Annotated in this window: 55 protein-coding genes and 1 pseudogene (2 of these 56 running past the window's edge); 31 read left to right on the top strand and 25 right to left on the bottom strand. The window is 66.4% G+C overall.

Annotation, left to right across the window (positions count from 1 at the left end; all coding sequences use genetic code 11):
- The 11 genes from bchL to GLR48_RS03565 form a co-directional block, all read left to right on the top strand.
- Positions 1-829, top strand: partial view of a ferredoxin:protochlorophyllide reductase (ATP-dependent) iron-sulfur ATP-binding protein gene (bchL, locus tag GLR48_RS03615; RefSeq protein ID WP_237058737.1) — the 3' portion only. It extends 68 nt beyond the left edge of the window; 829 of the gene's 897 nt are visible here — the last part of the coding sequence; the start codon falls outside the window, past its left edge; its stop codon occupies positions 827-829.
- A complete protein-coding gene (bchM, locus tag GLR48_RS03610) occupies positions 829-1,518 on the top strand; it encodes a magnesium protoporphyrin IX methyltransferase (RefSeq protein ID WP_237058725.1) in 690 nt (229 codons plus the stop codon). Before bchL ends, bchM begins: the two co-directional genes overlap by 1 nt.
- Positions 1,515-2,945: a PucC family protein gene (locus GLR48_RS03605; protein WP_237058724.1), complete on the top strand. Its 1,431-nt coding sequence runs from the start codon at positions 1,515-1,517 to the stop codon at positions 2,943-2,945. Before bchM ends, GLR48_RS03605 begins: the two co-directional genes overlap by 4 nt.
- Before the next feature lie 13 nt (positions 2,946-2,958).
- The gene (gene puhA, locus GLR48_RS03600) at positions 2,959-3,741 is read left to right on the top strand and encodes a photosynthetic reaction center subunit H (RefSeq protein WP_237058723.1); all 783 of its coding nucleotides are present in this window, start codon (positions 2,959-2,961) and stop codon (positions 3,739-3,741) included.
- A 59-nt stretch (positions 3,742-3,800) separates the two neighbouring features.
- The gene (puhB, locus tag GLR48_RS03595; RefSeq protein WP_237058722.1) at positions 3,801-4,436 is read left to right on the top strand and encodes a photosynthetic complex putative assembly protein PuhB; all 636 of its coding nucleotides are present in this window, start codon (positions 3,801-3,803) and stop codon (positions 4,434-4,436) included.
- Positions 4,437-4,441: 5 nt separating this feature from the next.
- The gene (gene puhC, locus GLR48_RS03590) at positions 4,442-4,903 is read left to right on the top strand and encodes a photosynthetic complex assembly protein PuhC (RefSeq protein WP_237058719.1); all 462 of its coding nucleotides are present in this window, start codon (positions 4,442-4,444) and stop codon (positions 4,901-4,903) included.
- 65 nt (positions 4,904-4,968) lie between these two features.
- Positions 4,969-5,265: a hypothetical protein gene (locus tag GLR48_RS03585; RefSeq protein ID WP_237058717.1), complete on the top strand. Its 297-nt coding sequence runs from the start codon at positions 4,969-4,971 to the stop codon at positions 5,263-5,265.
- Positions 5,262-6,380 (top strand): magnesium-protoporphyrin IX monomethyl ester (oxidative) cyclase, encoded by a 1,119-nt coding sequence (acsF, locus tag GLR48_RS03580; protein ID WP_237058715.1) that lies wholly within the window; start codon positions 5,262-5,264, stop codon positions 6,378-6,380. Before GLR48_RS03585 ends, acsF begins: the two co-directional genes overlap by 4 nt.
- 85 nt (positions 6,381-6,465) lie before the next feature.
- Positions 6,466-7,266: a putative photosynthetic complex assembly protein PuhE gene (gene puhE, locus GLR48_RS03575; protein ID WP_237064325.1), complete on the top strand. Its 801-nt coding sequence runs from the start codon at positions 6,466-6,468 to the stop codon at positions 7,264-7,266.
- A complete protein-coding gene (gene hemA / locus GLR48_RS03570; protein ID WP_237058709.1) occupies positions 7,256-8,470 on the top strand; it encodes a 5-aminolevulinate synthase in 1,215 nt (404 codons plus the stop codon). The genes puhE and hemA overlap by 11 nt, the downstream gene beginning before the upstream one ends.
- A 105-nt stretch (positions 8,471-8,575) precedes the next feature.
- The gene (locus GLR48_RS03565; RefSeq protein ID WP_237058707.1) at positions 8,576-9,085 is read left to right on the top strand and encodes a c-type cytochrome; all 510 of its coding nucleotides are present in this window, start codon (positions 8,576-8,578) and stop codon (positions 9,083-9,085) included.
- Between the two features lie 57 nt (positions 9,086-9,142).
- Here GLR48_RS03565 and bchO read toward each other — a convergent pair whose 3' ends face one another.
- From bchO to crtA, 4 genes and pseudogenes are all read right to left on the bottom strand, one after another.
- Positions 9,143-9,991 (bottom strand): alpha/beta fold hydrolase BchO, encoded by an 849-nt coding sequence (gene bchO / locus GLR48_RS03560; RefSeq protein ID WP_237058705.1) that lies wholly within the window; start codon positions 9,989-9,991, stop codon positions 9,143-9,145.
- Complete coding sequence (locus GLR48_RS03555) at positions 9,991-11,610, bottom strand: magnesium chelatase subunit D (RefSeq protein WP_237058703.1); 1,620 nt, start codon at positions 11,608-11,610, stop codon at positions 9,991-9,993. Before GLR48_RS03555 ends, bchO begins: the two co-directional genes overlap by 1 nt.
- Positions 11,603-12,606, bottom strand: a pseudogene (bchI, locus tag GLR48_RS03550) (magnesium chelatase ATPase subunit I). Before bchI ends, GLR48_RS03555 begins: the two are co-directional and overlap by 8 nt.
- Entirely contained in the window at positions 12,603-13,301 is a 699-nt protein-coding gene (gene crtA / locus GLR48_RS03545; RefSeq protein ID WP_237058701.1) for a spheroidene monooxygenase, read from the bottom strand. The pseudogene bchI and the gene crtA overlap by 4 nt, the downstream one beginning before the upstream one ends.
- A 127-nt stretch (positions 13,302-13,428) precedes the next feature.
- Between crtA and GLR48_RS03540 the strand changes: the two genes are divergently transcribed.
- From GLR48_RS03540 to GLR48_RS03510, 7 genes are all read left to right on the top strand, one after another.
- Positions 13,429-14,973 carry a phytoene desaturase gene (locus GLR48_RS03540; protein ID WP_237058699.1) on the top strand — a complete coding sequence of 515 codons (1,545 nt, stop codon included), beginning with the start codon at positions 13,429-13,431 and terminating at the stop codon, positions 14,971-14,973.
- Positions 14,970-16,004 (top strand): 15-cis-phytoene synthase, encoded by a 1,035-nt coding sequence (gene crtB, locus GLR48_RS03535; RefSeq protein WP_237058697.1) that lies wholly within the window; start codon positions 14,970-14,972, stop codon positions 16,002-16,004. The genes GLR48_RS03540 and crtB overlap by 4 nt, the downstream gene beginning before the upstream one ends.
- A 36-nt stretch (positions 16,005-16,040) precedes the next feature.
- On the top strand, positions 16,041-16,523 hold the full coding sequence (gene tspO, locus GLR48_RS03530; protein ID WP_237058695.1) for a tryptophan-rich sensory protein TspO: 483 nt from the start codon (positions 16,041-16,043) through the stop codon (positions 16,521-16,523).
- A gap of 43 nt (positions 16,524-16,566) precedes the next feature.
- A complete protein-coding gene (ade, locus tag GLR48_RS03525; protein WP_237064323.1) occupies positions 16,567-18,366 on the top strand; it encodes an adenine deaminase in 1,800 nt (599 codons plus the stop codon).
- Positions 18,363-19,838 carry an AMP nucleosidase gene (locus GLR48_RS03520; protein ID WP_237058694.1) on the top strand — a complete coding sequence of 492 codons (1,476 nt, stop codon included), beginning with the start codon at positions 18,363-18,365 and terminating at the stop codon, positions 19,836-19,838. The genes ade and GLR48_RS03520 overlap by 4 nt, the downstream gene beginning before the upstream one ends.
- Before the next feature lie 134 nt (positions 19,839-19,972).
- Positions 19,973-20,263 (top strand): HU family DNA-binding protein, encoded by a 291-nt coding sequence (locus GLR48_RS03515; protein ID WP_237058693.1) that lies wholly within the window; start codon positions 19,973-19,975, stop codon positions 20,261-20,263.
- 63 nt (positions 20,264-20,326) lie between these two features.
- Positions 20,327-21,202 carry a DMT family transporter gene (locus GLR48_RS03510; protein ID WP_237058692.1) on the top strand — a complete coding sequence of 292 codons (876 nt, stop codon included), beginning with the start codon at positions 20,327-20,329 and terminating at the stop codon, positions 21,200-21,202.
- Between the two features lie 210 nt (positions 21,203-21,412).
- Here the strand turns inward: GLR48_RS03510 and GLR48_RS03505 are convergent, their stop codons facing one another.
- Positions 21,413-21,739 (bottom strand): ArsR/SmtB family transcription factor, encoded by a 327-nt coding sequence (locus GLR48_RS03505; RefSeq protein WP_237058691.1) that lies wholly within the window; start codon positions 21,737-21,739, stop codon positions 21,413-21,415.
- Between the two features lie 206 nt (positions 21,740-21,945).
- Here GLR48_RS03505 and GLR48_RS03500 point away from each other — a divergent pair, with 206 nt between their 5' ends.
- The 5 genes from GLR48_RS03500 (at position 21,946) to GLR48_RS03480 (ending at position 24,648) form a co-directional block, all read left to right on the top strand.
- Positions 21,946-22,302, top strand: coding sequence for an AtpZ/AtpI family protein (locus tag GLR48_RS03500; protein WP_237058690.1), 357 nt, complete (start codon positions 21,946-21,948; stop codon positions 22,300-22,302).
- Positions 22,303-22,351: 49 nt separating this feature from the next.
- Complete coding sequence (locus GLR48_RS03495; RefSeq protein ID WP_237064321.1) at positions 22,352-23,179, top strand: F0F1 ATP synthase subunit A; 828 nt, start codon at positions 22,352-22,354, stop codon at positions 23,177-23,179.
- 63 nt (positions 23,180-23,242) lie between these two features.
- A complete protein-coding gene (locus tag GLR48_RS03490; RefSeq protein ID WP_090186282.1) occupies positions 23,243-23,479 on the top strand; it encodes a F0F1 ATP synthase subunit C in 237 nt (78 codons plus the stop codon).
- Between the two features lie 83 nt (positions 23,480-23,562).
- The gene (locus GLR48_RS03485) at positions 23,563-24,087 is read left to right on the top strand and encodes a F0F1 ATP synthase subunit B' (protein WP_237058688.1); all 525 of its coding nucleotides are present in this window, start codon (positions 23,563-23,565) and stop codon (positions 24,085-24,087) included.
- A 3-nt stretch (positions 24,088-24,090) separates the two neighbouring features.
- The gene (locus GLR48_RS03480; protein WP_237058686.1) at positions 24,091-24,648 is read left to right on the top strand and encodes a F0F1 ATP synthase subunit B; all 558 of its coding nucleotides are present in this window, start codon (positions 24,091-24,093) and stop codon (positions 24,646-24,648) included.
- A 57-nt stretch (positions 24,649-24,705) separates the two neighbouring features.
- On the opposite strand, the gene GLR48_RS03475 is transcribed toward GLR48_RS03480, so the two are convergent.
- The 3 genes from GLR48_RS03475 to GLR48_RS03465 all read right to left on the bottom strand — a co-directional run bounded on the left by GLR48_RS03475 (position 24,706) and on the right by GLR48_RS03465 (position 27,194).
- Positions 24,706-25,473, bottom strand: a complete 768-nt coding sequence (locus GLR48_RS03475; protein WP_237058684.1) for a FadR/GntR family transcriptional regulator — start codon at positions 25,471-25,473, stop codon at positions 24,706-24,708.
- Between the two features lie 110 nt (positions 25,474-25,583).
- Positions 25,584-26,240: an OmpA family protein gene (locus GLR48_RS03470; RefSeq protein WP_272911364.1), complete on the bottom strand. Its 657-nt coding sequence runs from the start codon at positions 26,238-26,240 to the stop codon at positions 25,584-25,586.
- Between the two features lie 93 nt (positions 26,241-26,333).
- A complete protein-coding gene (locus GLR48_RS03465) occupies positions 26,334-27,194 on the bottom strand; it encodes a methylated-DNA--[protein]-cysteine S-methyltransferase (protein WP_237058682.1) in 861 nt (286 codons plus the stop codon).
- 78 nt (positions 27,195-27,272) lie between these two features.
- Here GLR48_RS03465 and nth point away from each other — a divergent pair, with 78 nt between their 5' ends.
- A complete protein-coding gene (gene nth / locus GLR48_RS03460) occupies positions 27,273-27,917 on the top strand; it encodes an endonuclease III (protein ID WP_237064317.1) in 645 nt (214 codons plus the stop codon).
- Here the strand turns inward: nth and GLR48_RS03455 are convergent.
- The 3 genes from GLR48_RS03455 to GLR48_RS03445 form a co-directional block, all read right to left on the bottom strand.
- On the bottom strand, positions 27,914-28,609 hold the full coding sequence (locus GLR48_RS03455; RefSeq protein WP_237058680.1) for a hypothetical protein: 696 nt from the start codon (positions 28,607-28,609) through the stop codon (positions 27,914-27,916). The genes nth and GLR48_RS03455 overlap by 4 nt on opposite strands.
- 70 nt (positions 28,610-28,679) lie before the next feature.
- A complete protein-coding gene (locus GLR48_RS03450; RefSeq protein WP_237058678.1) occupies positions 28,680-30,356 on the bottom strand; it encodes an amidase in 1,677 nt (558 codons plus the stop codon).
- A gap of 2 nt (positions 30,357-30,358) precedes the next feature.
- Positions 30,359-31,438 carry an agmatine deiminase family protein gene (locus GLR48_RS03445; protein WP_237058676.1) on the bottom strand — a complete coding sequence of 360 codons (1,080 nt, stop codon included), beginning with the start codon at positions 31,436-31,438 and terminating at the stop codon, positions 30,359-30,361.
- Positions 31,439-31,541: 103 nt separating this feature from the next.
- On the opposite strand from GLR48_RS03445, the gene GLR48_RS03440 reads away from it, so the two are divergent.
- The gene (locus GLR48_RS03440) at positions 31,542-31,856 is read left to right on the top strand and encodes a hypothetical protein (RefSeq protein WP_237058674.1); all 315 of its coding nucleotides are present in this window, start codon (positions 31,542-31,544) and stop codon (positions 31,854-31,856) included.
- Here GLR48_RS03440 and GLR48_RS03435 read toward each other — a convergent pair.
- The 8 genes from GLR48_RS03435 to GLR48_RS03400 form a co-directional block, all read right to left on the bottom strand.
- Positions 31,853-32,212, bottom strand: a complete 360-nt coding sequence (locus GLR48_RS03435) for a monovalent cation/H(+) antiporter subunit G (protein ID WP_237058672.1) — start codon at positions 32,210-32,212, stop codon at positions 31,853-31,855. The genes GLR48_RS03440 and GLR48_RS03435 overlap by 4 nt on opposite strands.
- The gene (locus GLR48_RS03430) at positions 32,209-32,478 is read right to left on the bottom strand and encodes a K+/H+ antiporter subunit F (protein ID WP_237058670.1); all 270 of its coding nucleotides are present in this window, start codon (positions 32,476-32,478) and stop codon (positions 32,209-32,211) included. Before GLR48_RS03430 ends, GLR48_RS03435 begins: the two co-directional genes overlap by 4 nt.
- The gene (locus tag GLR48_RS03425) at positions 32,475-32,978 is read right to left on the bottom strand and encodes a Na+/H+ antiporter subunit E (protein WP_237058668.1); all 504 of its coding nucleotides are present in this window, start codon (positions 32,976-32,978) and stop codon (positions 32,475-32,477) included. The genes GLR48_RS03430 and GLR48_RS03425 overlap by 4 nt, the downstream gene beginning before the upstream one ends.
- A gap of 1 nt (position 32,979) precedes the next feature.
- On the bottom strand, positions 32,980-34,608 hold the full coding sequence (locus tag GLR48_RS03420) for a monovalent cation/H+ antiporter subunit D (RefSeq protein ID WP_237058666.1): 1,629 nt from the start codon (positions 34,606-34,608) through the stop codon (positions 32,980-32,982).
- A complete protein-coding gene (locus GLR48_RS03415) occupies positions 34,605-34,982 on the bottom strand; it encodes a Na+/H+ antiporter subunit C (protein ID WP_237058664.1) in 378 nt (125 codons plus the stop codon). The genes GLR48_RS03420 and GLR48_RS03415 overlap by 4 nt, the downstream gene beginning before the upstream one ends.
- A gap of 2 nt (positions 34,983-34,984) precedes the next feature.
- Positions 34,985-37,840 carry a monovalent cation/H+ antiporter subunit A gene (locus GLR48_RS03410; RefSeq protein WP_237058662.1) on the bottom strand — a complete coding sequence of 952 codons (2,856 nt, stop codon included), beginning with the start codon at positions 37,838-37,840 and terminating at the stop codon, positions 34,985-34,987.
- Positions 37,841-37,965: 125 nt separating this feature from the next.
- Positions 37,966-38,778 (bottom strand): alpha/beta hydrolase, encoded by an 813-nt coding sequence (locus GLR48_RS03405; RefSeq protein ID WP_237058660.1) that lies wholly within the window; start codon positions 38,776-38,778, stop codon positions 37,966-37,968.
- Positions 38,778-39,560, bottom strand: a complete 783-nt coding sequence (locus GLR48_RS03400; RefSeq protein WP_237058658.1) for an SDR family NAD(P)-dependent oxidoreductase — start codon at positions 39,558-39,560, stop codon at positions 38,778-38,780. The genes GLR48_RS03405 and GLR48_RS03400 overlap by 1 nt, the downstream gene beginning before the upstream one ends.
- A 140-nt stretch (positions 39,561-39,700) precedes the next feature.
- Here GLR48_RS03400 and GLR48_RS03395 point away from each other — a divergent pair, with 140 nt between their 5' ends.
- The gene (locus GLR48_RS03395) at positions 39,701-39,904 is read left to right on the top strand and encodes a hypothetical protein (protein WP_237058657.1); all 204 of its coding nucleotides are present in this window, start codon (positions 39,701-39,703) and stop codon (positions 39,902-39,904) included.
- Positions 39,894-41,423, top strand: a complete 1,530-nt coding sequence (locus GLR48_RS03390) for an alpha-amylase family glycosyl hydrolase (protein ID WP_237058655.1) — start codon at positions 39,894-39,896, stop codon at positions 41,421-41,423. Before GLR48_RS03395 ends, GLR48_RS03390 begins: the two co-directional genes overlap by 11 nt.
- Positions 41,424-41,462: 39 nt before the next feature.
- On the opposite strand, the gene glgX is transcribed toward GLR48_RS03390, so the two are convergent.
- The 3 genes from glgX to treZ all read right to left on the bottom strand — a co-directional run bounded on the left by glgX (position 41,463) and on the right by treZ (position 47,625).
- Positions 41,463-43,535 (bottom strand): glycogen debranching protein GlgX, encoded by a 2,073-nt coding sequence (gene glgX / locus GLR48_RS03385; protein ID WP_237058652.1) that lies wholly within the window; start codon positions 43,533-43,535, stop codon positions 41,463-41,465.
- 143 nt (positions 43,536-43,678) lie between these two features.
- A complete protein-coding gene (gene treY, locus GLR48_RS03380; protein WP_237058650.1) occupies positions 43,679-45,904 on the bottom strand; it encodes a malto-oligosyltrehalose synthase in 2,226 nt (741 codons plus the stop codon).
- Positions 45,901-47,625: a malto-oligosyltrehalose trehalohydrolase gene (gene treZ / locus GLR48_RS03375; protein ID WP_237058648.1), complete on the bottom strand. Its 1,725-nt coding sequence runs from the start codon at positions 47,623-47,625 to the stop codon at positions 45,901-45,903. The genes treY and treZ overlap by 4 nt, the downstream gene beginning before the upstream one ends.
- A gap of 146 nt (positions 47,626-47,771) precedes the next feature.
- Between treZ and GLR48_RS03370 the strand changes: the two genes are divergently transcribed.
- Entirely contained in the window at positions 47,772-49,295 is a 1,524-nt protein-coding gene (locus GLR48_RS03370) for a DHA2 family efflux MFS transporter permease subunit (RefSeq protein WP_237058646.1), read from the top strand.
- A gap of 6 nt (positions 49,296-49,301) precedes the next feature.
- Positions 49,302-49,973, top strand: a complete 672-nt coding sequence (locus GLR48_RS03365) for a hypothetical protein (RefSeq protein WP_237058644.1) — start codon at positions 49,302-49,304, stop codon at positions 49,971-49,973.
- Here the strand turns inward: GLR48_RS03365 and GLR48_RS03360 are convergent.
- Positions 49,962-51,188: a vWA domain-containing protein gene (locus tag GLR48_RS03360; RefSeq protein WP_237058642.1), complete on the bottom strand. Its 1,227-nt coding sequence runs from the start codon at positions 51,186-51,188 to the stop codon at positions 49,962-49,964. The genes GLR48_RS03365 and GLR48_RS03360 overlap by 12 nt on opposite strands.
- Positions 51,185-52,282: an AAA family ATPase gene (locus tag GLR48_RS03355; RefSeq protein WP_237058640.1), complete on the bottom strand. Its 1,098-nt coding sequence runs from the start codon at positions 52,280-52,282 to the stop codon at positions 51,185-51,187. The genes GLR48_RS03360 and GLR48_RS03355 overlap by 4 nt, the downstream gene beginning before the upstream one ends.
- A gap of 182 nt (positions 52,283-52,464) precedes the next feature.
- On the opposite strand from GLR48_RS03355, the gene GLR48_RS03350 reads away from it, so the two are divergent.
- Entirely contained in the window at positions 52,465-53,694 is a 1,230-nt protein-coding gene (locus GLR48_RS03350) for a lytic murein transglycosylase (RefSeq protein WP_237058638.1), read from the top strand.
- Here GLR48_RS03350 and GLR48_RS03345 read toward each other — a convergent pair.
- Positions 53,691-54,161: a CIA30 family protein gene (locus GLR48_RS03345; RefSeq protein WP_237058636.1), complete on the bottom strand. Its 471-nt coding sequence runs from the start codon at positions 54,159-54,161 to the stop codon at positions 53,691-53,693. The two genes, GLR48_RS03350 and GLR48_RS03345, sit on opposite strands and share 4 nt — an antisense overlap.
- 250 nt (positions 54,162-54,411) lie before the next feature.
- Between GLR48_RS03345 and GLR48_RS03340 the strand changes: the two genes are divergently transcribed.
- Positions 54,412-56,159, top strand: the 5' portion of a protein-coding gene (locus GLR48_RS03340) for a Tex family protein (RefSeq protein WP_237058634.1). 565 nt of this gene lie beyond the right edge of the window; 1,748 of the gene's 2,313 nt are visible here — the first part of the coding sequence; the start codon lies at positions 54,412-54,414; the stop codon falls past the right edge of the window.

The following is a 56,159-nucleotide window of genomic DNA, read 5'->3' as shown; positions in this document are numbered from 1 at the left end:
GGACGTCGAGGACAAGATCGAGGGGGCCAAGGTCTTTGCGGTCTATGGCAAGGGCGGGATCGGCAAGTCGACGACATCGTCGAACCTGTCGGCAGCCTTTTCCAAGCTGGGCAAGCGGGTGCTGCAGATCGGCTGCGATCCCAAGCATGACAGCACCTTTACCCTGACCGGCACGCTGGTGCCGACGGTCATCGATATCCTCAAGGACGTCGATTTCCACGCAGAGGAGCTGCGGCCCGAGGATTTCGTGTTCGAAGGCTACAACGGTGTGAAATGCGTGGAGGCGGGCGGCCCGCCTGCCGGCACCGGCTGCGGCGGCTATGTCGTGGGCCAGACGGTGAAACTGCTCAAGCAGCATCACCTGCTGGAAGACACCGACGTCGTGATCTTCGACGTGCTGGGCGACGTGGTTTGTGGCGGCTTTGCGGCCCCCTTGCAGCACGCGGACCGGGCGCTGATCGTGACCGCCAACGATTTCGACAGCATCTATGCGATGAACCGGATCATCGCGGCGGTGCAGGCGAAATCGTCCAACTACAAGGTGCGGCTGGCCGGCTGCGTCGCCAACCGCAGCAAGGACACGGACGAGGTGGACCGGTATTGCCGCACCGTGGGCTTCAACCGGCTGGCGCATATGCCCGATCTGGACGCGATCCGCCGCAGCCGTCTGAAGAAGAAGACCCTGTTCGAGATGCCCGACGACGAAGACGTCGTGATGGTCCGCAAGGAATACATCCGGCTGGCCGAAACGCTGTGGAATGGCACCCTGCCGATGGCACCCGAATGTCTGCCCGACCGCGAAATCTTTGAACTGCTGGGGTTCGACTGATGTCCCATTACGCCGCCACACGCGACCGGGTCGAGGATTACTTCGACCGTTCCGCCACGCAGGTCTGGGCGCGCCTGACGTCCGATGCGCCGGTCAGCGGCATCCGCGCCACCGTGCGCGCGGGCCGCGACCGGATGCGGGATCTGCTGCTGGCGCAACTGCCCGCAGACCTGACAGGGTGCCGTGTGCTGGATGCCGGTTGCGGCACCGGGGCGGCCTCTGTCGCGATGGCAGAGCGCGGGGCAGAGGTCGTGGGCGTCGATATTTCGCCGGCCTTGATCGACATCGCGCGGCGCCGGATGCCAGACCATCTGGCGGACCGGATCACCTGGGTCGCGGGTGACATGCTGGAGGCGACCACAGGGTCCTTCGATCATGCCATCGCGATGGATTCGATGATCTATTACTCTGCCGCGGACATTGCCGATGTGCTGGACCGTGCGGCACCGCGCATCAGCGGTCGGTTTGCCTTTACCCTCGCCCCGCGCACACCGCTGCTGATGGCGATGTTCCGTATGGGCAAGCTCTTTCCCCGCGCCGACCGCAGCCCGCAGATGGTGCCCCACACCGCCCGCGGCATCGCGCAGGCGCTGCGTGACGCCGCCGTGCCCGGCCACCTGCGCGAGGTCGAGCGTGTGACTTCCGGCTTCTACATCTCCACCGCCTATGTGTTCGAGGACGCAAGATGATCATCAAGGCCAACACCCTGAAACGCCTGTCGCTGAAGGCGCTGCCCTTCGCCGATGCCGCAAGCCCCGACCTGCCGCTGCGCCAGCTGTTGCGGCTGAGCCTGTTCCAGGTCTCGGTCGGCATGGCGGGCGTCATGCTGCTGGGCACCTTGAACCGCGTGATGATCGTGGAGCTGGGCATTCCCGCCATGCTGGTCGCGCTGATGATCGCGATTCCGGTGCTGGTGGCCCCCTTCCGCGCGCTGGTGGGCTTCAAGTCCGACAATTACCGCTCTGCCATCGGGTGGAAGCGGATTCCCTACCTGTGGTTCGGCACCCTGTGGCAGTTCGGCGGTCTGGCGATCATGCCGATGGCGCTGCTGGTGCTGGCCGGCGACCGGGCGATCGACGTCGACTGGGCCGGCTATGTCGGCGCGGGTCTGGCGTTCCTGATGACCGGCCTTGGCATGCACATGACGCAGACCGCCGGTCTGGCACTGGCTGCCGACCGCGCGACCGAAGAAACGCGGCCCAAGGTCGTGGCCCTTCTTTACGTGATGCTGCTGGTCGGTATGGCGATTTCGTCCATCATCATCGGCGCCTTGCTGCGCGACTATTCCGCCCTGCGGCTGGTGCAGGTGGTGCAGGGCACCGCCGTTGTCACCATGCTGCTGAACGTCACCGCCCTGTGGAAGCAGGAACACGTCCAGCCGATGACCAAGGCCGAGCGCGAAGCGCAGGGCCCGACCTTCCGCGACGCCTGGCTTGATCTGACCAAGGGCGGCGATGCCGGCCGGCTGCTGGCGGTCGTGTTCCTTGGCACGCTGGCGTTCAACATGCAGGACGTCCTGCTGGAGCCTTACGGCGGCGAGATCCTCGGCCTGTCGGTCTCGGCCACGACGCTGCTGACGGCCAGCTGGGCGTTTGGTGCGCTGATCGGCTTTACCATGGCCGCCCGCTGGCTGGCCGCCGCGACCGATCCGATGCGGATGGCCGCGCGCGGCATCCTCGCCGGGCTTGCGGCTTTCTGCTGCGTCATCTTCGCGGCACCGCTGGGATCCACCGCGATGTTCTTTGCGGGGGCGGGACTCATCGGGTTCGGCGGGGGTCTTTTCGGCATCGCCACGCTGACCGCCGCCATGACCATGCCCGCCGTCGGTGCCGCCGGTCGCGGTCTGGCGCTGGGTGCCTGGGGGGCCGCACAGGCCACCGGGGCGGGCCTATCGATCTTTATCGGGGGCGCGATCCGCGACCTCGTCAATCATGCCGCCGGGAACGGCATGCTGTCCGAGGCGCTCGCCACGCCTGCCACCGGCTACTCGGTCGTCTACCACACCGAGATCGGCCTTCTGTTTATCACCCTCATCGTCCTTGGCCCGCTGGTGCGCGTCCGGGCCATGACCTCGGCAAGTGCGGGCAAGCTGCAGCTGTCCGACTTCCCCACCTGAAAGGACCACCCCCATGCTTGGCGTTACATTTTTCGGACATGTCGATCTGGCGCAGGTCGCGCTATATATGTTCTGGGTCTTCTTCGCGGGCCTCGTGATCTACCTTCAGCGCGAGAACATGCGCGAAGGGTATCCCCTGCGCAGTGACGACGACACCGTGCCCGCAAACGAAAGCCTCTGGCCGCTGCCCAGCCCCAAGACCTTTCACCTGCGCGATGGCCGCGGCGAAGTGACCGTGCCGAGCCTCGCGTTCGAGGCCGCGCACATGCGGACCGATCTGGCCCTTGCGCCGTCGTCGGTGGCGACAGGCAGCCCCTGGGTGCCGACCGGCAATCCGATGATCGACGGTGTCGGCCCCGCATCCTGGGCGCCGCGTCGCGATGTCCCCGAACTGGGGGCCCACGGCGAGGCCAAGATCCAGCCGATGTCCAGCCTGGCAGAGTTTCACATCTCGATGGGTCGCGACCCGCGCGGTCTGCCCGTCGTCGGCGGTGACGGCGAAGTCGTGGGTCGCGTCACCGACATGTGGATCGACGTGCCGGAACAGCTGGTCCGCTATCTGGTGGTCGATCTGAACCCCGAAGGCACCGGCCAGACCCGTCTGGTGCCGATGACCATGTCACGGATCATGTCCGACCGGGTCCGGGTCCGCGCGCTGTTTGCCCATAACTGGGCTGATATTCCGACGATCAAGGGGACCAACCAGATCACTTTGCTCGAAGAAGAAAAGATCATGGCCTACGTCGCCGGCGGCACGCTCTACGCCTCCGAGGCGCGGATCGGCACCGTTCTGTAAAGCAACCGGCGGCACCGGCCAGCCACCGGGGCCGCCACACGACAACGAGGGGAAGAGACATGCACGACGATTTCAAGTTCGAACCGGTCCGCGGCCTGCCAGAGGCCTTGCCGAAGGATGAACACATCATCTGGCAGGGCAGCCCGGTCGCCCGCCGTCTGTGGATCGAGGCGTTCAAGGCCAGATGGGTCGCGGGCTACTTCATCCTGCTGGCGGTCTGGCGGTTCGGCGTGTCCACCGCGGACAATTCGCTGGCCGGATCGGTCGTGCTGGCGACGCCCTTCCTGATCGGCGGCGCATTTGTTCTGTCGTTGCTTTACGGCCTTGCGTGGATCCAGTCGCGTGCGACGGTCTACACCCTGACGAACAAGCGGGTCGGCATGCGCATCGGTGCGGCGCTGACCATGACGCTGAACCTGCCCTATACCCAGATCGAAGCGGCGCAGCTTGACCTGCGCAAGGGCGGCAGCGGGACGCTGGCGTTCCTTCTGCCGCTTGACACGCGCCTGTCCTACCTGATGACATGGCCCCATGTCCGGCCCGGCCACATCAACCGGACCCAGGCCGCCCTGCGGTGCATCGCGGACGCCGAAACCGTCGCCCGCCACTTTACCGAAGCCGCCGAAACGCGGTTGAGCCAACCCACGGTCGAACGGCGCGACGCCGCTCTGCCCCATGCCGTCGCAGCGGAGTAAGCGCCATGACCCAAGCCGCCACCCGCATCCATAACTCCAAGGCCGAGGAGATGGTGCCCCGCGCCCTCGTCGTCGCCATGTTCACGCTGATGCTGGCGTCCCTGACGCTGGTCACCGTGTCGCGCCTGACCAATGCGCCGCACGCGGGCGTCGTGCCGGACTCTCCGGTCGTGAAATCGCTGGACATCGCACTGATCGGCGACCGCAGCGGCGCCTATGCCGCCGAGGCGACCGATGGCACCGTGCTGGCGATGTCCGACCAGAACAAGGCGGGCTTTATCGGCGTCATGGGCCGCGTCGTCGAACGCAAGCGCGTGACCGCCGGCCTGCCGGTGGCCGATCCGGTCACCCTGCAACTGCATGAAAACGGCACCCTGTCGATCATCGACCCGTCCACGGGAATGGACATCGCATTGATCGGCTACGGTGACGACAACGTGGCCGCCTTTGCGCGGCTGATCGACTGAACCGAAAACCCCCCAGCCTGCTGCAGGTTAGCCACCTTGCGGGCCAGATGTGAAAGGGAACGCACATGGGATTTTTTACGAAGGAACGCCAAACCGCCCCCTGCACCGTGACGATCAGTCACCGGTTCGAGGAACTCTCTGCTCACGTCCGCTTTGACGACGGCACCACGATCAACCCCGGTGACGAGGTGCAGGTGCAAGGCCCGGAAATCATGGCCGCCTTCGGCGAACTAGTCGAGGAAAAGCGCACCGCCGTCATCATGCGCGCAAGCAAGCTGGAACAGCTCTGGACCCGTGCGACGGGCGATTTCGAATTCATGGAACTCTGCGAGTTTTCATTCAGCGAGGAGGCCCTGTCATGAACATGCACTCATCCGACGCCACCACCGCCGAAGAAGCCATCGCAGCCCAAGAGGCCCTGCCGCCCCTGACCAACGAGGCCGCGACCGCCGTCGCGATGCAGAACACCCTGCTGACGCCACGCTTTTACACCACCGACTTTGCCGAGATGGACGCCATCGACGTGACCCCGGTGCGCGAGGAGTGGGACGCCCTGATCGCGCGCATGAAAAGCGATCCGAATAAGGGTCATTTCAAGAAGAACGAGGACTGGGACGACGTCGACTGGGACGGCATGGAGCCGAAGCTGAAGGCCGAATTCATCGACTTCCTGATCTCGTCGTGCACCGCCGAATTCTCGGGCTGCGTGCTGTATAAGGAAATGAAGCGCCGCGGCAGCAATCAGGACATCACGACCCTGTTCCAGCTGATGGCGCGGGACGAGGCGCGGCACGCCGGCTTCATCAACGACGCCCTGCGCGAGGCGGGGATCGCCGTGAACCTCGGCTTCCTCACGCAGTCCAAGAAATACACTTACTTCAGACCAAAGTTCATCTATTACGCAACCTATCTGTCCGAGAAGATCGGGTATGCGCGTTACATCACCATCTATCGCCACCTCGAGGCGCACCCGGAAAAGCGGTTCCACCCGATTTTCAAATGGTTCCGCGAATGGTGCAACGACGAGTTCAGCCACGGCGAGGCCTTTGCCTTGCTGATGAAGACCGATCCGAAACTGACGCAAAGCGTGCAGAACAAGCTGTGGATCAAGTTCTTCCTGACCGCCGTCTTCGCCACCATGTGGGTCCGCGATCACCAGCGGCCCGCGTTCCACGACGCGCTGGGCGTCGATCCCGCGTGGTACGGACAAGAGGTGTTCCGCAAGACGTCCGAGATCACCCGTCAGGTGTTCCCGATGACGCTCGACATCGACCATCCGCGCTGGATCCCCACGCTGAACCGGATTCAGGACGCCAATGTGCAGATCGCCGCCGGCGAAAAGCAGGGCGGGGTGGCTGGCAAGCTTAAGGCGCTGGGCGGCCGGATGAAGGCGGGCATGAACTTCGTCGGCCTGCTGACGATCCCGGTGCAACGCAACGCGGTGCCCGACAGCCCGCGGCTGGAACCGGCTTACTGATGGGCGTGCCTGTGTCATATGGTGCTGGGGGCTCTGCCCCCGGCCTGCGGCCTCCCCCGAAGTATTTGGGACCAGAAGAAGCATGATGGACGCACCCTGGATTGCAGCCCTGTCGGCCGTGTTCATCTGGTGGTTTTCCACCGGGGCGATCCTGCTGGTCGTGCGTCTGGCCGACCGGCTGGGCGGGGCGGCGCATCTGTGGGCCACGCTGGCGGGCCTGCCGCTGCTGGCGCTGGGGGCGGGTCTGGTGGCGATGTCGCTGGACAGCCACACGACCGGCGGCGTCTATCTGTCGTTTCTGGGGGCGCTGGCGATCTGGGGCTGGATCGAACTGGCCTTTCTGACCGGGGCCGTCACCGGTCCGGTCCGCGAGGATTGCCCGCCGGGCCTGACCGGCTGGGCGCGGTTCCAGCGTGCCTTCGGCACCGTGGCCTGGCATGAACTGGCGCTGGTGCTGGGATTGTTGGCGCTGGTGCTGGCTTCCAAGGGCGCGGTGAACCGGATCGCGCAGGCGACCTATCTGGTGCTGTTCCTGGCGCGGATCTGCGCCAAGCTGAACCTCTATTTCGGGGTGCCGCGCATCAACACGGAATTCGTGCCGCTGCGCCTGGCGCATCTGACGTCCTACTTTACCCGCGGGCCGGTCACACTGGCCTTTCCTGTCGCCATCACGGCCCTGACGGCCCTGCTGGCGGTCTGCGCCGAACGGTTGTGGAGCACGCAGGTGCCCGCCACCGCCACGGGCTTTGCGCTGCTGACCGCATTGGCGGCACTGGCGCTTCTCGAACACTGGTTGATGGTCATTCCATTGCCGGACGCGAAACTCTGGCGGTGGATGCTGCCCCGAACGAAAACTGTTGCAGAAAGCGAGACCCATGGATTTTGATGCCCTGTTCACCGACCAGCTCGACCAGCTCAAGCGCGACGGCAATTACCGCTATTTTGCAGAGCTCGAGCGCAAGGCCGGCAAGTTTCCCCGGGCCGCCAACCACAAGGACGGCGAAATCCGTGACGTCACCGTGTGGTGTTCGAACGACTACCTCGGCATGGGGCAGCACCCGGCGGTGATCGCCGCCATGTGCGAGGCGGTGCAGCGCACCGGCACCGGGGCAGGGGGCACGCGCAACATTTCCGGCACCAACCACGACCACCTGCTGCTGGAGGCGGAACTGGCCGACCTGCATGGCAAGGAGGCCGCACTGCTGTTCACGTCCGGCTACGTTTCCAACTGGGCGGCGCTGGGCACGCTGGGGTCGCGGCTGAAGGATTGCGTGATCCTGTCGGACGCGGGCAACCACGCCAGCATGATCGAAGGCATCCGCCATTCCCGGGCGACCAAGGTGATCTGGAAGCATAACGACGTGGCCGACCTCGAGGCGAAGCTGGCGGCCCTGCCTGCCGACGTGCCCAAGATCGTGGCCTTCGAATCGGTCTATTCGATGGACGGCGACGTGTCCCCGATCCGCGCCATCGTCGAGGTGGCCGAGAAATACGGCGCGATGACCTATCTGGACGAGGTCCACGGCGTCGGCCTCTATGGCCCGCGCGGTGGCGGCGTCAGCGAACAGGAAGGTGTCGCCGACCGCATCACGTTGATCGAGGGCACGCTGGGCAAGGCGTTCGGCGTCGTCGGCGGTTACATCGCCGGCTCTGCCGCCCTGTGCGATTTCATCCGCAGCTTTGCCAGCGGGTTCATCTTTACCACGGCCTTGCCGCCCGCGGTCGCCGCGGCGGCGCGCACCTCCATCGCGCACCTCAAGGTGTCTGACGCGGAACGCATCCAGCAACGCCGTCAGGTGGCGCGCCTGCGCGACGCGCTGGACCGGGCGGGCATTCCGCACATGATGAACGACAGCCACATCGTGCCGGTGATGATCAAAGATCCGGTCAAGACGCGGATGCTGGCCGATTATCTGATGCAGGAATGGGATATCTACGTGCAGCCGATCAACTATCCGACTGTGCCGAAGGGCACGGAACGTCTGCGTTTCACGCCGTCGCCGCTGCATACGGACGAAGATATCGACCACCTGATGGCGGCGCTGCGGACGCTCTGGCGGCAATGCGCCGTGTCCCATGCGGTGGCCTGATCACGCGGCCGTTTGACACGCGCACTGGACCTTGCGCTCTGCAGTGCTAGGTTGTTTGGTGACTGGGGCAAAACGGTCGTATTTGCTTTGATAAGGGAGAGACTGATGAAATTGACAACACTCGCGATGGCCTTGACGACCCTCGCCGCACCCGCTTTCGCCGAAAGCCACATGGCTGCCACGGATACCGCAATGGCCGCCCCCACGGGCGACGCCGCCGCCGGTGAAGAGCAGTTCAACAAGCAGTGCGTGGCATGCCACGTGGTGCAGGATCCGGCCACGGACGAGGTTCTGGCCGGCCGTAACGCCAAGGTCGGCCCGAACCTTTACGGTGTGGCCGGTCGTGTGGCGGGGACCCACGAAGGGTTCAACTACGGCGACTCGATCAAGGCCTACGGCGAAACCGGCGCCGTCTGGGACGAGGCGAACTTCGTGGCCTACGTGCAGGATCCGACAGGCTTCCTGCGCACAGCACTCGACGACAAACGCGCCCGCGGCAAGATGGCCTATCAGGTGCGTGACGAGGCGCAGGCCCACGACCTTTATGCCTTCCTCGCGACCTTCGGGACCGAAGGCATGCCCGCAGACGGTGAAGCACCCGCTGCCACGAACTGAGCAGACCTGACATACGATCACGAGGCCGTCGCACGCAGGTGCGGCGGCCTTTTGCGTTTACCTGATCTGGTCTGCGATCAGACCTGCGACCCGTTCGGGGGCTTCCTCGTGCGCCAGATGGCCCAGGGGCCCCATGCTGTGCTGGCGGGCGCTCGGCATCTGGCGCGCGGCGTCGCGACTGGTGGACGGCGGCACGGCAGAGTCGGCGTCGCCGGTCAGCAGCAGGACCGGGCTGGTGACGGCGGGCAGCCTTCGCGCCAGTCGTTGCAGGTCCCATTGCGCCATCATGGCGAGCGTGCCGTCCACGTGGTCCGTATCCGACGCAAGCCGCGCATAAAGCGCCTGACCCTGCGCATCGATCACCGATCCGGTGCCGGCCAGCAACTGCCGCACGCGCCCGGGCGTGGTCGTGGCGGCAAAGACCCGTGCCGTCAGCGGCACCGCCGCCATGGCCTTGGCCATCAGCGGAAAGAACAGCCCCGCCGCCCCCTTAAAGGTCGCCAGCGCCGCGTTGATGCCAACGACTCCGCAGCGCGGCTGCAAGCCATCCAGCGTCATCTGCAACGCGATCGGCACACCGGCGGAATGCCCGACGATCAGGTCGGGCGTCCAGCCTTCGTGCCGGCACAGCGCGATCAGGTCGGCGGCCATCTCGGCCACGCCGTGGCGGCCCCGGGTGCCGGTGCGTGTGAACCCCTGACCGGGCAGATCGACGGCCACGACGTGAAAATCGCGGGCAAGCAGGGGAAACACCCCGCGCCAGCTTTGCGTGGCCCCGCCCGCACCGTGCAGCAGCAGGATCGTGGGGCCTGACCCCTGTTCCTGCACGTGCCAGCGGTGCGGCGCAGACTCCACTTGGCGAGAGACCTCGGCCATCGGCCAGTCGGGCGGCGGCGGCCAGCGCATCAGTCCGCCAGCGCCGCGCCGACGGTGGCCGACAGGCGTGCCGCATCGGCGCGCGGCATGGCGAAATAGGGGGCGGCCAGCGTCGTCGCCAGCTGCCGCAGGGCATCGCTGGGCCGGTTGCCGGTGTCGATCACCAGTGCCGCGTGACCGGCCGCCCTGATCAGGCGGGCGGCAGTCTGGGCATCCGTGCCGGCCTGCACGCGGTCGGCGCGGCCATCGCGCGCGATATTGGCGCGCCCGTCGGTCAGGATGCAGACGGTCGGCGTCATGCCGCGCCGCGCCGCCTGACCGGCCAGCGTCATCGCCGCGTCCAGACCCGCCGCAAGGGGCGTCCCGCCGCCGCCGGGCAGGGCGGCCAGCCGCCGCTTGGTCTGCACCAGGCTGCGGGTCGGCGGCAACAGCACCTCTGCCCCGGTGCCGCGAAAGGCAACGAGCGCGACATGGTCGCGCCGCGCGTAGGCCTGCGCCAGCAGCAGTTCGACAGCCCCCTTCGCCTCGGCCAGCCGGGCAAGTGCGGCAGAGCCGGAGGCATCGACGGCAAAGATCAGCAGCCGCTCGGCCTGTTCGGCAAAGCGTCTGACGTGAATGTCTGTGGCGCGGATGTGCAACCCGTCACGCCCGGTTTCGTGCCGGCGGATCGTCTGCCAGGGGGCCGCCGCACGCAGCGTCGCCACCACGTCGATGCGCGCCCCGTCGTTCAGCCGACCGGCGCGAGACGGCAGCGGCCTGCCGCGCGACGTCCCCTTGCGCAGCGCTCCGGTCCCGTCGCCGCGTCCGGCGCGCGCCTTCTGCGCGGCCAGCCGCGCCAGCAGGTCATCGGGAATCAGGGCGCGGATCGCCTCCAGCAGCATCTCGTCGGGCATGTCCGGGGTGGCGTCGTCTGTCTCGGCCTCCGCCTCGCCGTTCTGCTGTTCGGGCGGCGGCGGGTCCGCCTCGGCCTCATCGGGCGGCATCTCTGGCACGCGGGTCGCGCGGTGCGACAGGGTCAGGGCGCAGGCCGCGGCCAGATCCGCGTCCGCGACGGCCGCATGACCCATCAGGACCGCATGGGCCCGCGCCGCGCGCAGCGTGAACCCGGTGGCCCGGGCGCTGTCGATGCCGCAGGCGGCGGCAAGAGAGGCGATCTGCGCGATCTGGTCGGCGCTGACAGTCACGGGATGCGGCGTCACGGCATCGCACGGTGGCCCGACCGCCTCGCGCAGCGGCACCTCGGTCAGGTCCACATGAAAGGCCAGACGTTCGGTCAGCGCGGCGGGGGGCGCCTCGTCCTCCGTCCCCTCGTCCAGTGCGATCAGCGGGCGGCGCACGGCGTCCAGATGCAGGCACAGCTTTGCCGCCAGATCCACAGGACAGCGTTCGGCCATCGCCAACAGCAGCGGTCCCGGTCGGTCCAGCACCCCGCCGCGCTGCACCAGCGCACCTGTCGCCAGCGTCGCCGTCAGATCCAGCCCGCCGTGCAGCGCATCGTCACCCATCGCGGGGTGCAGGCGGACGGCCTGCGGCAGGGGCAGGGCATCGCGCACCGGACCGGACCGCGCACGGATGCAGATCCCGCCCAGCCCCGGGTCGATCGCCAGCAGACTCAGGGCCAGCAGGGCATTGTCCCAGGCTTCAGCCAAGGGTTTCCTCCACGATCCGCCCGACGCGCGCGCCGGTTCCCGCCTCGTCCAGTGGATCGCGGCGCAGGCGGTGGCGCAGGGCCATCGGCGCCACGGCGCGGATATGGCTGCGGGTCAGCGCCGTGTCGTCGCGCCAGGCCGCATGGGCGCGGGCGGCCTTCAGCAAGGTCAACTCGCCGCGCAACCCGTCGGACCCCAAAGCCAGGCACAGCTCTGCCACGTCGCGCAGGTTCGCCTCGCTGGTGGTCAGGTCGCGCAATGCCTTGCGCGCGGTCACGATCCGGTCGCGGATCGTCGCATCCTCGGCCTGCCAGCGCAGCATGAAGGCGGTGGTGTCATTCTCGTAATCGTCGCGGCGGCGGATGACCTCGATCCGCGTCTCGATATCCTTCGGACTGGCGACCTCGACCGACAGGCCGAAGCGGTCCAGCAGTTGCGGGCGCAACTCGCCCTCTTCGGGGTTGCCCGATCCCACCAGCACGAATCGCGCCGCATGACGCACCGACAGCCCGTCGCGTTCCACCACGTTGACCCCCCCGATTGCGCCACGTCCAGCAGCAGGTCGACGATGTGATCCTCCAGCAGGTTCACCTCGTCGATATAAAGATATCCCCGGTTGGCCCGCGCCAGCAGACCGGGCTGAAACGCCCGTTCGCCCTGCGCCAGCGCCCGTTCGATATCCAGCGCCCCGGTCACGCGATCCTCTGACGCGCCCAGCGGCAGGTCGATGACGGGCGTCGGCACCTCTTTCGTCGTCTTCCCCGCGCGGGCCCAGTCCGGCACGTCCGCCACGCGGGCAGAGTTTACCGGGCAGCCCTCCACGACAGAGATCGGTGGCAGCAAGGCCGCCAGCGCCCGCACGGCGGTCGATTTGCCGGTGCCACGGTCGCCGAACACCAGCACCCCGCCGATGCTGGGGTCGATGGCGGTCAGGATCATCGCCTGCTTCATCTCTTCTTGCGCGACGATGGCGGAAAACGGGAAGGGTGCGGTCATGCGACCTCCTGCAATGGTGATGTGCCGCCCCATGTGCCGTGGTCTGACAGCACGGTGAAACGGGCGTAAAGCTCTTCGGCGAACCAGCCTTCGCGGCGGACGGCGCGGATCGCGTCGGCGTGGGGGCCGGTGCGGGCAAAGGCATCCATCGCCGCCTGATCCGGCCAGATCGAGAATGTCACCTGATGCAGCATCGGCACCTCTCCGATCCCGATCTTGAAGGTCACATTGGGATCGGCCCCGATCATGTCCGAAATGCGCGGCACCCGACGCCAGAACCGCCGCAGGATACCCGGCCGGATCGTGGCCCGTGTCAGCGCCGCAAGTGGGCCGGCGGGCGCGGGGCCGGTCGCGGTAAAGGGCACCTGTCCGGACCATTGCCCGCGCGCGCTGGTGGGCGTCAGGCACACGGTCCACGATTCGCTGGCGTGGTGGGCATAGCGGCGAAAGATCGCGGCCTCTGTCGTCCGTGCGGTCGCTGTCGCAGCATCGGGCCAGACCGCAAGGATCGCGATCACGGCAGGATTGGCCGTTGGCGTGAATCCATGGCCGATTCCCGCGCCGCACAGCTTCCAGAACCCGATATCGGGCGTTCGCGCCAATGGCCCGCGCGCAAACGCCATCATGCCAAGCGCCCAGGCGCGGGCGCGAAAGCCGGTAAAGCGGTAAAGGCTAAGGCTGACGGTCTGGCTCATCGGGTCCTGCGCTGATGTGTCAATCTATCGTGACACATTTTCCGCATCGCGCAACCCCGCTTGCCGTATTTGTCGCAGCCTTGAAAAAGATATTGTCAACTTTGATTGACACATTTAGCGTGATCCCATGAATCACAGTCACCCAGATCCCGCCTCCGACAACCGCGCCATCGTCATCGGTGCGGGTCTTGGCGGCTTGTCCGCCGCCATGCGCCTCGGCGCCAAGGGCTACGCCGTCACCGTCCTCGACAAGCTCGACCGGGTCGGCGGGCGCGGCAGTTCGGTCACGCAGGGCGGTCATCGCTTCGACCTTGGCCCGACCATCGTGACGGTCCCGCAGGTCTACGAAAACCTCTGGGCCGCCTGCGGGCGCGACTTTCACGCCGACGTCGATCTGCGCCCGCTCGCGCCCTATTACGAAATCCGCTGGCCGGATGGGTCGACCTTCCGTGTCAATGGCGACACCGAGGAGATGGCCGCCGAAGTCGCCCGCCTGTCGCCCGGCGACGTGAAGGGCTACCGCCGGTTCCTGCGCGACAGCCACGCCCGCTACAAGCTCGGGTTCGAAGGCATGGTCGCCCGCCCCATGCACAGCATCTGGGAGACGGTGAAGGTCCTGCCGCAATTCGCCAAGCTGCGCGCCGACCGCTCGATCCTTGGCCTCGCCAAGGCGCGGGTCAAGGACGAGCGTCTGCGCATGGCCCTGTCGTTCCATCCGCTGTTCATCGGGGGCGACCCGCGCAAGGTCACCTCGATCTATGCGCTGGTCAGCTATCTGGAAAAGGAATTCGGCGTCCACTACGCCATGGGCGGCGTGCAGGCGATTGCCGACGCGATGGCCGACGTGGTGCGGTCGCAAGGCGGCACGATCAAGCTGAACCAGCAGGTCGACCGGATCGCGATTGCGGACGGCGCGGCGCAGGGCGTCACGCTGCACGGCGGCCAGACGCTCTCTGCCCCGCTGGTGATCAGCAACGCCGACGCCGGGCATACCTATGGCACCTTGCTGAAGGACGCCCCGCGCAAGCGCTGGACCGACGCCAAGCTGAAAAAGCGGCGCTGGTCGATGGGCCTGTTCGTCTGGTATTTCGGCACTGCAGGCACGCGGGACAAATGGGCTGACGTGGGCCACCACACAATCCTGTCCGGCCCGCGCTACGACGGTCTGCTGCGCGACATCTTCCAAAACGGCAAGCTGGCCGACGACATGTCTCTCTATGTCCATCGCCCCTCCGTGACCGACCCTTCCGTGGCGCCTGCGGGCGGCGATACCTTCTACGCCCTGTCCCCCGTTCCGCACCTCGGCCACGCCAATCCCGTCGACTGGCAGGCCGAGAAGCTGCGCTATCGCGACAAGGTGGCGGCGGTCCTCGACACGCTGATCCCCGGCTTCCGCGATCACGTCACGACCGACCTGATCTACACGCCAGAGGATTTCCGCGACCGCTACCTCTCGCCCCACGGCTCCGGCTTCTCGCTTGAACCGCGCATCCTGCAATCCGCGTATTTCCGCCCCCACAACATCAGCGAAGAGGCGAAGGGCCTGTTCCTCGTCGGTGCGGGCACCCATCCGGGCGCCGGTGTCCCCGGCGTCGTCTCCAGCGCCGAGGTGCTGGGCAAGCTGATCCCCGACGCTCCCCCTGTTCCCGCACTGAAGATGGCCGCCGAATGACCGCACACGGCATCACCCCCGCCGACCTCGACCATTGCCGCGCGATGATCCGCACCGGGTCGCTGTCGTTTCACGCCGCCTCGCGCCTTTTGCCCGCAGGCGTCCGCGATCCGGCACTGGCGCTTTACGCCTTCTGCCGCCTCGCGGATGACGAGGTGGACGAGGGCACCGACAAGGCCAGCGCCGTGCTGCGGTTGCGGGACCGCCTCGACCTCGCCTACGCCGGGCGCCCCCGCAACGCGGCAGAGGATCGCGCCTTTGCCGCGATCGTCGCCGCCTACGACATGCCCCGCGCGCTACCCGATGCCCTGCTCGAAGGCCTCGCCTGGGACGCGCAGCATCGCCGCTACACCACGCTGTCCGACGTGCGCGCCTATTCCGCCCGCGTCGCGGCGGCTGTCGGGGCCATGATGTGCGTGCTGATGCAGGTGCGCTGCGCCGATACGCTGGCGCGCGCCTGTGACCTTGGCGTCGCCATGCAGTTGACCAACATCGCCCGCGACGTGGGCGAGGACGCGCGCGAAGGCCGCCTTTACCTGCCGACCGACTGGCTGGCCCGCGAAGGGCTGACCGAGGAGGCCTTTCTTGCGAACCCGCGCCCCGGCCCCGCGCAGCGCCGCATGGTCCGCCAACTGCTGGCCGAGGCCGACCACCTTTACCGCCGGTCAGAGGCCGGGATCGCGGGCCTGCCCCGGTCGGCCCGCCTTGGCATCTGGGCCGCGCGCTTGATCTATGACGGCATCGGCGGGCAGGTGCGGCGGCAGGGCTACGATTCGATCAGCCAGCGCGCCCATACGTCCCGCCTGCAGAAACTCGTCTGGATCGGGCAGGCGACGGGCCTGACCGCCGCGACCTTCCTGATGCCGCGCCCGGCCGTGATGTATGCCCCGCCACTGGCAGAGGTCGCTTTTCTGGTGGACGCCGCAGGCCGCCAGACGCGCCCCGCGCGCCGCTCGACCGCGGTGCTGGACACCCTTGCGGATCTGTCGCGGCGCGAGACGGGGCATGGACAGGGCCGCCAAAGCGCCTAGATAGAATGGGACTTGCCTCCGAAAGGTGCATATTCCATGTCCGTCACGCTGTTCCTGATCTTCCTCGCCGCGACCTTTGCCGCAGGCGCCACCGGCGCGCTGTTCCCGACGGGCGAGTGGTACAAGCGCCTGAACAAGCCTGCATGGACCCCGCCCAACTGGGCCTTCCCGATCATGTGGACCTCGATCTATCTGCTGATCTCGGTCGCGGGCGCGCGTGTGGCCCCGCTGGATGGCAACCAGTATGCCATGGCCTTCTGGGCCGCGCAGATCGCGTTGAACGCGCTGTGGACGCCGGTGTTCTTCGGGTTGCGCCGGCTGAAGGGGTCGCTGCCGATCATGGCCTGCCTCTGGCTCGCGGTGCTGGGGGCCACGGTCACGCATTTCCAGCTGGATTTCTGGGCCGGTCTGGCCTTCGTGCCCTATTTCCTGTGGGTTACCGTCGCGGGCGCGCTGAACTTTACCGTCTGGCGGCTGAACCCCGACCAGAAACCGCTGGAAATCCACAAACTGCCCTGACCCGGGGGTTGAAGCGGGCATGGCTTTGGTGACACCTTTGCCCATGTCGCATCACATTCCCACCTGGGCCGAAACCGCCCCCCGCCTTGTTGCCGTGGCCGCTGGCCGCAGCCCCGCCGATCTGGTCGTGCACAACGTCCGTCTGGTCAACGTCCAAAGCCGCGAGGTGCTGGACGGCTGGCAGGTCGCCGTCGCGGCGGGGCGTTTCGCCTACGTCGGCCCCGACGCCAGCCACTGCATCGGCGCGGCGACGCAGGTCATCGACGGGCAGGGCCGCTACCTGATCCCCGGCCTGTGCGACGCGCATATGCACATCGAAAGCGGGATGCTGACGCCCGCCGAATTTGCCGCCGCTGTGATCCCCCATGGCACGACCAGCATGTTCACCGACCCGCACGAGATCGCCAACGTGCTTGGATTGGCGGGCGTGCGGATGATGCACGACGAGGCGCTGATGCAGCCCGTCAATATCTTCACCCAGATGCCGTCCTGCGCCCCATCTGCCCCCGGTCTGGAAACGACGGGGTATGAAATCAGTGCCGAAGACGTGGCCGAGGCGATGCAATGGCCCGGCATCATCGGCCTGGGCGAGATGATGAACTTCCCCGGTGTGATCAACGGCGACGCGCAGATGCTGGCCGAAATGGCAGCCACCATGCGCGCTGGCAAGACCGTGGGCGGCCATTTCGCCAGCCCCGACAAGGGCGTGCCCTTTCATGCCTACGCCGCCGGTGGGGCCGCCGACGATCACGAAGGCACCGCCGAATCCGACGCCATCGCCCGCGTGCGGCAGGGGATGCGCAGCATGATGCGGCTGGGATCGGCGTGGTATGACGTCGAAAGCCAGATCACCGCCGTGACCGAACGCGGCCTTGATCCGCGCAACTTCATCCTGTGCACCGACGATTGCATGGCGGGCACGCTGGTGAACGAAGGCCACATGAACCGCGTCGTGCGCCACGCGATTGCCTGCGGCTGCGACCCGGTGATCGCGCTCCAGATGGCGACGATCAACACCGCGACGCATTTCGGGCTGGAACGCGAACTGGGCAGCATCGCGCCGGGGCGGCGGGCTGACATGATCCTGACATCCGACCTTGTCACCCTCCCAATCGAGCATGTGATCGCGCGGGGACAGACGGTGGCAATCGACGGCAAGATCACGGTGGACTGCCCGCATTACGACTGGCCTGCCACAGCACGGCAGACCGTGCATCTGGGCAAGGTGCTCGACGCGCAGGACTTCGCGGTAAAGGCCCCCGAGGGCGCCAATGCCGTCACCGCCAAGGTCATCGGCGTCGTCGAAAATCAGGCCCCCACCAAGGCGCTGACGTTTGAGCTCCCCGTTACCGAAGGCCGCGTGCAGGCGACGGGAGAGGTCTGCCAGATCGCCCTCGTCGAACGCCACCGGGGGACGGGCGGCGTCACCAACGGCTTCGTCTCGGGCTTCGGTTACACCGGCCGCATGGCCATCGCCTCGACCGTGGCGCATGACAGCCACCACATGATCGTCGTCGGCACCGACCGGGACATGATGGCCGCCGCCGCGAACCGGCTGGGCGCTGTCGGCGGCGGTATCACCGTCTGGAAGGACGGGGCAGAGATCGCGCTGGTCCGCCTGCCCATCGCCGGCCTGATGTCCGACCGGCCAGCGGCAGAGGTCGCTTCCGACGCCGACGCGATGGTCGCCGCCATGGCCGACTGCGGCTGCACCCTGCACAACGCCTACATGCAGCATTCGCTGCTGGCCCTCGTCGTGATCCCGGAACTCAGGATCAGCGACCTCGGCCTCGTGGACGTCACCGCATTCAAACTCACCCCACTGTTCGAGGGCCCGCAATGACCGATATCCGCGCCCTGCGCTGCCCCGATGTGCCCGCACCCGAAATCTTCGATGATGCCGCCGCTGCCGTCGCCCGTCTCTGTGCGCTTCACGATGCCGCGACCGGCTTTCTGACCACGCATTTCAGCGAGGTCCTGCGCACGGGGCAATCCGACGCGAGCTACCGCGCCTATTATCCCGAAATCCGCCTGACCACGACCAGTTATGCCCCAACCGACAGCCGCCTGTCCTTCGGTCACGTCCCGCAGCCCGGCACCTATTCCACCACCGTCACCCGGCCGGACCTGTTCCGCCACTACCTCGAACAGCAGATCGGCCTGTTGATGCAGAACCACCGGGTGCCGGTGACGATCGGTGCATCCACCACGCCCATGCCGGTGCATTTCGCCGTCGCCAACGACGCGAGCGTCACGGTCCCGCAGGAAGGGGCCGCCGATTTCCACCTGCGCGACATCTTCGATGTGCCCGACCTGTCCACGACCCACGACGACATCGTGAACGGTCACGGCTTCCTTTATCCCGACGGCGCCGCACCGCTGGCCCCCTTCACCGCACAGCGCGTGGACTACTCGCTCGCCCGGTTGTCGCATTACACCGCGACCGATGCGGCGCATTTCCAGAACCATGTCCTGTTCACAAACTACCAGTTCTATATCGAGGAGTTCGAGGCCTTCGCCCGCCGGATGCTGGCCGATCCCGACAGCGGCTATACCGCTTTCGTCGGGCCGGGCAATCAGGTCATCACGGATGCGGACGCCGTCATGCATATCCCGGCCAAGCTGCCGCAGATGCCGACCTATCACCTCAAGCGCAGGCAAGGCGCCGGCATCACGCTGGTCAACATCGGCGTCGGCCCGTCCAATGCCAAGACCGCGACCGACCACATCGCCGTCCTGCGCCCCCACGCCTGGCTGATGGTCGGGCACTGCGCCGGCCTGCGCAATTCGCAACGCCTGGGCGATTTCGTCCTCGCCCACGCCTACCTGCGCGAAGATCACGTCCTCGATGACGATCTGCCGGTCTGGGTGCCGATCCCCGCACTGGCGGAAATCCAGATCGCCCTCGAAGACGCGGTCGAGGCGGTGACCAAGCTGGAAGGCTACGAGCTGAAGCGGATCATGCGCACCGGCACTGTCGCCACGATCGACAACCGGAACTGGGAATTGCGCGACCACTCCGGCCCGGTGCAGCGCCTGTCGCAATCCCGCGCCGTGGCGCTCGACATGGAAAGTGCGACCATCGCCGCCAACGGATTCCGGTTCCGCGTGCCCTACGGCACCCTGCTCTGCGTCAGTGACAAGCCCCTGCACGGAGAGCTGAAGCTGCCCGGCATGGCCTCTGATTTCTATCGCACGCAGGTCGCGAACCACCTGATGATCGGCATCCGCGCGATGGAAGCGCTGCGCGAAATGCCGCTGGAACGCATCCACAGCCGCAAATTGCGTAGCTTTGAAGAGACAGCTTTCCTCTGAACCCCGAAAAACAGGCGTTTTCGCGTGTTTTGGGGCTTGCGCGTCCGCACAAAGCGTTGTGGTGTCACGCAACATGACGTTAAATGACCGGCAATCGGCCCCATAGACGGGGCATCTTCAGGGAGACACGACCAATGGCAACCAAACCGATGACCAAGGCCGCACTTGTGACGGCACTGTCGGAAAAGACCGGCATGGACAAGAAGTCCGCAGGTGCTGCACTGGACGCCGTGACCGAGATCATCACGGACGAAGTGTCCGGCGGCGGCGCAGTGACCCTGCCCGGTGTCGGCAAGATCTACTGCCGCGAGCGTCCCGAGCGGATGGTGCGCAACCCAGCCACCGGCGAGCAGATGAAGAAGGACGCCGACAAGGTCGTCAAGATGACCATTGCCAAGGCGCTGAAGGACAGCGTCAACGGCTGATCTTGCATCTTGCACGGATTAGGGAAAGGGTCGCCACGGGCGGCCCTTTTTCGTTGAGGTGATATGGATTTCAAGGCTTTGTTCATGGGCTTCGCCTTTGCGGCGATGTGGTCTTCGGCCTTCACCTCGGCGCATGTCATCGTGGCATACGCGCCACCGTTGACGGCGCTGTCCCTGCGGTTCCTGATCTCTGGCCTGCTGGGCTGCGCCATCGCCTTGGCGCTGGGCCAGTCGTTCCGCCTGACGCGCCGCCAGTGGACTGGCGTGCTCGTCTTCGGGCTTTGCCAGAACGCGCTTTACCTCGGGCTGAACTTCGTCGCGATGCAGACGGTGCAGGCCTCGCTCGCCGCGATCATCGCCTCGACCATGCCGCTGCTGGTGGCGCTGTCCGGCTGGCTGATCTTCGGCACGAAGGTGCGGCCTCTGGGCATCGCCGGTCTGGTCGCCGGCGTCGTGGGCGTGTCGCTGATCATGGGCGCGCGGCTGACGGGCGGCACGGATGTCATGGGTCTGCTGCTGCTGATCGTCGGTGTCGTGGCACTGACGGCGGCGACGCTGGCGGTGATGGGCGCCTCGTCTGGGGGCAACGTGCTGGCCATCGTGGGCCTGCAACTGCTGGTCGGGTCCGTCCTGACGGCGATCCCGGCCATCCTGACAGAACCTTTCGTCGTGGACTGGAACGCCCATCTGATCATCGCCTTCTTCTATACCACGCTGGTCCCGGGACTGGCGGCCACCTGGGTCTGGTTCCTGCTGGTCGGCCGGATCGGCGCCGTCCGCGCCAGCACGTTTCACTTCCTGAACCCGTTCCTCGGCGTGCTGATCGCCGCAGGTTTTCTGGGCGAACGCATTGGGCCGCTGGACGTGGTGGGCGTCATCATCATCGCCGGCGGTATTCTGGCGGTCCAGCTGAGCAAGCAGACCACAGCATCACCCTAACGTGATCTAAATTTGATGACGGGTGGAACCAGAGGTGCGATGGGCCGTTAACCCAACGCAAATAGGGAAGGTCTTACCATGCGCAGCGTTATTTATGTCATCGGTCTGGTTGTCGTGGTCATCTTCGTTCTGAAGATCGCCGGCGTCTACTAAGCCACATTCAGTTTAAGTTGTAACGGCCGCGTCGATCCCCGGATCGCGCGGCCTTTTTCATGTGTCCAGCCGCTCTTGCTGCAAAAACGCCTCAAAGGCATCCAGATCAAGGCCCGCGATCTGGCCGAACCCCTGCATCCACACCGCTGCGTCGCGCAGGGCGTCAGGTTCCAGCTTGCACCACTTCACCCGCCCCCGCTTTTCCTGAGAGATCAGGCCAGCCGCCGTCAGCACCCCCAGATGTTTCGAAATCGCCGCCAGCGACATCTGGAACGGTTCGGCCACGTCGGTCACCGCCATGTCGTCTTCCAGCAGCATGGCAAGGATCGCCCGCCGGGTCGGGTCCGCAAGGGCCGAAAATGTGCTGTCCAGATCCGATGTCATGGGGCCATTAGGCGGCGGCCTTTCGAAACGTCAACCAGATGGTTGAATGACATCGGGTCGTTTTAGACAGGCCCACAGGCCTGAAATGGCGATCGGTCTATACGCTTTTGTAAGCAATATCAGTAATTTAACGTCGACCTTCCACCGCTTGACTCGCAGACCCCTGCCGCATAGACCCACCGGAGTTATTTACGGGGCCTCAACGCGTGTCAGACAGCCCGGACCCAGACGATCCCGCCGCCCGTCTCAAGGCGCTCGAGGAGAAGCTGGCCTCCCGCAGGACGACGGCACAGGTCGATGCTCCGAAGGACGGTCACTATCAGGGTCAGCTGGCCTGGCGCATGGTGATCGAGCTTGTGGCCGGTCTCGGGATCGGTTTCGGCATCGGATACAGTCTGGATCGGTTCTTCGGAACCCTTCCGGTCTTTCTGGTGATTTTCGTCCTGTTCGGCCTCGCAGCCGGGATCAAGACCATGCTGCGATCGGCCGAAGAAGTGCAGAAGAAACAGCTGGCGGGCCAAGCGGGGCCGACTGCCAAGAACGAGGGTGAAACACGTGGCTAGTCACACACAGACGACAGACGCAGCGACCCACGGTGCAGGCGATGCCGTGATGAGCGCCGACACGGTCGGTGCCGCAGACGCAGCCGTGGCCCACGGTGCGGAAGCCGCACATGACGCCGGCGGCCTTGTCTTTCACCCGCTGGATCAGTTCCTCGTCCGCCCGATCTTTGGCGAAGGCGGCATCTTTCATCCCACCATGCCGGTGCCCGAAATTCATTGGTACACCCCGACCAACGTGACGCTCTGGCTGGCTCTCGCCGTGCTGTGCGTCGTGCTGCTGTTCGTCGTAGGGTCCCGTGGCCGCGCCACGATCCCGACCCGCACCCAGTCGGTCGCGGAACTGTTCTACGGCTTCACCCACAAGATGGTCGAAGACGTCTGCGGCAAAGAGGGGCTGAAGTATTTCCCTTATGTCATGACGCTGTTCGTCTTCATCCTCTTCGCCAACTTCCTTGGCCTGATCCCGCTGTCCTTCGCCACCACCAGCCACATCGCGGTCACCGCGGTTCTGGGTTTCGGCGTGTTCTTCGGCGTGACGATCCTTGGCTTCGTGCTGAACGGTCCGTCCTTCCTGAAACTCTTCTGGATGTCCGAAGCGCCGCTGTTCCTGCGCCCCATCATCGCCGTGATCGAGCTGATTTCCTACTTCGTGCGCCCCGTCAGCCACTCCGTCCGTCTGGCCGGTAACATCACTGCCGGTCACGCCGTGATGAAGGTCTTCGCGGCCTTCGCAGGCCTCGCCATCGTCAGCCCGCTGTCGGTCGTAGCGATCACCGCGATCTACGGTCTGGAGGTCCTCGTGGCCGGTATTCAGGCCTACGTCTTTGCCATTCTGACCTGTGTCTACCTCAAGGATGCGCTGCATCCGGCCCACTAGGGTCAAGGTTTTCAGGTCCGTCTACGAACCACCAACGCAATTCCATCGTAAGGAGAAAAGATTATGGAAGGCGATATCGCAAGCATGGGTCAATTCCTCGGTGCCGGCCTCGCAGGCATCGGTACCGGTCTGGCGGCTCTGGGTGTCGGCAACGTTGCCGGCAACTATCTGGCCGGCGCGCTGCGCAACCCCTCTGCCGCTGCTTCGCAGACCGCGACGCTGTTCATCGGCCTGGCCTTCGCAGAAGCCCTGGGGATCTTCTCGTTCCTCATCGCGCTGCTGCTGATGTTCGCAGCCTAATACGGCACGACATCCTTACGACTTTCCGACGCGGGGCAACCTCCGCGTCGGACGGTTGAAACAAAAGGTAACCGGGGACCAAGATGGCAACTGAAAACGTCGTCGCACAGGAAGTCGAAAGCGGCATGCCGCAGCTCGATTTCTCGACATTTCCGAACCAGATTTTCTGGCTTCTGGTCGCGCTTGTCGTGATCTATCTGGTCCTGTCCCGGATCGCCCTGCCGCGCATCAGCGGTGTTCTGGCGGAACGGTCCGGTACCATCTCGAACGACCTCGCCGCAGCCGAAGATCTGAAGCTGCGCGCAACCGAGGCCGAGGCGGTCTATGAAAAGGCCCTTGCCGACGCCCGCACCGAATCAAACCGTATCGCGGATCAGGCCCGTGCCGAAGCGCAGGCCGATCTGGACACGGCCCTCGCCGAAGCCGACGCCAAGATCGCGGCCCAGACCGTCGAGGCCGAAGCCAGCATCGCCGAGATCCGCGCAAGTGCCACCGAAAACGTGGCAATCGTGGCCAAGGACGTGGCAGAGGCGCTTGTCGCCGCGATGGGGTCCAGCGCCGATCAGGCGACCATCGACGCCGCCGTCACCGACCGGATGAAGGGATAAACCATGCGTTATCTGATGATCCCGCTGTTCACGCTGCTCGCCTCTCCGGCGTTCGCCGCGACCGGCCCCTTCGTCTCGCTGCGCAACACGAACTTCATCGTGCTGCTGGCCTTCATCCTGTTCATCGCGATCCTGCTCTACATGAAGGTGCCCTCGAAGGTCGCCGAGATGCTGGACAAGCGCGCCGACGGCATCCGCGCCGATCTGGACGAAGCCCGCGCCCTGCGTGAAGAAGCGCAATCGCTGCTGGCCTCTTACGAGCGCAAGCAGAAGGAAATGCAGGAACAGGCTGAGCGCATCGTCGCCAACGCCCGCACCGAGGCCGAACGCTCTGCCCAAGCCTCCAAGGACGAGATTGCCGCAACCATCGCCCGCCGTTTGGCCGGTGCCGAAGAGCAGCTTGAAAGCGCGCGTGCCGCTGCCGTCAAGGATGTGAAGAACCGCGCCGTGACGGTTGCCGTCGCTGCCGCCAAGGATGTGATCGCCAAGCAGATGGACGCCAACCGCGCCAACGCGCTGATCGACGACTCCATCGCAACGGTGAAAGCCAAGATGCACTGATACCGCAACCGCGGATCGCTTTGAAAAGGCCTCGGCATCCGCCGGGGCCTTTTTGCATCAGCGCTGGTGTTCGATGTCCAGCCGCTTGCGGGCAAAACCTTCGTTCTGGTCCGCCTTCTGCTGGTCGTTCATCGCACCCTCGACGTAGTCCATATGCGCATTGATCGCCGCCCGCGCACCGGCCGCATCCCGCGCCTGAATCGCCACGTTGATGGCCCGGTGCTGGCCCAGCAGGTCGCCCCGCGTCAGCCGCTGCTGGAACATCACGGCCCGGTTATAGAATACGCCCTGCCGCAGCAGGTCATACATTGACCGCATCATGTGCAGCAGGATGATGTTGTGACTGGCCTCGATCACCGCAAGGTGGAAATCGGCATCCAGTTGCGCCTCTTCCGTGGGGTCGGACTTGCGGTGCGCCGCTTCCATCTTCTGAAAGACCGTGTCGATCACCGCAAGGTCGGTATCCGTCCCGTGCCGCACCGCCCGTTCCGCCGCCAGACTTTCCATATCCCGGCGAAAGCTGATCGTATCGTGCAGGGCCACAGGATGATCCGCGAACAGCTTGATCAGGGCCGGGGCAAAGGCGCTGCCCAGCACGTCGGCCACATAGACGCCCGCACCTGCCCGCGCGCTCAGCAAACCGCGCGCCTGCAGGTCGGCCAGCGCCTCGCGGAGCGATGGCCGGGACACATGCATCCGCTCGCTCAGATCCCGTTCCGGCGGCAGACGCTGGCCCGGCCGCAGGATGCCGCGCAGGATCAGATCCTCGATCTGGCGCGCGATGCCGATTGACAGCTTTTCCTGGGTGACGGGTTCGAACGGCATAAGACATTCTCGGTAAGGTGGTCAGACATTATGACCGATCCGGGGGGCGGACAAACGAAAAGGGGCTGCCCGTCTGGGCAACCCCTTCTTTATGGTGAAAGATCCGCTGCTTAGTTCGGCGTGATGACGATATCCACGCGGCGGTTCTGCTGACGGCCTTCGGCGGTCAGGTTGGTGGCGACAGGCTGGTCTTCGCCACGGCCGATCGACCGGATGCGGGCCGACGACACGCCGTTGGCAATCAGAACCGAGGAGACGGACTGGGCGCGACGGGTCGACAGGTCGGCGTTGAAGGATGCGGCACCCACGTCGTCGGTGTGACCGATCACGTTGACGGTCGAATTCGGGTACTGCTGCAGCGATTGCGCCAGCGTCGACAGGTTGCCCTGTGCGGCAGCGGACACGGTGGTCGAGTTCGTGGCGAACAGGATGTCCTGCGGCAGCGTCACGATCAGGTTCTGGCCGTTGTTCACGATGCCGACGTTGCCGCCCATCTGGTTGCGCAGTTCCTGTTCCTGACGGTCCAGCACGCTGCCGGCGGTGGCACCGGCTGCGGCACCCAGGGATGCACCGATCAGGCCGTTCCGGATCCGCTCGGACTTGTTGTCGCCGGTGGCGGCACCCGCCAGTGCACCAAGGCCAGCGCCGATGGCTGCGCCCTGTCCGGTCATGCGGTTGTCGTTCGGGCCGCCGGTGCCGGCACAGGCGGTGGTCAGGGCCAGCGCTGCGGTGGCCAAGGTCAGGTTCAGGCGTGTCAGGGTGATCATGTGATTCTCTTTCTTCATTGGACCCGGAAGTGAGGGTGAGTCTCTGGCGCGGTTATGTCGCAACGCGCGGTGCTATCCAATAACGCGGAATTGTCAGGCAATGTTCCGCCGAATATCACCTTTTTGTGAATCCGCACGTGCGGATTCCCACGCAAGCAGCGTCCGCTTGACCGGCAGACCCCAATGATATCCCCCAAGGGCGCCAGACTTGCGCAGGGCGCGATGGCAGGGAATCAGCAGACTGACCGGGTTGCGACCGACGGCGGTGCCCACGGCCCGCACGGCCCGGTCGTGGCCGATGGACTGCGCGATCTCGGAATAGGTCGTGACCTGTCCGCTGGGAATACGCAGCAGCGCCTCCCAGACCTTGATCTGCAGGGGCGTGCCGATCATGTGCAGTCGCGCCTCGCCGCTGCCCGTCAGCGCCGCTTCAGTCCAGCCCACCACGGCCTCCGGATCCGCGACAAAGGTGGCAAGGGGCCAGCGCCCGGTCAGGTCCGCCATCGCGGCATCGCGCCCGGTCTCTGCGGCGAAGGCCAACCCGCACAGCCCCCGGTCCGTCGCCATCGACAGCACCGGGCCAAAGGGACTGTCGCACCAGCCCCAGCGCACCGTCAGCCCCGCCCCCTGCCGCGCATAATCGCCGGGCGTCATCGCCTCCCACCGCAGGAACAGGTCGTGCAACCGGCTGCTGCCCGACAGCCCCACCGCATCCGCCACCGCCAGCGTCGTGAAATTCTCGCGCAGCATCTGGCGGGCGTGGTCCAGCGCCAGAAACTGCTGATAGCGTTTCGGCGATACCCCGACCCATGTGGAAAAGACACGCTGCACGTGGCTCGCGCTCATCCCGAGTTCATCGGCCAGATCGGCCAGCGACAAAGGCTCGCCCTTGTGGGTGTCGATCAGGTCGATGGCGCGGGCCATGACGGCGTAATGATAGGGTGCGTGTTCCATGCCCCGACACTAGCCGTGCCGCGCACCTGCGGCGACCCGGAACTTGCGCAACCCGCGCGGGACAGGGCACAAGAGCGCATGGCAAAGCAACTCGACTACCGCACGATCCGCGAGATCTTCACCCGCTTTCAGGCGGCGGAACCCGAACCGCAGGGAGAGTTGGAGCATGTGAATGCCTTCACCCTCGTCGTGGCCGTGGCCCTGTCGGCGCAGGCGACCGACAAGGGCGTGAACAAGGCGACCCGCGCGCTGTTTGCCGTGGCCGACACGCCGCAAAAGATGCTGGATTTGGGGCTGGAGGCGGTGACCGACCACGTCAAATCCATCGGCCTCTTCCGCCAGAAGGCCAAGAACGTGATGAAGCTGTCCCAGATCCTCGTGGATGACTACGCCGGAGAGGTCCCCAATTCCCGCGCCGCCCTGCAATCATTGCCCGGCGTCGGGCGCAAGACGGCGAATGTGGTGCTGAACATGTGGTGGGCGCATCCCGCGCAGGCGGTCGACACCCACATCTTTCGCGTCGGCAACCGCACCGGCATCGCCCCCGGCAAGGATGTCGATCAGGTCGAACGCCGGATCGAGGATCACGTCCCCGCCGATTTCCAGCGCCACGCCCATCACTGGCTGATCCTGCACGGCCGTTACACCTGCGTCGCGCGCAAACCCAAATGCGCCGCCTGCCTGATCCGCGACCTCTGCGGGTTCGAGGATAAGGTCCTTTAGACGGCCCTTAGCCAAAGCGCATCCAGCGCGTCGATGGCCGCAGGATCAAATCGGCTTTCCTCTTTCCAGTACTTGCCGCTGGGCACGACGTAATCCAGCCGCACCTCCTCGGCCAGCGCTGCCGGAGCACTGTCCGCGTCGAACGCTGCAGGCTTCACCGGCAGGTCCTCCGGTCGCGCGCGTGGGAACACCAGCCGGCTTTCTCCCGTCGACAGGTTCACACAGGCACAACCCCGCTGCGCCGCCATGACCTGCAACCGCGCGGATTTCGCGGGCAGGGACCGCAAGGTCACATCCTGCCGCAACGGGTCTGCTGTGCCCGTCCCATAAAAATGCGTGGCCCCGCTGTCGGGATAGACCATGTCGCAGCCCAGAAAGGCCATGACGTCCGGCTTCAACGCCCCCAGCGCCCAGTAGCCTGCGGTAAACGCCATCGTGCCGCCCGCATAAACGAACCCGCCAAACTCGTTCTGCACCGGCACATAATCGTCGGCCGTCACGACCCGCTGCCCCGCACGCAGGTCTGTCGGCATCCGGTCACTGGGAAAATCCGACGGATGGATCAGATCGTCCCAATCGTCGCGCACGCGCCAGGCGTTGTTGATCGCCACGATCCGGTCGAACGGTGCGCGCGGCCAGTCCGCGCAGCTCACCACGGACGGGCCAGAGCCCAGTATCAGAACGATGCGCAACAGCCGTCTCCCTTCGCTTGTCGCGCGGACCCTAGCGGTGCCGCCCGCGGTGTCGAGGGGACAACACGCCTCACGTCGTGCGCGGCGGCGGCATCCGGTAATCGCCCGTCGCCTCGAACGCGGCGGCCAGCGCCAGCAGGCCCGTATCGTCATAGGCCCGTCCGGCCAGCGTCAGACCCACCGGCATGCCAATATCCGCCATGACGCCCATCGGCACCGTCACGGTCGGAATCCCCAGATGCCGGATCGCCAGATTGCCGTTCGCCACCCAGACCCCGTTGCGCCACGCCAGATCGGCGCTAGCCGGGTTCACATCCGCATCCGCCGGTCCCACGTCAGCGACCGCCGGAAACACCACCGCATCCAGACTGTGGCTGTCCATCCACTCCTCCAGATCGACCCGCCGCGTCTCCTCCAGCCCGCGCAGACCTGCGGCCAGCGTCGGGATATCCTGAAAATCCGTCACGCCGTGGGCGCGTGCATGCGCTGGGTAGTCCGCGATATCATCATCGAACCCGGTATAGCGGTCCGGCAGGCTGCCCGGCGTTGGGGGAAAGATCCGCGCCCCGTCCACATCCGACAGCCGCGACAGGCCCGCGTCGCCATTGTCGCGCAGGAACGTCTCCCACCCCCAGACCGACAGATCGACGATCTCGCGCTTGAGGTATCCCTCCGGCAGCAGCCCGCGCGTGGCGATGGTTGGACACCCGGGCCGGTCGCCCTCGTAGTTGGACACGACCGGGAAATCCACCGTCACCACCTCGGCCCCCGCCGCCTCCAGCGCATCCCGCGCCGCCTCCCACAGCGCCATGATCGCGGCGCGCGTCTCGATCCGCTGCCCGGTCGGCCCGCCGATGCCGGGGTGCTGCGCCGTCCCGGCCTCCGGGTCTGCGTTGATATACATCGCAGGCACCCCGAACCGCTTGCCGCGCAGCGATGCGCTTGCCAAGTCAAGATAGGATGCGGGCCGCACCTCCGACGCCTTCGGCAAGCTCACCCACGGCTGGCTGCGCCACAGATCGCCAGACGTCTCCGGATCGTCCGCCACGATCACGTCCAGCACCGCGAACATATCCGCCATCGTCCGCGTATGCGGCACCACCACGTCCATCGTCGGCACCAGCGGCCAGTTCCCCCGGACCGAGATCACGCCACGGCTGGGCGTATACGCACAAAGCCCGTTGTTGGACGCAGGCGCGCGCCCGCTCGACCAGGTCTCCTCGGCCAGCCCGAAGGCCGCAAAGCTCGCCGCCGTGGCCGTCCCGGATCCATTGGACGACCCCGACGCAAAGGCCGCCGTCAGCCAGTCGGCGCTGTAGGGCGACTCCGCCCGGCCATAAAGCCCCCGCTGCATCCCGCCGTTCGCCATGGGCGGCATGTTCGTCAGCCCGATCAGCACCGCCCCCGCCGCCCGCAACCGGGCGATGGCAAAGGCATCATCCGTGGCCACCAGATCCGCAAAGGCCGGCGATCCAGCGGCCACCGTCAGGCCGCGCACCTTGTAGCTGTCCTTGGCGGTGTAGGGGATGCCGTCCAGCGGCCCCAGCACAGCGCCCGCCGCCCGCCGTGCGTCGGACGCCTGCGCCGCGGCCCGCGCAGCGGGGTTCAGCACCGGCACCGCATTCAGACACGGCCCCGCCCGGTCGAACCGCGCGATCCGGTCCAGATACAGGTCCACCAGCCCGACGCTCGTAACCTCGCCCGCCTCCAGCGCCGCGCGCAGGTCGGCGATGCTGGCCTCGACCATGTTCATCGGGCCTTCGGCTGTTGCTGCGTGATGCAATGGATACCGCCGCCGCGCGCAAACAATTCCCGCGCATCGACACCGACGACCTCTCGCCCCGGATAGGCCGCGCCGAGGATCTCCAGCGCGCGCGCGTCCGCCTCGGCCTCGCCAAAGGTGCAGGCGATGACCGCACCGTTGATGACCAGATGGTTGATATAGCTGTAATCGACGAACCCATGCGCGTCGGTCAGCGTCGCCGGGGCCGGCACGTCGATGATCTCGAACCGTCGTCCGTCGGCATCCGTCTCACCCTCCAACTGCGCGCGGATCGCCTGCATCACCGCATGATCCGGGTGCGACGGATCACGTTGTTCGTGCAACAGGATGACCCCCGGCGCTGGCAGGCAGGCGACGATATCGACGTGTCCCCGCGTGCCGAACGGGTCGTAATCCCGCGTCAGCCCGCGCGGCAGCCAGATCGTCTTGCGCGCGCCCAGCGTGCGCGCAAACTCCTCGGCCACGCGACCCGCATCCGCATGCGGATTGCGTTCCGCCCCCAGTTGCACCGTTTCCGTCGCCAGCACCGTGCCAGCCCCGTCGACGTGGAACCCGCCGCCCTCGTTCACCAGCAGCGACGGCACCACCGGCACGCCAGCAACGCCCGCAATGAACCGCGCCAGATCGCGGTCATGGGCGCTGCTGGTCCAGTCCGCCCCGCCCCAGCCGTTGAAGATCCAGTCGACCGCCGCCAGCCCGCCCTGCGCATCATGCACGAAGGTCGGCCCCGAATCGCGCAGCCAGAAGTCGTCGATGGTCCGCTCCATGATCTCGATCCCGCTGTCCAGCATGCGCCGCGCGCGCGCGCCTTCGGTCGGGTCCACGATCATCGTCACCGGCTGGCGGGCGGCAATGGTGTTGGCGACCGTGCCCCACGCCGCATACCCCGCCTCGCGCGCAGCACTGCCCTCGCCCAGCGTCGCCCCTTCGCGGGGAAAGGCCATCCAGATCCGGTCCTGGGGTGCCGTCTCGGTCGGCATGTGCCACGTCATCGTCTCGTCTCCTGCACTGATCTTGGGCAGGATAAGCGGGAAAATACGGGGCATCCAGCGGCGTCACGCCGCGTTACAGCGCAGATCGCGCGATCATGCCTTTTCCGCCCGTCCCGCCGCGCGTATGACCCGCGCGTCACACAGCAAGAAGTCCGCCATGCCGCACGTTCCCTTCAGCGTCCCCCACAGCCTTCCCGTCCCCGAGGCCGCCGCCCGCCTGCTGGCCGGTGTGCCAAAGCTGGAAAAGGCCCTGCCCCCCGGCGGTCACGTCACGGCCGAACAGATCGGCGACGATGGCATGCGGCTCGATATCGGCGTGATGGGGCAGACCATCGTGGTCGAATCGCAGCTGACCCCCGAGGCCGTGCAGGGCACCATCGCCGTGCCGATGATGCTGACCATGATGAAGGGTCAGATCGTGCAAATGGTCGAATCCTCGGTCGCCAAAATGCTGGCGAAGGGCGCCGCCTAGTCCTCTGACCGGGTCGCCCAGACCTTGTCGGTCGGCGGCTGCGGCAGGTCGGTGACATCGCGGCAGCGGTGCAGGTGCACCTTGGCGATGAAATTCGCCGTGATCGGCGCCGTGACGAACAGGAACGCCATCACCAGCGCCTCGTGCAGGGACGGGCGGCCATCGGCAAAAGATGCCACGATCGACGCCAGCAGCAGCGATCCCACCCCAAGGGTCGAGGCGAGCGTCGGCGCATGCAGCCGCGACATCGGGTTGTTCAGCTTCAGCAGGCCCAATGACCCGGCGAGCGTAAAGCCTCCGCCGGTCACAAGCAGCACCGACAGGATGATGTCCCAGAGGATCGGCAGATCTGTCATTCGATGATGTCCCCCCGCAGCACGAAACGGCACAGCGCGACGGTGGACACGAAGCCCAGCATCGCGATGATCATGGCGCTTTCGAAATAGATCTGCGTCCCCCAGAGGATGCCAGACAGGATGATCAGCCCGATGGCGTTGATGACCATCGTATCCAGCGCCAGAATGCGGTCGCCGACATGCGGTCCCCGCAGCAGGCGGACCATGGCCAGCACCTGTGCCAGCGCCACGGCGCCGATGGCGAAATAAAGGGCGATTTCGGTCATGCGAAGATCTCCTTCAGGCGGCTTTCGTAACGGGCCTTGATGTCGTCGCGCACGGCATCGGGGTCCGGCGCGTGCAGCGCGTGGACCAGCAGGGCGGTGCCATCCGCACTCAGGTCCGCGGACAGGGTGCCGGGGGTCAGGGTGATGGACCCGGCAAGGATTGTGATCGCCTCGGGCTTGCGCAGGTCCAGCGGCACGGTGATCCACGCGGGCTGCAGGCTGTCATTGCCCCGGAACAGGATCTGCATGGCCACCGTGATGTTCGACTTGATGATGTCCCAGATCACGATCAGGCAATAGACGACCATGCCGAAAGGCCGCGCAACAGGGGGCCGGTCGGGCCAGTAAGCGGCGGTCAGGATCGGGATCAACAGCCCCAGGATCGTGCCGAAAACGATGGTCCCCAGCGTCAGGCTGTTGTTCAGCAGGCACCAGACTACCACCAGCAGCAGGGTCAGCAGCGGGTGCGGCAGCAGCCGGCGGGTCAGTCGCAATGGCATCTCAATGACCCTCCTCGGTGTCGGTCGCGGCGGCGTCGTGCGGTGCATCGTCGCCGTGGTCATCCTTGATGACCTTGCCCGGCATCGACAGCACGGCCGCGATATAGGGTTGCGGGTTGAACAGTTGCGTGGCCGTCGCGTTCAGAAAACCCGTCACCGGCCCGGCAAAGACCGTCAGCGCGACCAGCAGCGCCAGCAGACTGCCGATGGCGACCATCGGCAGGGCAGGCTCCGGCGCGTCGTTTTCCTTGGTATTCGCCTCGCCCGCCTCGGACTCGGGATTCTCCTCGCGCTCTGCCGCGACCTGATGCGACCGCCAGAACATCTGGCTGCCCGCCCGGCCAAAGCCCACGACGGCGACCAGCGATCCCGCCAGCACGATACCCCAGACCCACCAGACCAGCGCCGATCCGCGCGCCGCATCCATGATCAGCAGCTTGCCGACAAAGCCCGACAGCGGCGGCAGGCCGGTCATGGCGATCGCGGCGACAAAGAACATGCCAGCCACCAGCGGCCCGCCCGCGACGGGTACCGCATCGCGCAGCCAGACGCCGACGCCCGTCCGCCGGTCGCGCAGCACGTCGACCAGCAAAAACAGCGCCGCCGTGGCAAAGGTGGAATGGATCGCGTAATACAGCGCCGCGACGATGCCCGACGCGGTGAACACAGCCACCGCCGACAACAGCATCCCCATCGACCCGATGACGGCAAAGGCCACCAGCCTGTCGATCCGATAGGACCCCAGCACACCGATCATGCCCATCGCCAGCGTCAGCAATGCGGCGGGCATCAGCCATGTGTCGAACAGGCCTTGGGTGATCTCCAGCTCTGGCGGAAAGACCAGCGTATAGAACCGGATGATCCCGTAGGCGCCGACCTTGGTCATGATCGCGAACAGCGCGGCGACGGGGGCAGGGGCCTCGGCATAGCTACCGGGCAGCCAGAAATGCAGTGGCAGCACCGCCGCCTTGACGGCAAAGACCAGCAGCAGCAGGACCGCGGCCACCCGGATACCCGCAGAATTGGAGGGGTCCAGCGCGGCCACCCGCACCGCCAGATCCGCCATGTTTAGCGTGCCCGTCTGGGCATAGATCGTGCCGAGCGCGAACAGGAACAGCGTCGATCCCAGCAGGTTATACAGCACATACTGCGTGCCCGCGCGCAGCCGCCGCTTGCCGCCCGCGTGGATCATCAGACCGTAGGACGCGATCAGCAGCACCTCGAAGAAGACGAACAGGTTGAAGGCATCGCCGGTCAGGAACGCCCCCATGATCCCCATCAGCTGGAACTGGTAAAGGGGGTGGAAATGCTGCCCCCGCGTGTCCCAGCCGGACCCTATGGCATAAAGCAGCACCAGCGGCGCCAGGATGGCCGTGACCAACACCATCAGTGTCGACAACCGGTCCGCGACCAGCACGATGCCGAAGGGCGCCTGCCAGTGGCCCAGCTGATAGACACTGATCGTGCCGTCATAGGCCTGCCAGAACAGGCCCAGTGCCACGCCCAGCAAGGCCGCCGTGCCAGCCACCGACAGCACCCGCTGAAGCGAGATATGAAACCGCGCGACCAGCACCAATATGGCAGCCAGCATCGCGGGCAGGACGACGGGGGCGACGATCCAATGGGTCATTCGACCGCCTCACCGCGCAGCGCATGCGGGGCTTGCGGAATCTCTGCATCGCGGGCGGGCACGTCGACCAGATCCTCACCGGCGCTCAGATACGATCCCAGCGCCATGATGACGACGACCGCCGTCATGCCGAATGAAATCACGATTGCCGTCAGCACCAGCGCCTGCGGCAGCGGGTCCGTATAGACCTCGACCCCGTCGCGCAGCACCGGTGGTGCGTTCAGCGCCAGACGACCCGAGGCGAACAGGAACACGTTCACCGCATAGCTCAGCAGCGATGTGCCGATGATGACCGGAAAGGTGCGCAGCCGCAGCACCATGTAGATGCCTGCGGCGGTCAGCACGCCGATCGCGGTGGCCATGAGGAATTCCATGCTCAGCCCTCCTGCTTGATGGATGGGCGGGACGGGTCGATGTCCATGGCGTGTTCGCTGGCCTCGGTCCCGGCGCGCCGGCCGAGGCGAGAGAAGCTTTCCAGCGACAGCATCACCGCACCCACGACCGCAAGGAAGACGCCCAGATCGAAGGCCGCCGCCGTCGCCAGTTCGAATTCGTTCATCGGCGGGATGCGGAAATAGCCGAAGGCCGACGTCAGGAACGGCTCTCCCGCGAACCACGATCCGATGCCGGTCAGGCCCGCGACCAGCACACCCGCCCCGATGATCCCGTGATAGGGATAGCGCTGGCGGCTGTCGGCCCAGGCAAAGCCCGACGCCATGTATTGCATCACGACCGCAATCGCCACGATCAGACCTGCGACGAACCCGCCGCCCGGCTCGTTATGGCCGCGCAGGAAGATATAGACGCCAACCATCAGCACCACCGGCATCATCACCCGCGTCAGAACGACCATCATCAGCGGGTGGGCATCGCCGGCGCGCGCCTCTTCGAAATCGCGGTTCAGCAGCTTCGCGCGGACCTCGCCGTTCAGCAGCGCCTCGGTCAGCGCATAGATGACCAGCGCCGCGATCCCCAGCACGATGATCTCGCCGAAGGTATCAAAGCCCCGGAAGTCCACGAGGATCACGTTCACGACGTTGTCGCCGCCGCCGCCCTTGTAGGAATTGGCCAGATGATAGTCCGAGATCGAGGTCATCGGGAAATCGCTCATCAGGATCGTCCAGGTCAGCCCCGCGACCGCGATGCCGCCGCCGATGGCGATCACCGCATCCCGCGTGCGTCGGCCGACGCTCGATTCCGCCGGACTGCGGTTCGGCAGGAAATTCAGCGCCAGCAGCAGCAGGATGATCGTCACCACCTCGACCGAGATCTGCGTCAGCGCAAGGTCGGGGGCCGAAAAGTAGTTGAAGCTGACCGACACGATCAACCCGATGATCCCCATCAGGATCAGCACGGCCAGCCGGTTCCGGTGATAGATCACGAGGAACCCCGCCGCCGCGATCAGCATGGCCCACAGCGCGACGGCGACCGGCGTGATCGGCAGCATCGTCCGCGTCAGCGCCGCGGCACTGCCCGTGAACCACGCATGCGCGCCCAGCCCCACCACAGTCACGACAAAGATCGCCGCATAACGGGTAAAGCTACCGTCGTGCAGCCGGTGGCTGAACCGCCCCGCGGCATTGGCCAGTGCCTTGATCAGGCTGTCGAACATGTCCTTCGCCTCTGGCCGCGGCACCGCATGCCAGACGCGGGACAGCGGGCCGAACAGCGCCAGCCAGATCAACCCGCCCACGACCGCAATCGCGGACATCGCCAGCGCCGGGGTCAGACCGTGCCACAGGGCCAGATGCTCCTCCGGCATCGGGGCCACGCCGCCGACGACGGCCTCTGTGACCAGCCGCACGAAAGGCTCTGCCAGAAACGGCGCGATCCCCAGACCCACGACGGGAATCATCAGCAGGGCAGGGGGCAGCCACAGACCCGGCTCGGGATCATGGGGATGCGCCGGATAATCGTCCCGCTCTGCCCCCAGAAAGGTATGAGAGATGAAGCGGAACGAATAGGCCGCCGAAAACAGCGCACCCAGCGTCGCCACGACCGTCACCAGCAGCGGGCTGTTGAACAGCGTCGTGTGCAGCGCTTCTTCCAGCATCATCTCTTTCGAGACGAAACCGTTGAACAGCGGAATCCCCGCCATCGACAGCCCCGCCAGCGTCGCGATGAAAAAGGTCAGCGGCATCAAGTGACGCAGCCCGCCCAGCTTTTTCATGTCGCGCGTATGCACCCCGTGATCGACGATCCCCGCCACCATGAAAAGTGCCGCCTTGAAGCTCGCGTGGTTCAGGATGTGGAACACCGCCGCCATCGCGCCAAAGGTCGTCCCGGTGCCCAGTAGAAAGCAGATCAGGCCCAGATGCGACACCGTCGAAAACGCCAGCAGCGCCTTCAGATCATCCTTGAAGAACGCGATGAACGCGCCCAGCGCCATGGTGATCAGACCGACGGAACACACCAGCGTCACCCAGACGTCCGTGCCGCTCAGCACCGGCCACAGCCGCGCCATCAGGAACAGCCCCGCCTTCACCATGGTGGCCGAATGCAAATAGGCCGACACCGGCGTCGGTGCCGACATCGCGTGTGGCAACCAGAAGTGGAACGGGAACTGCGCGGATTTCGTGAAACACCCCGTCAGGATCAGCAGCAGCGCCGGCAGATACAAGGGCGAGGCCTGAATCAACTCCCGGTTCTGCAGGATCACCGTCAGGTCATAGCTGCCGACGATCTGGCCCAGAATCAGCATCCCCCCGATCATCGCAAGCCCGCCCATGCCGGTCACGGTCAGCGCCATCCGCGCGCCCTGACGGCCCTCTGGCAGATGCTTCCAGAAGCCGATCAGCAGGAAGGACGACAGCGACGTCAGCTCCCAGAAGACCAGTAACATCAGGATGTTGTCCGACAGCACGATACCGACCATCGCACCCTGAAACAGCAGCAAATAGCTATAGAATTCGCCCATGTTGTCGTCGCGCGACAGATACCAGCGCGCATAGGTGATGATCAGCAGCCCGATCCCCAGGATCAGCCCCGCGAACATCAGCCCCAGTGGATCAAGGAACAGGTTTGCGTTCATGCCCAGCCCCGGCAGCCAGTCCAGCCGCGCGGTGGCGACCTCTCCGCGCAGGACACCGGGCAGATGCGTCATCAACCCGATGAAGGCCAGCGCCGTCACGGTGAAGGTGGTGACAAAGCACACCTGCCGTCCGGCCCTGATCATCAGGCCGGGCAGCAGCGCACCGAGGAAGGGCAGGGCGACGATGAGAAACAGTGACATGGGTGCTTTTATTGCGGACACAAACCGGAACGACCAGCCCTTGAAATCCGAATAAAGCCGCTTTTCGTGCTCTCGGGGCCGTGATGACGAAAAATTCAGACGCCGTTAGGCCATTCCGCGCCGATTCAGGCCAGATGCGCCGCCACGTCCCGCAAGATGCCGCGCCCCTCCGGCGTCGCATCCGGCCACAGATGCCACATGTGAAACAGGTCCGGCAGCACCCGCAGCGTCAGCGGAACGCCCTCCCGCCCCGCGCGCGTGGCGAACAACAGCGTGTCGTCCAGCAGCACTTCGATCGTCGTGGCCGCCATGAACAGCGGCGGCAGCGTGCCCAGCTCTCCGAGCAGTGGAGACGCTTCGGGATCGTCGTCGCGCAGATGCCCCAGCGCCATGTCCGACAACCGCCGGTCCTGCGCGTCGTCGTTCATCAGGTCCGTGGCAGAGTTCCGCGTCCGCGTCGTGCTTTGCCCGCTGCGGTCCGTGTTGGGCGACAGCACCGCCAGCCGCCGCATCAGGTGCGGATGGGACAGGCCCAGCACCAACCCCAGATGCCCGCCCGCGCTGTCACCGACAACGTCGGGCCGGTCCAGCGCATCCAGAACCCCCCGCACCGCATCACGCTGCGCGGGCCAGGGACGCTCCGGCGCCAGCGGATAGTCGGGCACGAAGATCGCGCGCCCCGTCAGACCGGCCAGCACCCGCGCCGGGGCGGCATGGGTATCAGAGCCACCAAAGACATAACCGCCGCCGTGCAGCCAGACGACCGGCCGCCCGCCCCTGCCGAACCAGCGCCCATCACAGCCGCCGACACGTGCCACCTGCGGCAACGCAGGCGCGTCGCCCGCCTGCGCCAACCGTAAAAAGGCCGCTCGCATCTCTGCGGGCGACCCTTCGACGGGCGTGTCACGGATATGCCGTTCCAGCGCCGCGCGATCCATCAGACGTTGATCGACCCTACCGCACCGCCGTCGATGCGCCAGTTGGCGCCGGTCACGAAGGACGACAACTCGCTGCACAGGAACACGATCACCGGGGCGACCTCTTCCACCTTGCCGCGCCGCTTCAACACCAGATAGGGGCGCTCTTCCTCAAGAAAGCTCTCGACCGCCTCGTCGAAGGAACAGTTCTCCTCCTCCGACCGCTTTTCCATCATGCCATCCGTCATCGGCGTCTCGATGAACGCGGGCGCAATGCAGTTCACCAGCAGGCCCTTGCCCGAATGGGCCATCGCGATGCTTTTCGCATGGCTCAGCAACGCCGACTTGGCAGAGTTATAGACGGTTTCCTCCGGATATGGCTGCGCCACGTTTTCCGACGTCACGAACACGACCCGGCCCCAGCCGCGGTCGATCATCGCCGGGCACAGGTGGCGCGCCATGCGGACACCCGACAGAAAATCGATGTTCAGCGCGTCGTCCCAGTCTTCCTCGGACATCTCCAGCGGATCGCCCTTGGCACCGGTCACACCGGCCGCATGCACCCAGATGTCGAAATCCGTGCCGGCTTCGGCCATGAACTTGTCCACGCCGGCCTTGCTCGACAGATCGCCAGCGATGCAGGTGATGCCGAACTCTTCGCGCACCGGGGCAAGGTCTTCTTCCTTCAGGTCGGTCGCGGTGACTTCCACGCCCGCCTCGATGAACCGCTTGATCGTCTCGATGCCCATGCCGCCCGAACCGCCGGTGATCAGCGCGCGCTTGCCCTTAATGCCAAGATCCATGTCTCTGCTCCTCATAAATAAGTGTCGCCGGACAACAGGGGCCGGGGGCAACTTGTTCCGCCGGATGGCGCGGTGTCGCAGGCGGGAACAACGCCGTACCGCAACGGTTGTCGCGGGAACTCGCACGTATTGGACGCCCCATGACAGACGCCCCGCAGATTCCCGCCCAGCATCAGGACCCCATGCCCGCCGACGAATACCGGATGGACCCCGCCCCCGAGGACATGCCGCGCCACTACGGCGTCGGTCAGCTTGCGGGCAAGGTCGCCATCGCCTCCTGCGACGGCAGCTACTTCACCGGCCAGACCCTGCACCCGAACGGAGGCATGATCGTTGGCGCCTGAATCCGCTCCGGCGATCTACCAGATCTATCCCCGCTCGTTTCAGGACACGACCGGCAGCGGTGTCGGCGACATTCAGGGCATCATCCAGCGCCTCGACCACGTCGCGGGACTAGGGGTCGACGCGATCTGGCTGTCACCTCTCTATGTCTCGCCTTGGGTGGACGGTGGCTATGACATCATCGACCACACCGCCATCGACCCGCGCTTCGGCACGATGGCGGATTTCGACGCGCTGGTGGACAAGGCCCACGGCCTTGGCCTGCAGGTCTATATGGATCAGGTGCTGAACCACACCAGCGATCAGGCGCCGTGGTTTCAGGCCGCCATCGCCGGTGACGCGGACAAGGCCGACTACTACCTCTGGCGCGATCCGAAACCCGACGGCAGCCCGCCGAACAACTGGCTGGCCCAGTTCGGCCTGCCCGCGTGGAAATGGAACCACAAGCGGCGGCAATACTACTTCCACCAGTTCCTGCCCGAACAACCCAGCCTCAACCTGCGCAACCCCGCCGTGCAGGACATGATCGCGGGGCAGATGAAGGGCTGGCGCGACCGCGGCGTCGACGGCTTCCGCTTCGACGTGGTCACGGCGTTCCTCTGGGACGAAAGCCTCAAGGACAATCCCCCCGCCACGCCAAAGGTCCACCGCAAGGTCGCTGGCGAAGTCTTCAACCCCTACACCTATCAGGACCACGTCTACGACATGCTGCCCGGCGACGGCGCAGCCTACGCGGAAAATTTGCGCAAATGGGCGGGCGACGACGCCTACCTGTTCGGGGAAAACACCTCCGGCAACAAGTCCATCGAACTCGCCATGGCCTTCACCGCACCCGGTCGCCTCGATTCCGTCTATACCACCGACCTGCCCGAAAACCGCGGCAGCCCCGCCATCGTGGCAGAGGTCATCGCCCGCGCCGACAGTCTGCAACGGATCACTGGCTGGCTATCCAGCCACGATCAGCCCCGCCACGGGCGCGGCGACGCCTCCGACCCAGTGCTGGCGCTGCAGATGGCCTTCCTGCCCGGCCCTTGGATCATCTATCAGGGCGAGGAATACGGCCTGCGCCAGCCCGATCTGGCGCAAGAGGACGTGACCGACCCGCTCGACCTGCTGTACTGGCCCGACGGTCCGGGCCGCGAAGGCGCGCGGGTGCCGATGCCGTGGGACGCGGTGGCGGACAGCTACGCCTTTACCAAGGGCACGCCGTGGCTGCCGATGGACTGGGACCGTGGCGATCTGCAACGGGCACAGGCGCAACTGGCCCCCTTCTACCGCCAGATCATCGGCTTGCGCCGCGATCTGGGCTGGGACACGGCAGAGGTCGTGGATTGCACCGCACAGGACGACCTGCTCGACCTGACGATCCGCGCCAAGGATGGCCGCAGCTTCCGCGGCCTGTTCAGTCACGGCGGCGGCGACTTCGCCGATCCGCCGCAGGGCAATCCGATCGTCACCGCCGATGCCCTGTGTCCGACACTTGCCCCGGATGGCTGGTGCGGCGCCGTCTGGTCGGTCTGACGCAAACGCCCCGCCGGATCACCCGGCGGGGCGCCTACCTTATGCCTCTGGCGCGCAGTCCTGCGTCAGGACGACGACGGACTGCCAGTCCACGGTCAGGGAATTGCTGTGCGTCCCCTCCGCTGCCGGATCGGCGGCACTGGTATCCAGTCGCCGGGTCCAGTCGCCACCCGGCAGGGTGAAAGAGGCCGCATCGCCCGCGTTGAAGATCATCAGGATATCGCAGTCGCCCTTCGTGATGATCCGCTTGGCAAAGCAGCGCAGCCCGCCGTCGTGCCAGTCGTCCTCGGTCATCTCGCGCCCTTCGGGGTGGTGCCAGCGGGTCGCCTTGCCGCCGTCCGACAGGTCCGCGTTGCCGAAATTCGTATCGACGAACCCCTCCAGCTCGCGGCGCAGGGCGATGGCCGCGGCGGCGGACCGCGTCAGGCTTTCGTCCGCCCCCTCCCAGTCCAGCCAGGTGATCTCGTTGTCCTGGCAATAGGCGTTGTTGTTGCCGCCCTGCGTCTGGCCGAATTCGTCCCCCGCAAGGATCATCGGCACGCCCTGTGCCAGCAGGACCGTCGCCTGTGCGGCCTTCACCCGGCGGCGGCGGGCCTCCATGATCTCCGGATCATCCGTCGGCCCCTCGGCCCCCAGATTGTCGCTGATGTTGTTGTCGTGGCCGTCGCGGCCATCCTCGCCGTTGGCCGCGTTGTGCTTTTCGTTATAGGCGGTCGTGTCCCACAGGGTGAACCCGTCGTGGGCGGCGACGAAATTGATCGACGACGTCGCGGGCCGGTTGTCGTGGTCGAACTGCACCGGCGATCCCGACAGACGCTCCGACAGGGGCGCCGTCATCCCGTCGTCCCGCCGCCAGAAGGCGCGGATATCGTCGCGGGCCTTGTCGTTCCATTCGCGGAACGGCCAGACGAAGCCGCCGACCTGGTAGCCGCCGTCGCCGATGTCCCACGGCTCTGCGATCAGCTTGACCGCCGACAGCACCGGGTCCTGCCGGATCGTGGCAAAGAAGTTGCCGCTGCGGTCGAACCCGTCCGCATCCCGCGCAAGGGTGGACGCAAGGTCGAACCGGAAGCCGTCCACATGCATCACCTCGACCCAATAGCGCAGGCTGTCCATCACCATGCGCAGCACCATCGGATGATTGACGTTCAGCGTATTGCCGGTGCCGGTGGTGTCATAGACGTGCCGCTTGTCCTCGCCGGTCATATAGTAGGACTCGTTGTCGATCCCCCGGAACGACAGGGTCGGCCCCATCTCGTTGCCTTCGCAGGTGTGGTTATAGACCACGTCAAGGATCACCTCGATGCCCGCGGCATGGAACCGGTCGATGGCCAACTTGACCTCCTGGATATCCCAGCTTTTCAGGTATCCCTGATGCGGGGCAAAGAACGACAGGGTGTTGTAGCCCCAGTAATTCGACAGCCCCTTGTCGATCAGGTAATTGTCGTTGGCAAAGGCGTGGATCGGCAAAAGCTCGATCGCGGTCACGCCCAGCTTGGTCAGATGATCCAGCACCGGGTCGGCCGACAGCGCGGCAAAGGTGCCCCGGTCCGCCTGCACGATGCCCGGATGGCGCATGGTCAGACCCTTGACGTGCGCCTCGTAGATCACCGTTTCGTCCCAGCGGGTCCGCAGCGCGTCGGCCCGGTCCCAGGCATAGGAATCGTCCACCACCACGCCCTTGGGCATGAACGCCGCCGAATCGCGGTCATCGAACGTCAGGTCATCCTCGCCCACTTGATAGCCGAACAGCGAATCGTCCCAGGTCAGATGGCCCATCAGCGCGCGCGCGTAAGGGTCCAGCAGCAGCTTGTTGGGGTTATAGCGATGACCCTTTTCGGGCGCATAAGGTCCGTGCACGCGGTAACCATAGCGCTGGCCCACCCCCACGCCGGGGATGAAACCGTGCCAGACACCGCCTTCCATGCAGGGCAGGGTGATGCGCGCGGTTTCGCGCTCCCCCGCCTCGTCGAACAGGCACAGCTCCACCTTGTCGGCGCTGTTGGAAAACAGGGCAAAATTCGTGCCGCCGTCGCGGGGATCGGCCCCCAGCTTGTCAGGGCGCGCCAATGAAAGGTCGAATGTCACATCGACCGGCGAATGGTCCGTCATGGTCTTTATCCTTCATGCGACACCGTGGTCGCGCAGGGGGTGCATGTCTCAGCGCCCGTTTGGCAGTGCCGTCTCAGCCGATCAACGCAAACCGCACTCGCCTGTTCCTGCGGCACCCGCATTCGGATGCCGCAGCGTGCAGTTCAGTCGGATTTGCCCGAATCCGCATCAGGCGCGGGACTGTCCTCCCACGTCACGACGGGATCGCCACTTGGGTCACAGCGCAGCGTCAGCTGTCGCGCCCCGGTCTGCCGCGTCAGCGTGATCGTACCATCCCCATCGCGCGTGATCCGGCAGGTGGCATTGTCAAAGAACGCAGGCGCCGCGTTGCGCAACCGCAGCAACGCCTGCGACAACCGCGCCTTGTCGCCCGCAAATCCCGCAGCGTCGGTCATCTGTATCATCTGGTTTAGATCGACCGGGCGGCGATTGTCCGGGTCCGTCAGCGCGAAATGGGCGCCCAGACAGCCGCGATAGATATCCGGCACGCCGGTCATCGCGATCTTCAGCGCGGTCTGCACCAGCGACAACCGCTGCCCCAGTGCTGTCAGCCGATCAAGCGCTGCGGGCGCTGCATCACGCCACTGCGCCGTCAGATGCGGGATCAGGTCCAGCACGGCGGCCTCCGCTTCCTCGTCCGGATGCGTCCAGTTCGTGATCCGCTTGGCCTCGCGCAGGGCCTTCGTCATGTGATCGCGCAGCCGCGTGTCCAGATCGTCCTCGCCCCAGATCGCCAGCGCGCTTTGCACCAGATACCAGCGGGTGTTCGGGCTGACAGCCTCCGCCCCCGCCAGTTCGGCGCTGTCATCCACGAGGGCGATCAGATCGTCCGGCAGGTGACTGCAGGCCACCAGCCGCATCCGCGCATCCTCCGACCGCTTCGTGTCATGAGAGGATGTCAGCGTCAGCGCGGTCGGCAACCGCTCTGCCAGCCAGTCGTTCAGCGCGTCATCCGTAATCGTGACCGCGTCCGGATCGGCCCCCACCTCGTTCGCGGCAATATAGGCGTTCCAGCGGAACCCCGCGGTATCCTCGTGCGATTTGGCCAGCAGTGCGCCGGTGACCTGCTGGAACCGCACCTGCAGCCGCGCCGCCTCCGGCGTTTGCGGTGTCAGGATGCAATCGGTCAACAGCCGCACGACATGATCGCTGCGCAACGCGGTCGCGGCATCGTCCGCAACCCGCTGCATCAGTGCCACATCGCCGGGCGCATTGGCGGACCCGGCCAGATAGGTGCGGTAGCGCGGAAAGGCGACCAGCAGCGCCATCACCGCCTCGCGCAGCGCCTCCTGCCCCTGTTCGTCACCGGCGGCCACGGTGGCGGCCCCGGCCAGCCCGATCATCTGCTGCAACTCGGCGGCCAAATCCTGCCGGATCACCTCGTCCTTGGCGGCAATCAGCGCGTCGTGGAACGTGCCGCTGCGCCCGGTCTGGTCCTGCCACGCCGCCAGCAGCCGTGCATGCCCGTCGCCATCGGTCAGCAGACGCGCGATCTGCCGCGCGGCCTCGTAGCCGGTCGTCCCGGCCAGATGCCAGTCCGGCAGCGCCTCGTCGCCCGTCAGGATTTTCTCGACCCAGATCGGCGTCTCCGGCACACGCTTGCGCAGTTTCTCCAGATAGGCCGCCGGGTCCGCCAGCCCGTCGATGTGATCCAGCCGCAGACCCTGCACAAGGCCCGCGTCGACCAGTTCAAAGACCTTGCGGTGCATGTCCTCGAATACCGCATCATCCTCGACCCGCATCCCGATCAGGCCGGTCACGTTGAAAAACCGCCGGTGCGTGATGCTGTCCCGCTCGCGCTGCCACGGCACCAGCCGCCAGACCTGCGCGTCATGCAGGTCCCGCAGATCGACGCCATCGCTCACCGTCGCCGGATCGAGCGGCACCGCCAGATCACCGACGCACAGCACCGGCCCGTCGGCGGCGCGGTCCAGCGTGACCTCGCCCTTGTCCACCAGCGCGTCAAAGGGTTCGGTCAGGAACGGCAGCAACAGCCGCTCTGCCCAGTCGATATCGAAATGCGGGGCAAAGGCGCTGTCGGTCCCATGCCGCAGCAGATCGCGCAGCCAGGGATTTTCCAGCGAAAACGCCGTATGGTTCGGCACGATATCCAGAATGATGCCGATCCCCGCCGCCTGCGCCGCCTGCGCCAGCGCGGCAAAGCCCGCTTCACCGCCCAGATCCGCCTCGATCGCGTTCGGGTCGATCACGTCATAACCGTGCGTCGACCCCGTCTGCGCCGCAAAGATCGGCGAAAGATACAGGTGACTGATCCCGGTCGCGGCCAGATGCGGCAGGTACTCCTGCGCCACGGCAAAGGTCACGCCTTCGCGCAGTTGCAGGCGGTAGGTGGCGGTCAGTGGAATCATCGCTGTGTTATCCATGTGCAGAATGCAAAATTGTCCTCTGGCGCGCCCAGCCGCAGCCCTGTCGCGTCGCCGCCCCACAGGTCCTGCGGCACCGCCTGACCCAGTTGCACGACGGTGTTCAGATCCCCGGCGCCGAACGTCCAGCAGACCCGCAACGCCTTTGGCCCGATGACCCAGACATCGGCCCCGGTCTGCCCGCTGTGCAACAGGGGCACCAGATTGGTGCTGCGCCAGTCCAGCAGCCGCCGCGTCAGGCCGCGCCAGTTCTCCGCGTCCGCAGGCGGCGTGTCATAGGGCCGTGCGCTTTTGAATGTCTCAGGGTCCAGCGGGTCCGGCAGATCGCCGCCGAATCCGCCAAAGGCGCTGAACTCCGCCAGCCGCCCCTTGCGCACCGCCTCCGCCAGATCGCCGTCGAAATCGCAAAAGAACGGAAACGGCGTGCGCGCCCCGATCTCCTCGCCCTGAAACAGCATCGGCACAAAGGGAGATGTCAGCAGCAGCGCATGGGCCACGCGCATCGCCTCCGGCCCGGCGAGCGTCATCAGCCGCTCGCCCAAGGCACGGTTGCCGATCTGGTCATGCGTCTGATTGGCGTTCACAAAGGCATCGGGCGGCAGATGCGCGCTGGGCGCCCCCCGCGCATCGGCGCGGGCGTTGCGCGGCGCACCCTGCGCCACATGCCCCTCCGTCAGCGCCACCGCCAGATCGCCCAGCGGATCGACGGCAAAGGGCGCGTAGTATCCCTCATCCTCGCCGGTCAGCAGACAGTGCAGGGCATGGTGATAATCGTCGTTCCACTGCGCATCCGTCAGCCCGTCGTCGCGGTGGCCCGGCAGGTTGCGCTCGTCCTCGGCGATCAGGTGCAGCGGGCGGGGCAGGTCCAGCGCCCGCAGCCGCAGCGCCAGTTCCTCCAGAAACTCCGGCGAGGAGGGGTCCTTCAACTGATGCACCGCATCCAGCCGCAGCCCGTCCACGCCGAAATCGCTGATCCACATCATCGCGTTCTGGATGAAGAATTCCCGCACCGGCGCTTGGGTGAAGTCGATAGCCGGCCCCCAGGGCGTGGCCCTGCCTGCGTCAAAGAACGCGGGACTGATGCCGCCCAAATACGCCCCCTCGGGTCCGAAATGATTATAGACGACATCAAGGATTACCGACATCCCCAGTCCGTGCGCCGCCCGGACGAAATCGGCAAAATCATCGGGCGTGCCGTAGGCCGGATGCACCGCATGGGGCAGCACCCCGTCATAACCCCAGCCGCGATCCCCCGCGAACTGTGCAATCGGCATGACCTCGACCGTGTTGATCCCAAGGGCCGCCAGATCGGGCAGGCGGCGGGCGGCGGCGGCAAAGGTGCCATCTGCCGTGAACGTGCCGATCTGGATTTCGCTGATGACAGCTTCGCACCACGCGCGCCCGGTCCAGCCGCCCTGCACCTGCTGCGACAGCGCCAGCAGCGACGGTCCGTGAACCGTGTCGCGCTGCTGGCGTGATGCCGGGTCCGGCACAGTCTGCCCGTCGACGACAAGGCGGTAGGGCGTGCCAGCCTCTGCCGCGATCTCGGCCCGAAACGTGCCGCCCGCGTCCTTGGTCAGCGCAACTGGCTCGCCGTCACCAAGGATTACACTGGCCTCGCTGGCATCCGGCGACCAAAGCGCCACAGACCACCGCCCATCTCCGGCGGGGCGCGCGCCCCAGTACTGCGGCGCCTCTGCCTGCATTGCCTTTGCCCTCGTCAGATGAATTCCGATGTGAACGCCCTTTCATCTGCGGCGGTTCCGCCACTCCCTGATCCTGTGCGGCACGAAAGCCTTTGTCCAGCGCACGGCCCGGTCTACGTTGCCGCAGATCAGCCAAGGGGCCACGCGTGACAGACCAGACACCACCGGCCGGAATGCGCAGCGGCGTGGCGACATGGATCGGCTTTGCCGCCATGTGCCTTGGCATGTTCATGGCGATCCTCGACGTGCAGATCGTTGCCACATCCCTGCCTGACATCCAGCAGGCCCTTGGTATCCCCCCCGACCAGATGAGCTGGGTTCAGACCGCCTATCTGATCGCAGAGGTCATCGCGATTCCGCTGACCGGCCTGCTGATGCGCGCCCTGTCGATGCGCTGGCTTTTCGTGCTCGCGACGACGGTCTTCACCGTGGCCTCCGTCGGCTGCGCCGCCTCGCAGGGGTTCAACAGCCTGATCGCGTGGCGCGTGTTGCAGGGCTTTGCCGGTGGCACCCTGATCCCTGCCGTCTTCGCCGCCGTGTTCCTGCTGTTCCCCCTGCGGCAACAGGCGTTCGCCACGACACTGGCGGGTGTCGTCGCCGTGCTGGCCCCCACGGTCGGCCCGATCGTCGGCGGCTGGATCACCTCGACCTATTCTTGGCACTGGCTGTTCCTCGTCAACGTCGTGCCCGGCATCGTCGCCGTGGCCCTCGCCGCGTGGCTGGTGCCTGCCGCGGCGGCCAACCTGCGCCAGATCCGCGGCATCGACTGGCTGTCGCTGGCGGGCATGGCGCTGGCCCTCGCCACGCTGGAAATCGCGCTGAAGGAAGCGCCCACGCGCGGCTGGCTCTCGCCCCTCGTGCTGGGCCTCTTCGCCGTCGCCCTCGTCAGCGGCGCGGGCTTCATCCGCCGCAGCCTGACCCATGCGGCCCCCGTCGTGGCCCTGCGCAGCTTCACCGACCGCCGCTTTACCATCGCCTGCATCCTGTCCTTCGTCCTCGGCATCGGCCTCTTCGGCTCCACCTACCTGATGCCCGTCTTCCTCGCCTTCGTCCGCGACCATTCGGCACTGGAAATCGGCACCATCATGCTCGTCACCGGCGTCGCCCAACTGGTCATCGCCCCCGTCGCCGTCCTGTTGGAAAAGCGCGTCTCGGCCCGCATCCTCACCGCCGCAGGCTTCACCTTCTTCGCCATCGGCTTGGGCATGAGCGTCTTCCAGACCCCCCGCACGGATTATGAAGAAATGTTCTGGCCGCAGGTCGTGCGCGGCCTCGCGATCATGTTCTGCCTGCTGCCGCCGACCCGCATGGCGCTGGGCCACCTCAGCGACGCAGAGGTCCCCGACGCCAGCGGCGTCTTCAACCTGATGCGCAACCTCGGCGGCGCCATCGGCCTCGCGCTGATCGACACGGTGATCTACGCCCGCGGCCCCGGCCACGCCGCCGACCTGACTGCGCGCCTCGCCGCAGGCGACGCCGACGCCGCGACCTTTATCGGCATCCCGCCCGCCCTGCTGACGGGGGGCGCTCCCACGGCGGCGCAACAGGCCTACCTGGCACCGTTATTGGAAAAGGCTTCCCTCACCATGGCGATCAACGACGCCTGGCTGATGATGGCCGCGCTCACGGCCCTCGCGCTGCTCTGCATCCCCTTCGCCCGCCAGCGCTAGCCCGCAATGCTGATCGTCACCCACGCCACCCTGCGCAACCCCGCAGCCCTCGCCGTCAAGCAACTGCCGCGCAAGTTCTTCGGCCGCGTCACCCCCTGGCCCCGCCGCGCCAGCCTGAACCACCTCGCCCGCATCGCGATCGAGTTTCAGGGCGTCCGCTACATGCTCGCCCTTCTGCCGCTCCTGATCATCGGCTTCGTCTGGACCGAGGCCGCCTTGCCCCTCGCCCAGGCCCCCCTCCTGATGATCGTCGTGATCTGGTTCGTGGAAATGCGCGTGTTGCGCGTGCCCGCCAAGAAACGCGCGGCCCTGATGGACCCCGCCGCCGCCGACCGCGGCCTCGACCTGCTGCGCGCCCAATCCCGCACCGCCCTCACGCAGATCGCCGCCAGTCGCGACCTGCGCGGCGGCCTGCTGCACCTCGTGATCGAACAATCCGACCTGCGCGGCCTGCCGCCGCTCACCTACGTCTCGGTCCAGTCAGAGGACGGCCCGCAGGTCCTCGACCTCACCGCCGCCGAACGCGATATCCTGCAACAGACCCTGTTTCAGGGCGACATGACCGAACGCCTCCTCCACCGCATCAATGCCACGCAGAACGTCTTCCTGCGCGACATCACGCTGGACGCGCGCAGCGTCTCGGCCCACGCAAGGCTCGCCGCGGCCCTAGCGCGCTAGATCGACCAGCCGCCCGAAAGGCGCCGTCACACCGCTGCCATCCGGCACCGCCCAGATCACCGGAAACCGCGGGGCAGGGCCGGTGGGTCCGTCCAGATCGGTCAGCATCACCAGCGCACTGGCCCCCAGCCTTGCCGCCAACGCCACGACCGGCGCGAAATCCGTGCCACCGCCGCGCGGCAGATCGGGCAAAACGGGCCGGGTCTGCACCGGGTCCATCCGCGCGACATGCCGGATGCCGTCATCGAAGACCACCAGATGCAACTCCACCGCCATCCGCCGCGCGATGCCCGTGACCTCGGCCCAGAACAGCCCCAGCCGCGCGTCGTCGATACTGCCAGAGGCATCGAGCGCCACCACGATCCGCGCCACCTCGGTCTGCGGCCGGTAGCCCCGCTCGAACCCCGGCACCGGCGTCCCCGCTTGGCGCGCCTGCGCCGCCGCCGCGATCCAGCGGCGTGCGGGGCGCTGCGGGGACGGTCGCCGCTCCGGCATCACCGCGCGCGTCAGCAGACGCCGCAGGATCACGTTCCACGGCGTCTGCGGCTCCGGCAGATCGGCCAGCCGGTGCAGACTGGCCCCGATCCCGCGCCCCGCGCTGCGCCCCGCCTCCACCGCGCGGCTCAGATGCTGCTGCCAGCGCGCCGCCTCTTCGGCGTCAGCGCCACCACCGCCCTCCGTGTCGCCCGCATCGACATCCGGCGCGAACTGCTGCCGCTCCGCATAGGCCTCCACCTCCGCACTGCGGTCGCCCTCAGCGCCGTCCCGCGGCAACAGCGCGAAATAGAGCCGCTCCACGTCCCATTCCGCAAGGCTCGCTTCATTCTGCCCCAACCCCTCCCGAAACAGCCCCTCCAGCGTCACCGCAGGCCGCGGCAGCGCATGATCCGCCGCCAGCAGCACCGTGTTCACCAGCGCATCCGCGGCCAGATTGAACAGCTTCGGCTGAAACGCATCCCCGTGCCGCGCCTGCAACTCCGCCATCCGCGCTGAATGGCGCAGCGCCACATGCAGCACATGATGCGCCGCCAGCCCGATCTGCACATGACGCGGCAGCACGTCGAAATCCGGCCCGTAGGTGATCACCGTCCCCGCCGTGCCCGTCGCCGCGCCGTCCCGGTGATCGCACCACAGCGACAGCGCGGCCAGCGCCGGGTCCGCCTCGGCCAGATCGACCAGCGCCGGGCGGGCGCGGACGGAGTGTGCGTCGCTCACCGCTCCGCCACATAGGCGGCATAGGCACCCGAGTCGCGAAACGCCTCCTGCCAGCCCTGCGCCAGGCTGCGTTCGATCAGCAATTCCATGCCATAGGTGGTCAGCTCCGCCAGCGGCAGGCGGGCAAAAGCGTCGCCCCGCAGATCGGCCAGCCGCCGGATGTCGGCCATGATCGCGATGCTGTCCGGCAGGGTCTCACGCTCCGCCAGCGTGACCAGCGCATAGACCAGCGCCGTCAACCCGTGCAGGCTGGCAGGATAAAGGCCCGCCCGGTCGCGCGGACTTGCTGCAATCATGTCCGCGACCTGCACCGTCGCCGCGATTTCCTGTTCCAGCAGGATGAACTCCGCCGCCGGCGCATCCCCCAGCGTCCCCGCGATCAGCGTGTCGCGCAACAGCCGGTCGGTCACAGCGCCCATGATCGCACTGACCCGCGCCCAGCTGCGCGGCGTGCAGGCGATCATCCGCCCTCGCTGCATGGCATCCGCCGTCGTATCCAGCAGATCGGGCCGCGTGCGGATGAACGCGATCACCGCCGGATGCAGCGCCATCGGCACCGCGTAGCGCGTGATCCAGTCCGACGCCTCTGCCACCACATTCAGATGGATCAGCCGGTCCGACAATGCCGTTCCCATTTCGTAGGCCACGGCCCCGTCATCCACCGTATTCCCCGCCGCCACGATGAAGGTGTTCGCAGGCAGCACATGCAGCCCGACCCTGCGTTCCTGCAACAGCCCGTAGACCGTGGGCTGCAGGGCAGGGGCCGCCGCCGTCAGCTCGTCCAGAAACAGGATCGCGGGCTGCGCCGGATCATCCGGCAGGTCTTCGGGCGGATACCAGACCGTGCGCTTCGCCGCGTGGTCATAGAACGGCAGGCCCCGCAGATCCTGCGGCTCGATCGTCGTCAGGCGCAAGTCGAACAACCGGCTGCCGGTCTCCTCCGCCAGCTGGGCCACGATCTCGGTCTTGCCGATACTGGGGCGGCCATGCAGCATCCAGGATGCGGTCAGGTCGCCGCGCATCTGCGCCGCATGACCCGCACGCAGCGCCTCCAGCGCGCGGCCTGCGGAAATCGGAGTCGTGTTCACGGACATGGCAATCCTCCCGAAACGCAAAATGGACCGCACGCGCCGGTGTTCCAGCCTTAACCCGTTATCCGGCCAGACGATTCTTTTACATAATATGTCTCGCATGCGAAACATTTGGATTCTGTAATGTATTTTGCCCCCCGCGCAGCGGCTTTGACACCGCCCGCGCCCCGTGGTCAGGTCGCCCCATGCGTATCCTGTGCCTGATCCTTCTCCTCCTGTGCCCTGCCACAGCCTTCGCGCAGACCCGCGCCGCGGTCGAGGGGCAGTTCCGCACCTGGCTTGACCAGACCGTCTGGCCCCGCGCCAGCCGTCAGGGCGTCAGCCGCGCGACCTTCGATACCGCCTTTCAGGGTGTCACCCTCAACTGGGACCTGCCCGATCTGGTCCCCCCCGGCATGGCCCCGCCCGCCCGTCAGGCGCAGCGGCAAAGCGAGTTCGGCCAGCCCGGCAAATACTTCAGCCGCGGCAGCGTCGACGGCGCCACATCCGTCGGCCGCCAGATGGCCGGGCAATACGCCCAGACACTCGCGGCCGTCGAACGCGCCACCGGCGTCCCGGGCCGGATCATCCTCGGGATCTGGGGTCGTGAAAGCGGCTACGGCCGCGCCGACATCCCCCACGACGTCTTCCAGGTGCTGGGAACCAAAGGCTTCATGTCCAACCGCGCGCCCTATTTCACAGACGAGTTGGTCGCCGCCCTGCAGATCGCGCAAGCAGGCGCCGCCCCCCGCGCCATGCGCAGCAGCTGGGCGGGTGCCTTGGGCCAGCCGCAATTCATGCCCTCGAACTACCTCGCCTTTGCCGCTGACGGCGACGGCGACGGTCGTGCCGACATCTGGGGCTCCGCCCCCGACACCATCGCCTCCATCGGCACCTACCTCGCCCGCCACGGCTGGGTGAAAGGCCGCGATTGGGGGTTCGAGGTGACGGTGCCATCCACGGTCTCCTGCGCCCTCGAAGGCCCCGATCAGGCAAGGCGCATCGCGGACTGGGCGGCGCTGGGCGTGTCCCGCATCGGCGGCAAGGCCTTTCCCGCAACGGAACTGCGGCAACCCGGCTCTCTGCTGATGCCCGCGGGCCGCAACGGCCCCGCCTTCATCGTGACACCGAATTTCTACGTCCTGAAAGACTACAACACTTCCGACCTCTACGCCCTCTTCGTCGGCCACGTCGGCGACCGCATCCAGTACGGCGTGCCTGACTTCGCGGGCCGCTGGGGCGACGTCGGCGGCCTTTTGCGCTCCGACGTCGCCGCCCTGCAGCGCGGCCTCGAATCCCGCGGCCTCGACGTCGGCGGCGCCGATGGCCTTGCGGGCTTCAAGACCCGCCGCTCCATCGGGCGCTGGCAAGAGGCGCAAGGCCAGCCCGCCACCTGCTTCCCCGATGCCAGCCTCGTCCGCGCCCTCGCCCGCTAGCGCGTAAGCCGCACCGCCGCGACGGCGACGTCCGCGTCAAACGCATGACCAATCGCCACGATCCCCAACCGGCGCAGGCCGGTGGGATCGAACGGCACATCCGTCCGGTGCGCTTCGAAATCGGCAAAAGCGAAGCGGCGCGTCACCCAATCCGCCGGGGCGACGAAATCGACCCGGTAGGATTGCCACGGCCGCGTCAGGTCCGTCGTGCGCAGCCGCAGGTCATAGCTCTCGCCATTTCCGCAGACGTCGATCTCGATCCCCGCATACCCGTTGGCGTCGAACCCACCACCTCCCGGCACCAGATCCGCCGCCATCTGCACGAACCCGCCGTCGTTCTCCAGTGAAACCCGCCCGGTCAGCGCCATGGCAGCCCGCCCCGCCCGCGTGACTGTCCTGATCCGGCCCTGCGATACACCGCCCATCACCGTGTCCGCCACGAATTCCCAATCCAGCGCCAGTTCCATGTCAACACTCCCGGTTACCTCTCAAGGACCTAGCGCACCCCGCGCGCAATCCACGCTTCATCTGACCCGATCAACCCCACCGCAGATTCCGACGCCGCAACGCGCCGACCGCCAGCCGTCGCTGCCTCGCTTTTTCCACAAATACTCCCGCCGGAGGCTCCGGTCCTGCCACCACTCCGACCGTCACCCACCCTTGGCGCCACCCCGCCACAGGTCTATCACAAAGGTCCAACCAGCAGGAGCAGACCCCGTGGACCCCGTCACAACCCGCATCAGCCGCACCATCGCAACCGAGATCGGCGCACGCCCCGATCAGGTCAACGCCGCCGTGGCCCTGCTGGACGACGGCGCCACCGTTCCCTTCGTCGCCCGCTACCGCAAAGAGGCGACAGGCGGTCTGGACGACATCCAGTTGCGCACCCTGAACGACCGCCTCGCCTACCTGCGCGATCTTGAAAAGCGGCGCGCGGCGATCCTCGGGTCGATCACCGAACAGGGCAAGCTGACCGACGACCTCGCCCGCGCGATCCAGTCGGCGGATACCAAGGCCACGCTGGAAGACCTCTATCTTCCCTTCAAGCCCAAGCGGCGGACGAAGGCGATGATCGCGCGGGAAAACGGCCTCGACCCGCTGCTGCGCGCCATCATGGCGGACCGCGCGGCCACGCCAGAGGTGCTGGCGCAGGCCTATCTCTCCGACACCGTGGCCACGCCCAAGGACGCCCTGACCGGCGCCCGCGACATCCTGATCGAGGAACTGGCCGAGGACGCCACCCTGCTGGGCCGGCTGCGGCAGGTCATGCAGGACGAGGCCGAGATCACCGCCAAGGTCATCAAGGGCAAGGAGGAGGCGGGCGCGAAATTTTCGGACTACTTCGACCATCGGGAAAAATGGGCCAAGATCCCGTCGCACCGGGCCTTGGCGATCCTGCGGGCCTCCAAGGAGGAAATCGTGACTGTCGACATCGCGCCCGATCCCGAAACAATCCTGCCGCGCATCACCGATATCATCGCGTCACGCATCGGCATCCGCGGTCAGGCCCCCGGCGACATCTGGCTACGCGAGGCAAGCGTTTGGGCGTGGAAGGTCAAGCTGAGCCTGACCATGTTCATGGACCTGATGGGCGATCTGCGCAAACGCGCCCACGACGCCGCCATCGACGTCTTTGCCCGCAACCTGCGCGACCTGCTGCTGGCGGCGCCTGCCGGGGCCAAGCGGACGCTGGGTCTGGACCCGGGCATCCGGACTGGCTGCAAGATCGCCGTGGTCGACGAGACCGGCAAGCTGCTGGACACGGCCACGATCTATCCCTTTCAGCCGAAGAATGACCTGCGCGGCGCCTCTGCCACCATCGCCCAGCTGATTCAGCGCCACGGCGTCACCCTGATCGCCATCGGCAACGGCACCGCCAGCCGCGAATCCGAACGCATGGTCGACGACGTCATCAAGGCCCTGCCGGCGGGGCCAAAGCCTGCCAAGGTCATCGTCTCCGAGGCGGGCGCCTCGGTCTATTCCGCGTCTGAACTGGCCTCCAAGGAATTTCCCGACCTCGACGTGTCGATCCGCGGTGCGGTGTCCATCGCCCGCCGCCTGCAGGACCCGCTGGCGGAACTGGTCAAGATCGCGCCAGAGGCGATCGGCGTCGGCCAGTATCAGCACGACGTGGACCAGCGCCGCCTGGCCGGGTCGCTGGACGCGGTGGTCGAGGACGCGGTGAACGCCGTGGGGGTGGACCTGAACATGGCCTCCGCCCCCTTGCTGGCCCGTGTGGCGGGTGTCGGCCCGACCCTGGCGCAGGCCATCGTCACGCACCGCGACGCCAACGGCGTCTTCGCCTCGCGCAAGGCCCTGCTGAAGGTCAGCGGCCTTGGCCCCAAGGCCTATCAGCAATGCGCGGGATTCCTGCGGGTGCAGGGCGGGACCGAACCGCTGGATGCATCATCCGTCCACCCAGAGGCTTACGGCGTCGCGCGGCGCATCGTGCAGGCCTGCGGCCG

It is taken from the genome of Loktanella sp. M215 (assembly GCF_021735925.1).
Taxonomy (GTDB): Bacteria; Pseudomonadota; Alphaproteobacteria; order Rhodobacterales; family Rhodobacteraceae; genus Loktanella.
Note: the sequence above shows the minus strand (reverse complement) of the source record. Positions and strands in the feature narration are given on the sequence as shown.

What these genes read in the sequence shown, in the direction of transcription:
- GLR48_RS03505 (WP_237058691.1), bottom strand. Translation starts at nt 21,739, where the DNA reads ATGACATCGGATCTGGACAGCACATTTTCGGCCCTTGCGGACCCGACC.
- GLR48_RS03345 (WP_237058636.1), bottom strand. Translation starts at nt 54,161, where the DNA reads ATGGAACTGGCGCTGGATTGGGAATTCGTGGCGGACACGGTGATGGGC.
- puhC (WP_237058719.1), top strand. Translation starts at nt 4,442, where the DNA reads ATGACCCAAGCCGCCACCCGCATCCATAACTCCAAGGCCGAGGAGATG.
- GLR48_RS03350 (WP_237058638.1), top strand. Translation starts at nt 52,465, where the DNA reads ATGCGTATCCTGTGCCTGATCCTTCTCCTCCTGTGCCCTGCCACAGCC.
- GLR48_RS03540 (WP_237058699.1), top strand. Translation starts at nt 13,429, where the DNA reads ATGAATCACAGTCACCCAGATCCCGCCTCCGACAACCGCGCCATCGTC.
- GLR48_RS03585 (WP_237058717.1), top strand. Translation starts at nt 4,969, where the DNA reads ATGGGATTTTTTACGAAGGAACGCCAAACCGCCCCCTGCACCGTGACG.
- GLR48_RS03605 (WP_237058724.1), top strand. Translation starts at nt 1,515, where the DNA reads ATGATCATCAAGGCCAACACCCTGAAACGCCTGTCGCTGAAGGCGCTG.
- GLR48_RS03410 (WP_237058662.1), bottom strand. Translation starts at nt 37,840, where the DNA reads ATGTCACTGTTTCTCATCGTCGCCCTGCCCTTCCTCGGTGCGCTGCTG.
- GLR48_RS03490 (WP_090186282.1), top strand. Translation starts at nt 23,243, where the DNA reads ATGGAAGGCGATATCGCAAGCATGGGTCAATTCCTCGGTGCCGGCCTC.
- GLR48_RS03480 (WP_237058686.1), top strand. Translation starts at nt 24,091, where the DNA reads ATGCGTTATCTGATGATCCCGCTGTTCACGCTGCTCGCCTCTCCGGCG.
- GLR48_RS03510 (WP_237058692.1), top strand. Translation starts at nt 20,327, where the DNA reads ATGGATTTCAAGGCTTTGTTCATGGGCTTCGCCTTTGCGGCGATGTGG.
- GLR48_RS03450 (WP_237058678.1), bottom strand. Translation starts at nt 30,356, where the DNA reads ATGGTCGAGGCCAGCATCGCCGACCTGCGCGCGGCGCTGGAGGCGGGC.
- GLR48_RS03445 (WP_237058676.1), bottom strand. Translation starts at nt 31,438, where the DNA reads ATGCCCCGTATTTTCCCGCTTATCCTGCCCAAGATCAGTGCAGGAGAC.
- GLR48_RS03470 (WP_272911364.1), bottom strand. Translation starts at nt 26,240, where the DNA reads ATGATCACCCTGACACGCCTGAACCTGACCTTGGCCACCGCAGCGCTG.
- GLR48_RS03420 (WP_237058666.1), bottom strand. Translation starts at nt 34,608, where the DNA reads ATGACCCATTGGATCGTCGCCCCCGTCGTCCTGCCCGCGATGCTGGCT.
- GLR48_RS03465 (WP_237058682.1), bottom strand. Translation starts at nt 27,194, where the DNA reads ATGGAACACGCACCCTATCATTACGCCGTCATGGCCCGCGCCATCGAC.
- puhB (WP_237058722.1), top strand. Translation starts at nt 3,801, where the DNA reads ATGCACGACGATTTCAAGTTCGAACCGGTCCGCGGCCTGCCAGAGGCC.
- tspO (WP_237058695.1), top strand. Translation starts at nt 16,041, where the DNA reads ATGTCCGTCACGCTGTTCCTGATCTTCCTCGCCGCGACCTTTGCCGCA.
- glgX (WP_237058652.1), bottom strand. Translation starts at nt 43,535, where the DNA reads ATGACGGACCATTCGCCGGTCGATGTGACATTCGACCTTTCATTGGCG.
- crtA (WP_237058701.1), bottom strand. Translation starts at nt 13,301, where the DNA reads ATGAGCCAGACCGTCAGCCTTAGCCTTTACCGCTTTACCGGCTTTCGC.
- GLR48_RS03405 (WP_237058660.1), bottom strand. Translation starts at nt 38,778, where the DNA reads ATGGATCGCGCGGCGCTGGAACGGCATATCCGTGACACGCCCGTCGAA.
- crtB (WP_237058697.1), top strand. Translation starts at nt 14,970, where the DNA reads ATGACCGCACACGGCATCACCCCCGCCGACCTCGACCATTGCCGCGCG.
- GLR48_RS03365 (WP_237058644.1), top strand. Translation starts at nt 49,302, where the DNA reads ATGCTGATCGTCACCCACGCCACCCTGCGCAACCCCGCAGCCCTCGCC.
- hemA (WP_237058709.1), top strand. Translation starts at nt 7,256, where the DNA reads ATGGATTTTGATGCCCTGTTCACCGACCAGCTCGACCAGCTCAAGCGC.
- GLR48_RS03435 (WP_237058672.1), bottom strand. Translation starts at nt 32,212, where the DNA reads ATGACAGATCTGCCGATCCTCTGGGACATCATCCTGTCGGTGCTGCTT.
- GLR48_RS03430 (WP_237058670.1), bottom strand. Translation starts at nt 32,478, where the DNA reads ATGACCGAAATCGCCCTTTATTTCGCCATCGGCGCCGTGGCGCTGGCA.
- treZ (WP_237058648.1), bottom strand. Translation starts at nt 47,625, where the DNA reads ATGCAGGCAGAGGCGCCGCAGTACTGGGGCGCGCGCCCCGCCGGAGAT.
- GLR48_RS03395 (WP_237058657.1), top strand. Translation starts at nt 39,701, where the DNA reads ATGACAGACGCCCCGCAGATTCCCGCCCAGCATCAGGACCCCATGCCC.
- GLR48_RS03425 (WP_237058668.1), bottom strand. Translation starts at nt 32,978, where the DNA reads ATGCCATTGCGACTGACCCGCCGGCTGCTGCCGCACCCGCTGCTGACC.
- ade (WP_237064323.1), top strand. Translation starts at nt 16,567, where the DNA reads ATGTCGCATCACATTCCCACCTGGGCCGAAACCGCCCCCCGCCTTGTT.
- bchM (WP_237058725.1), top strand. Translation starts at nt 829, where the DNA reads ATGTCCCATTACGCCGCCACACGCGACCGGGTCGAGGATTACTTCGAC.
- GLR48_RS03400 (WP_237058658.1), bottom strand. Translation starts at nt 39,560, where the DNA reads ATGGATCTTGGCATTAAGGGCAAGCGCGCGCTGATCACCGGCGGTTCG.
- GLR48_RS03495 (WP_237064321.1), top strand. Translation starts at nt 22,352, where the DNA reads ATGAGCGCCGACACGGTCGGTGCCGCAGACGCAGCCGTGGCCCACGGT.
- GLR48_RS03355 (WP_237058640.1), bottom strand. Translation starts at nt 52,282, where the DNA reads ATGTCCGTGAACACGACTCCGATTTCCGCAGGCCGCGCGCTGGAGGCG.
- GLR48_RS03475 (WP_237058684.1), bottom strand. Translation starts at nt 25,473, where the DNA reads ATGCCGTTCGAACCCGTCACCCAGGAAAAGCTGTCAATCGGCATCGCG.
- bchO (WP_237058705.1), bottom strand. Translation starts at nt 9,991, where the DNA reads ATGCGCTGGCCGCCGCCGCCCGACTGGCCGATGGCCGAGGTCTCTCGC.
- acsF (WP_237058715.1), top strand. Translation starts at nt 5,262, where the DNA reads ATGAACATGCACTCATCCGACGCCACCACCGCCGAAGAAGCCATCGCA.
- GLR48_RS03565 (WP_237058707.1), top strand. Translation starts at nt 8,576, where the DNA reads ATGAAATTGACAACACTCGCGATGGCCTTGACGACCCTCGCCGCACCC.
- puhE (WP_237064325.1), top strand. Translation starts at nt 6,466, where the DNA reads ATGGACGCACCCTGGATTGCAGCCCTGTCGGCCGTGTTCATCTGGTGG.
- nth (WP_237064317.1), top strand. Translation starts at nt 27,273, where the DNA reads ATGGCAAAGCAACTCGACTACCGCACGATCCGCGAGATCTTCACCCGC.
- GLR48_RS03440 (WP_237058674.1), top strand. Translation starts at nt 31,542, where the DNA reads ATGCCGCACGTTCCCTTCAGCGTCCCCCACAGCCTTCCCGTCCCCGAG.
- GLR48_RS03485 (WP_237058688.1), top strand. Translation starts at nt 23,563, where the DNA reads ATGGCAACTGAAAACGTCGTCGCACAGGAAGTCGAAAGCGGCATGCCG.
- GLR48_RS03515 (WP_237058693.1), top strand. Translation starts at nt 19,973, where the DNA reads ATGGCAACCAAACCGATGACCAAGGCCGCACTTGTGACGGCACTGTCG.
- puhA (WP_237058723.1), top strand. Translation starts at nt 2,959, where the DNA reads ATGCTTGGCGTTACATTTTTCGGACATGTCGATCTGGCGCAGGTCGCG.
- GLR48_RS03415 (WP_237058664.1), bottom strand. Translation starts at nt 34,982, where the DNA reads ATGGAATTCCTCATGGCCACCGCGATCGGCGTGCTGACCGCCGCAGGC.
- GLR48_RS03520 (WP_237058694.1), top strand. Translation starts at nt 18,363, where the DNA reads ATGACCGATATCCGCGCCCTGCGCTGCCCCGATGTGCCCGCACCCGAA.
- treY (WP_237058650.1), bottom strand. Translation starts at nt 45,904, where the DNA reads ATGATTCCACTGACCGCCACCTACCGCCTGCAACTGCGCGAAGGCGTG.